Annotated in this window: 50 protein-coding genes (2 of these 50 cut by a window edge); 20 read left to right on the forward strand and 30 right to left on the reverse strand. The window is 62.3% G+C overall.

Annotation, left to right across the window (positions count from 1 at the left end; all coding sequences use genetic code 11):
• The 4 genes from HX851_RS10865 to HX851_RS10880 all read right to left on the reverse strand — a co-directional run.
• Positions 1-586 carry the 5' portion of a helix-turn-helix transcriptional regulator gene (locus HX851_RS10865; RefSeq protein ID WP_177065352.1) on the reverse strand. It extends 236 nt beyond the left edge of the window, so 586 of the gene's 822 nt are visible here — the first part of the coding sequence; it begins with the start codon at positions 584-586; the stop codon falls past the left edge of the window.
• A gap of 25 nt (positions 587-611) precedes the next feature.
• Positions 612-1160 (reverse strand): kinase inhibitor, encoded by a 549-nt coding sequence (locus HX851_RS10870; RefSeq protein WP_177065353.1) that lies wholly within the window; start codon positions 1158-1160, stop codon positions 612-614.
• A 272-nt stretch (positions 1161-1432) separates the two neighbouring features.
• Positions 1433-2335, reverse strand: coding sequence for a DUF2167 domain-containing protein (locus HX851_RS10875; RefSeq protein ID WP_177056554.1), 903 nt, complete (start codon positions 2333-2335; stop codon positions 1433-1435).
• Positions 2336-2418: 83 nt separating this feature from the next.
• Complete coding sequence (locus HX851_RS10880) at positions 2419-3294, reverse strand: LysR family transcriptional regulator (protein ID WP_177065354.1); 876 nt, start codon at positions 3292-3294, stop codon at positions 2419-2421.
• Positions 3295-3429: 135 nt separating this feature from the next.
• Between HX851_RS10880 and HX851_RS10885 the strand changes: the two genes are divergently transcribed.
• Positions 3430-4368, forward strand: a complete 939-nt coding sequence (locus HX851_RS10885; protein ID WP_256262732.1) for a DMT family transporter — start codon at positions 3430-3432, stop codon at positions 4366-4368.
• Here HX851_RS10885 and HX851_RS10890 read toward each other — a convergent pair.
• Entirely contained in the window at positions 4296-4673 is a 378-nt protein-coding gene (locus tag HX851_RS10890) for a VOC family protein (protein ID WP_368670198.1), read from the reverse strand. The two genes, HX851_RS10885 and HX851_RS10890, sit on opposite strands and share 73 nt — an antisense overlap.
• A 132-nt stretch (positions 4674-4805) precedes the next feature.
• On the reverse strand, positions 4806-5123 hold the full coding sequence (locus HX851_RS10895; RefSeq protein ID WP_177056551.1) for a helix-turn-helix domain-containing protein: 318 nt from the start codon (positions 5121-5123) through the stop codon (positions 4806-4808).
• A 356-nt stretch (positions 5124-5479) separates the two neighbouring features.
• Here HX851_RS10895 and HX851_RS10900 point away from each other — a divergent pair, with 356 nt between their 5' ends.
• The gene (locus tag HX851_RS10900; RefSeq protein WP_177056550.1) at positions 5480-7171 is read left to right on the forward strand and encodes a putative bifunctional diguanylate cyclase/phosphodiesterase; all 1692 of its coding nucleotides are present in this window, start codon (positions 5480-5482) and stop codon (positions 7169-7171) included.
• A gap of 95 nt (positions 7172-7266) precedes the next feature.
• On the opposite strand, the gene HX851_RS10905 is transcribed toward HX851_RS10900, so the two are convergent.
• Entirely contained in the window at positions 7267-8055 is a 789-nt protein-coding gene (locus tag HX851_RS10905) for a substrate-binding periplasmic protein (protein ID WP_177056549.1), read from the reverse strand.
• Positions 8056-8204: 149 nt separating this feature from the next.
• Between HX851_RS10905 and dnaX the strand changes: the two genes are divergently transcribed.
• The 3 genes from dnaX to recR all read left to right on the forward strand — a co-directional run bounded on the left by dnaX (position 8205) and on the right by recR (position 11548).
• Positions 8205-10346: a DNA polymerase III subunit gamma/tau gene (gene dnaX, locus HX851_RS10910; protein ID WP_177056548.1), complete on the forward strand. Its 2142-nt coding sequence runs from the start codon at positions 8205-8207 to the stop codon at positions 10344-10346.
• Positions 10347-10410: 64 nt separating this feature from the next.
• Positions 10411-10749, forward strand: a complete 339-nt coding sequence (locus HX851_RS10915) for a YbaB/EbfC family nucleoid-associated protein (RefSeq protein WP_017134152.1) — start codon at positions 10411-10413, stop codon at positions 10747-10749.
• A 196-nt stretch (positions 10750-10945) separates the two neighbouring features.
• Complete coding sequence (gene recR, locus HX851_RS10920; protein ID WP_177056547.1) at positions 10946-11548, forward strand: recombination mediator RecR; 603 nt, start codon at positions 10946-10948, stop codon at positions 11546-11548.
• A gap of 72 nt (positions 11549-11620) precedes the next feature.
• Here the strand turns inward: recR and HX851_RS10925 are convergent, their stop codons facing one another.
• The 13 genes from HX851_RS10925 to HX851_RS10985 form a co-directional block, all read right to left on the reverse strand.
• A complete protein-coding gene (locus tag HX851_RS10925; RefSeq protein WP_256262331.1) occupies positions 11621-11878 on the reverse strand; it encodes a hypothetical protein in 258 nt (85 codons plus the stop codon).
• Positions 11879-12105: 227 nt separating this feature from the next.
• Positions 12106-13032, reverse strand: a complete 927-nt coding sequence (locus tag HX851_RS10930) for a glycosyltransferase family 2 protein (RefSeq protein WP_177056546.1) — start codon at positions 13030-13032, stop codon at positions 12106-12108.
• A 3-nt stretch (positions 13033-13035) separates the two neighbouring features.
• Entirely contained in the window at positions 13036-14457 is a 1422-nt protein-coding gene (locus HX851_RS10935; protein ID WP_177056545.1) for a lipid II flippase MurJ, read from the reverse strand.
• A 9-nt stretch (positions 14458-14466) separates the two neighbouring features.
• Positions 14467-15288: an acyltransferase gene (locus HX851_RS10940; RefSeq protein ID WP_177056544.1), complete on the reverse strand. Its 822-nt coding sequence runs from the start codon at positions 15286-15288 to the stop codon at positions 14467-14469.
• The gene (locus HX851_RS10945) at positions 15285-16673 is read right to left on the reverse strand and encodes an O-antigen ligase family protein (protein WP_177056543.1); all 1389 of its coding nucleotides are present in this window, start codon (positions 16671-16673) and stop codon (positions 15285-15287) included. Before HX851_RS10945 ends, HX851_RS10940 begins: the two co-directional genes overlap by 4 nt.
• Positions 16673-17773, reverse strand: coding sequence for a glycosyltransferase family 4 protein (locus tag HX851_RS10950; RefSeq protein ID WP_177056542.1), 1101 nt, complete (start codon positions 17771-17773; stop codon positions 16673-16675). The genes HX851_RS10945 and HX851_RS10950 overlap by 1 nt, the downstream gene beginning before the upstream one ends.
• Positions 17764-18981, reverse strand: a complete 1218-nt coding sequence (locus tag HX851_RS10955; RefSeq protein ID WP_177065356.1) for a glycosyltransferase family 4 protein — start codon at positions 18979-18981, stop codon at positions 17764-17766. The genes HX851_RS10950 and HX851_RS10955 overlap by 10 nt, the downstream gene beginning before the upstream one ends.
• Positions 18978-20303, reverse strand: coding sequence for a cellulase family glycosylhydrolase (locus HX851_RS10960; RefSeq protein WP_177056540.1), 1326 nt, complete (start codon positions 20301-20303; stop codon positions 18978-18980). Before HX851_RS10960 ends, HX851_RS10955 begins: the two co-directional genes overlap by 4 nt.
• The gene (locus HX851_RS10965; RefSeq protein WP_177065357.1) at positions 20293-21483 is read right to left on the reverse strand and encodes a glycosyltransferase; all 1191 of its coding nucleotides are present in this window, start codon (positions 21481-21483) and stop codon (positions 20293-20295) included. The genes HX851_RS10960 and HX851_RS10965 overlap by 11 nt, the downstream gene beginning before the upstream one ends.
• A complete protein-coding gene (locus HX851_RS10970; protein WP_177056538.1) occupies positions 21483-23477 on the reverse strand; it encodes a GumC family protein in 1995 nt (664 codons plus the stop codon). Before HX851_RS10970 ends, HX851_RS10965 begins: the two co-directional genes overlap by 1 nt.
• Before the next feature lie 18 nt (positions 23478-23495).
• Positions 23496-24269, reverse strand: a complete 774-nt coding sequence (locus tag HX851_RS10975; RefSeq protein WP_177056537.1) for a polysaccharide biosynthesis/export family protein — start codon at positions 24267-24269, stop codon at positions 23496-23498.
• A gap of 69 nt (positions 24270-24338) precedes the next feature.
• Positions 24339-25796 (reverse strand): mannose-1-phosphate guanylyltransferase/mannose-6-phosphate isomerase, encoded by a 1458-nt coding sequence (locus HX851_RS10980; RefSeq protein ID WP_177056536.1) that lies wholly within the window; start codon positions 25794-25796, stop codon positions 24339-24341.
• Positions 25797-27233: an undecaprenyl-phosphate glucose phosphotransferase gene (locus HX851_RS10985; protein ID WP_177056535.1), complete on the reverse strand. Its 1437-nt coding sequence runs from the start codon at positions 27231-27233 to the stop codon at positions 25797-25799.
• Positions 27234-27658: 425 nt separating this feature from the next.
• On the opposite strand from HX851_RS10985, the gene yegS reads away from it, so the two are divergent.
• Complete coding sequence (gene yegS, locus HX851_RS10990) at positions 27659-28558, forward strand: lipid kinase YegS (protein ID WP_177056534.1); 900 nt, start codon at positions 27659-27661, stop codon at positions 28556-28558.
• On the opposite strand, the gene HX851_RS10995 is transcribed toward yegS, so the two are convergent.
• The 3 genes from HX851_RS10995 to HX851_RS11005 all read right to left on the reverse strand — a co-directional run bounded on the left by HX851_RS10995 (position 28542) and on the right by HX851_RS11005 (position 31062).
• Complete coding sequence (locus tag HX851_RS10995; RefSeq protein WP_177056533.1) at positions 28542-29201, reverse strand: response regulator; 660 nt, start codon at positions 29199-29201, stop codon at positions 28542-28544. The two genes, yegS and HX851_RS10995, sit on opposite strands and share 17 nt — an antisense overlap.
• Entirely contained in the window at positions 29198-30103 is a 906-nt protein-coding gene (locus HX851_RS11000; protein WP_177065754.1) for a sensor histidine kinase, read from the reverse strand. Before HX851_RS11000 ends, HX851_RS10995 begins: the two co-directional genes overlap by 4 nt.
• Positions 30104-30597: 494 nt before the next feature.
• Positions 30598-31062: a hypothetical protein gene (locus tag HX851_RS11005; RefSeq protein WP_177056532.1), complete on the reverse strand. Its 465-nt coding sequence runs from the start codon at positions 31060-31062 to the stop codon at positions 30598-30600.
• A gap of 577 nt (positions 31063-31639) precedes the next feature.
• Here HX851_RS11005 and HX851_RS11010 point away from each other — a divergent pair.
• Together HX851_RS11010 and HX851_RS11015 are read left to right on the forward strand one after the other, a co-directional pair.
• On the forward strand, positions 31640-32569 hold the full coding sequence (locus HX851_RS11010) for a chemotaxis protein CheV (protein WP_177056531.1): 930 nt from the start codon (positions 31640-31642) through the stop codon (positions 32567-32569).
• Between the two features lie 196 nt (positions 32570-32765).
• Positions 32766-33572: an MOSC domain-containing protein gene (locus HX851_RS11015; protein WP_177056530.1), complete on the forward strand. Its 807-nt coding sequence runs from the start codon at positions 32766-32768 to the stop codon at positions 33570-33572.
• 103 nt (positions 33573-33675) lie between these two features.
• Here HX851_RS11015 and HX851_RS11020 read toward each other — a convergent pair whose 3' ends face one another.
• Entirely contained in the window at positions 33676-35604 is a 1929-nt protein-coding gene (locus HX851_RS11020) for a transglycosylase SLT domain-containing protein (protein ID WP_177056529.1), read from the reverse strand.
• 213 nt (positions 35605-35817) lie between these two features.
• On the opposite strand from HX851_RS11020, the gene HX851_RS11025 reads away from it, so the two are divergent.
• The gene (locus HX851_RS11025; RefSeq protein ID WP_177065358.1) at positions 35818-37737 is read left to right on the forward strand and encodes an ATP-binding cassette domain-containing protein; all 1920 of its coding nucleotides are present in this window, start codon (positions 35818-35820) and stop codon (positions 37735-37737) included.
• Positions 37738-37788: 51 nt separating this feature from the next.
• Here the strand turns inward: HX851_RS11025 and HX851_RS11030 are convergent, their stop codons facing one another.
• Positions 37789-38229 (reverse strand): universal stress protein, encoded by a 441-nt coding sequence (locus tag HX851_RS11030; RefSeq protein ID WP_017129598.1) that lies wholly within the window; start codon positions 38227-38229, stop codon positions 37789-37791.
• 107 nt (positions 38230-38336) lie between these two features.
• Here HX851_RS11030 and HX851_RS11035 point away from each other — a divergent pair, with 107 nt between their 5' ends.
• The 9 genes from HX851_RS11035 to HX851_RS11075 all read left to right on the forward strand — a co-directional run bounded on the left by HX851_RS11035 (position 38337) and on the right by HX851_RS11075 (position 49930).
• Positions 38337-38774 carry a hypothetical protein gene (locus tag HX851_RS11035; protein ID WP_177056527.1) on the forward strand — a complete coding sequence of 146 codons (438 nt, stop codon included), beginning with the start codon at positions 38337-38339 and terminating at the stop codon, positions 38772-38774.
• A 547-nt stretch (positions 38775-39321) separates the two neighbouring features.
• Entirely contained in the window at positions 39322-41469 is a 2148-nt protein-coding gene (gene fadB / locus HX851_RS11040; RefSeq protein WP_177056526.1) for a fatty acid oxidation complex subunit alpha FadB, read from the forward strand.
• Between the two features lie 36 nt (positions 41470-41505).
• Positions 41506-42681 carry an acetyl-CoA C-acyltransferase FadA gene (gene fadA / locus HX851_RS11045; RefSeq protein ID WP_177056525.1) on the forward strand — a complete coding sequence of 392 codons (1176 nt, stop codon included), beginning with the start codon at positions 41506-41508 and terminating at the stop codon, positions 42679-42681.
• An 88-nt stretch (positions 42682-42769) separates the two neighbouring features.
• Positions 42770-43006, forward strand: a complete 237-nt coding sequence (locus HX851_RS11050) for a DUF1653 domain-containing protein (protein ID WP_177056524.1) — start codon at positions 42770-42772, stop codon at positions 43004-43006.
• A 115-nt stretch (positions 43007-43121) separates the two neighbouring features.
• Positions 43122-45743: a type I DNA topoisomerase gene (gene topA / locus HX851_RS11055; protein WP_177065359.1), complete on the forward strand. Its 2622-nt coding sequence runs from the start codon at positions 43122-43124 to the stop codon at positions 45741-45743.
• 198 nt (positions 45744-45941) lie between these two features.
• Entirely contained in the window at positions 45942-46463 is a 522-nt protein-coding gene (locus HX851_RS11060) for a DUF6586 family protein (protein ID WP_177056523.1), read from the forward strand.
• Between the two features lie 158 nt (positions 46464-46621).
• Positions 46622-48676: a lipase family protein gene (locus HX851_RS11065; RefSeq protein WP_177056522.1), complete on the forward strand. Its 2055-nt coding sequence runs from the start codon at positions 46622-46624 to the stop codon at positions 48674-48676.
• A gap of 29 nt (positions 48677-48705) precedes the next feature.
• Positions 48706-49479, forward strand: a complete 774-nt coding sequence (locus tag HX851_RS11070; RefSeq protein ID WP_177056521.1) for a hypothetical protein — start codon at positions 48706-48708, stop codon at positions 49477-49479.
• 217 nt (positions 49480-49696) lie between these two features.
• Entirely contained in the window at positions 49697-49930 is a 234-nt protein-coding gene (locus tag HX851_RS11075) for a hypothetical protein (protein ID WP_010449609.1), read from the forward strand.
• 105 nt (positions 49931-50035) lie between these two features.
• Here the strand turns inward: HX851_RS11075 and sulA are convergent, their stop codons facing one another.
• Together sulA and lexA are read right to left on the reverse strand one after the other, a co-directional pair.
• On the reverse strand, positions 50036-50503 hold the full coding sequence (gene sulA / locus HX851_RS11080; protein WP_017129591.1) for an SOS-induced cell division inhibitor SulA: 468 nt from the start codon (positions 50501-50503) through the stop codon (positions 50036-50038).
• A 10-nt stretch (positions 50504-50513) separates the two neighbouring features.
• A complete protein-coding gene (gene lexA / locus HX851_RS11085; protein WP_042937141.1) occupies positions 50514-51122 on the reverse strand; it encodes a transcriptional repressor LexA in 609 nt (202 codons plus the stop codon).
• Between the two features lie 251 nt (positions 51123-51373).
• On the opposite strand from lexA, the gene HX851_RS11090 reads away from it, so the two are divergent.
• On the forward strand, positions 51374-52084 hold the full coding sequence (locus tag HX851_RS11090; RefSeq protein WP_177056520.1) for a TetR/AcrR family transcriptional regulator: 711 nt from the start codon (positions 51374-51376) through the stop codon (positions 52082-52084).
• 36 nt (positions 52085-52120) lie between these two features.
• Positions 52121-53119: a beta-N-acetylhexosaminidase gene (gene nagZ / locus HX851_RS11095; RefSeq protein WP_177065756.1), complete on the forward strand. Its 999-nt coding sequence runs from the start codon at positions 52121-52123 to the stop codon at positions 53117-53119.
• Between the two features lie 61 nt (positions 53120-53180).
• Here the strand turns inward: nagZ and HX851_RS11100 are convergent, their stop codons facing one another.
• The 3 genes in view from HX851_RS11100 to mfd are tightly spaced (at most 31 nt apart) and all read right to left on the reverse strand, a layout consistent with a single transcriptional unit that may run on beyond the window.
• A complete protein-coding gene (locus HX851_RS11100) occupies positions 53181-55859 on the reverse strand; it encodes an SNF2-related protein (protein WP_370590506.1) in 2679 nt (892 codons plus the stop codon).
• Positions 55860-55890: 31 nt separating this feature from the next.
• On the reverse strand, positions 55891-56457 hold the full coding sequence (locus HX851_RS11105; RefSeq protein WP_177056519.1) for a CsiV family protein: 567 nt from the start codon (positions 56455-56457) through the stop codon (positions 55891-55893).
• Positions 56458-56469: 12 nt separating this feature from the next.
• Positions 56470-57671: the final stretch of a transcription-repair coupling factor gene (gene mfd, locus HX851_RS11110; RefSeq protein WP_177056518.1), read on the reverse strand. 2248 nt of this gene lie beyond the right edge of the window; the window shows 1202 of its 3450 coding nt (coding positions 2249-3450); its start codon lies off the right edge, out of view — the gene reads right to left on this strand; its stop codon occupies positions 56470-56472.

Genomic DNA, 57671 nt, shown 5'->3' on the forward strand with positions numbered 1-57671 from the left:
CGGCCACGCCCGCCACCGTCCAGTCCCGCGCCGGGTCGCCCATGACGATCTGCTGCACGCGTTCGCACAGCGGGTCGTTACGGTCGCGCAACAGCGGGCCGGCCCAACCCCCCAGCGCCAATGCCAGTAGCACGGCTTCGGCGTAATGGCTGCACAAGGCGTCCGGCGAATCGGCATTGATGGCTTCCAGCAGGTTTTCCCAGGCTGAAGTGGTATGCCGGTCCAGCGGCACACAGAGTTCCTGGGTGCTCCCGCGTCCGGGAAGTGGCGCGAGTTGCTGGCTATGGCGGGCAATAAAGGTTCGCAGCAGTTCCGTGGGAAAGCTCACGGTATCGGCGATGTAGAACCCCTGGGCGCCTGGGTAGTTACCGACCCCGACTTCACGCCCCGCCGGCATCAGGATCAGGTGTCGCGATCCCACGCGCATCTGCCGGTCGTCCCAACTCATCACTTTTTCACCCTGGCGCACGCGACACAGGGTGGTGACGAAAATCGGCACCCGTTGCAGCGCATGGGGCTGGCGGGCCTGGATGACGCTGGCGCCGATACGGCGCTGGCGGTGCTGGATGCCGGCGGGGGCGTTCATGATTCTCAGGCTCCGTACAAAAAACCTAGCGTCCGTAGGTGGCGGTCAGTGTGGCCTTGCCCAGGGCGTTGGCATTGAGCATGTAGCCCACCATGGCACCGCTGGCCTGTTCATTGACCGGGAGTTTATCCGTCTTCAGGGCCCAGACGGTGAACTGATAGCGATGGGGTTTATCGCCCGCAGGCGGGCAGGCACCACCGAAGCCCGGTTGGCCGTAGTCGGTGCGACCTTGCACGGCGCCCGCGGGTAGCTGGCCGCCCTGGCTGCCGGCACCGGAAGGCAGTTCGTGGGTGGAGGTCGGCAGGTTGACCACGGTCCAGTGCCACCAGCCGCTGCCGGTCGGGGCGTCGGGGTCGTAGGCGGTGATCGCGAAGCTTTTGGTGCCCGCCGGGGCGTTCTGCCAGGACAGTTGCGGGGAGGTGTTGCCGCCTTCGCAGCCGAAGCCCTGGAACACTTCGCGGCTGCTCATGGGCTTGCCGTTGCTGATATCGCGGCTGGTCACGGTGAAGTCGGCGGCGTGGGCGGCGACGCTCAAACCGAGGCAGAGGGCGGTGAGCAGGAAGCGGTTTTTCATGATGACCTCGTCTTTGGGGGGATTCAGGACGAGTCTAGGGAGATGGGGAGCTGGGCATTGTGCCGCGGCGCTCGACCATTGTGCCGAAACGCTCGGGTTGTTCTCAGCAAAGTACAGCGGGCCATGGTGATGAGCGGTCTTGCCCGCGCCGGGCCGCGAAGCGGTCCCAATAAGAACGATGCCTTCTTGCAACAGGACCGTGGTGACAGGCTTCAGGGCTGCTTCGCAGCCCAGCGTGGGCAAGCCCACTCGCCACGGTGTGAGTGCAGGGCTTATGTGCGCTTGAACAACTTGCGCAAGAAGCCGGCAACCACCACCAGGCCGATCACGATGAATTTCTTGAAGGCCAGCAGGGCTACGCCGATCTTGGCGAACAGGCCGGCCTTGGCCGCGATGCCACCGGCCACGAGGGCGGCCAGGCCATAGGGCGCCAGTTTGTCGGTGCTGGAGTCGAAGTCGGCGTAGCGGTTGCCGTCGGTGAAGTTGGTGAACGCGAGGATTTTCGGCACTTCCTGCTTGATGGTCGGCAGGTCGGCCATCGCCGCCACGGCATTCAGCTCCAGCACGCCCTGGCGCCCCAGCACGCGAATGCTGTAGTTCAGGGTGTTCTGTTGGGCATCGTCGGCCTTCAGTTCGCGGGCCCAGTACATCTTGTGGCTGCCCTGGTCGTAGCTCGGCGGTTCGGCCCAGCCCAGCAGTTGCAGGCCAGCGTAACCCTGCTTGCGCCGCTCCTTGTTGTCTTCCTCGTCATCGGCCTGCATCTGCTTGAGCAGGTCGGCGTAGTCGATCTTGGCGGCGTCATCGTCGGAGATATGCCCGTCGTTCTTGTAGCTGACGATCACGCCCCAGCCATTGTCCGCCAGGGGACTGACGGCAGTCGGGATGATCATGCCCAGGGTCTTGTGGCCCGGCGGGTTACCCCAGGCTTCGGTCAGCAGGCGCTCGGTGTCCTCCGGCGAAAGGTAGTAGAACTCGTTATTCAGTTGTAGGGTGGCGATGCCGCTCGGCAGGGTGATGGTGCCGTGCTGCTGCTTGAGGGTGGCGAGCCACTGTTCGGCGCTCTGGTGCGGTTGTTCGCTGGCGGTCGCAGCCGGCGCGGGGGTGCTGGCGGCAATGGCGGGCAAAGTGGTTGCGCTGAGCAACACGGCCGCCAACAGCAGGCGCAGGTGTTTCATCGTAGTCCCTTACATTTTGAATTAATTTGCCCGGCAGAATACCTGAAGGGACTGGCGAGTCGCCAGATTGCCGTGTGGGTACGTTACTCCGGGCGAGCTTCCAGGCGCTCCCGCAACAGCCGTGCGAAGGCCTCGCGGGCCGGGTGGCGGGTGGTTTCCCTGTGCCAGATAAAGCTGTTTTCCACCGGTGCCAGTTCATCGAAACGATAGGTGGCCAGTCCCGTCGATTGTTCGTAGCGCCGCAGGATGCCTTCCGGCACCAGCGAGACGCCGGCACCGGCATTGACGCTGCCGATGATCGTGCCCCAACTGCCGTAGCTGGCAATCGGCGGGTTGCGGTCGTAGTCCTGGACCCAGTTCTTCAGCGCGGCGCGGTATGGGCAGCCGTTCGGCCACATGATCAGGGTGCGGCCCAACAGGTCCTGGGCACTGTGGATCGGCGCACTGTCGGCGGCGCTGATCAGCACCAGTTTTTCGCTGTACAAAGCGCTGCTGGCGATTTTCGGATGGTGGATATCGGCGGCTACCAGGGCGCCGTCGAGCCGGCGTTGGCGGACGTCTTCCAGCAGTTGCGTCCAGGTGCCGGTGATCAGTTCCAGGCTGACTTCGGGATAGGTCCGGTGGTATTCGGCGAGCAGGGCGGGCAGGTGCACGGTCGCGCAGGATTCGATTGCGCCGATGCGCAAGGTGCCGGAGGGCCGGGTGTTGGCGTCGACGGCGCGCTTGGCTTCGTCCACCAGGTTGAGGATCTTCGCGCAGTATTCGAGGAACACTTCCCCGGCGGGACTGATGCTCAGGCCGCGCCCGGCGCGGACGAACAGGTCGGTGCCCAACTCGCTTTCCAGGTGCTTGATGCGCGTGGTGATGTTGGACGGCACGCAGTGCAGCCGTTGGGCCGCGAGGGCGATGCTGCCGGTTTCGGCGACGGCTTTCACCATGCGCATTTGCGCCAGTTCCATGATTCACTCCCGGTGAATTCTCGACTCAATATTCGTCAATTGTGCTTGTCGCCACGCCGCTCAAGACTGGCCACACCCTTGGATCATCTTGGATGTAGCGTTCTCGTGAAAGCCCTGTCGCGTATAAAAATTTCCTTGGCTACTGCCCTGGTCATCCTGTGCTGGGCGTATTCGCCCGTCGGTATCCATATCGGCCTGGAAAGCTACAGCCCCGGGCACCTGGCCCTGCTGCGCTTTCTGATCGCTTCGGTGTTCATGGCCGGGGTGGCGCTGGTGAAGGGCATTGCCTTGCCCCGTCCCCGCGATCTGCCCTGGCTGTTGGTGTTGGGGTTCTTCGCGATTTTCCTGCATCACGTCAGCCTCAACTATGGGCAGCAGTGGGTCAGTCCGGGAGCCGGGAGTGTACTGTCGCAATCGACGCCGCTGTTCAGTACGCTGATCGCGTTCTTCTGGTTGAAGGAACCGGTGACGGGGTGGCGCTGGCTGGGTGTGTTTGCGGGGCTGGGTGGGGCGCTGGTGGTGGTGTGGGGCGATCACGGGGTCGGTCCGTTCAATCCCCGAGGCTTGCTGGTGCTGCTCGCGGCACTGTCCTGGAGCCTGTATTTCACCCTGCAGAAGCACTATGCCCATCATTACAGCGGGTTGACCACCGTGTGCTACATGGTCTGGGCCGGGACGCTGCTGTTGCTCTGTGTCTATGGGCCGGGGCTGGCGCAGGAGGTGACGCTGGCCCCGGTGCGGGTGAATGTCGCGGTGCTGGTGCTGGGCATTTTCCCCAGTGCCCTGGCGTACCTGGCCTGGGGGTATGTGTTGATGCATTCGACGGTCAGCCGCTCATCCATTGCCCTGTACCTGATTCCGCCCGTGGCCATGCTGATGGCGGCGCTGATCCTCGGCGTCGGCGTGTCGAGCATGGTCCTGCTGGGCGGGGCGATTGTCCTGGCGAGCGTGCTTGGCCTGCACTTCGAGGGGCGCCGGCAGCAGCCTGCCGGGTTGGCGGATCAGCGCAGTGCAGGTGCCAGCGAATATACCCGCAACCGGTGTGCGTCGGGGTCCACCGCGACGAAGGCATAACCGAAGCCCAGGGCGCTCGGCGTCTGGACGATGGGCACACCCAGTTCACGCCAGGCCTCATGGATTTCATCGACGATGGCGTTCTCGCCGACATTGAAGGCCATCTCGCCACCGCCACCGGTGTGCGGCACGGTGGGTGTGACGACGCGGGTCGCCCAGAGACCGAGCTTGATGCCCGAGTCCAGCGCGAACAGGGCGAAATCCGCGGTGTCGATCAGCGGCTCCTTGCCCAGCAGACGACGATAGAAGTCGACGCTGACGGCGGGGCTTTCGACATACAGCATGAAGTAGTTGGGATCGGTCACGGTGTGGCTCCTGGGAGGGTGGGAAGGCCTGGAACCGTTTGTCGTGATTCCAGGGCAACCCAGCCTAACCGCAGGGAGTGTCAGCTTCTGTCAGTAGAGTGGTCGCGACTGCGGACCTGCGGTGGCCTGAGGCTAAGGCTTGTTGGACAAGGCTAGATCGACCGCGACGATCAGCTTTCCCAGGTCCTTGGAGGGCGCTTTGTGAATGACGCCGAACAGGTAGGCACGCTGTTCGTCTTCGTCAGCCATATCCGCAAAAAAAGCCTTGAGCTTCACTCCCAGTACGTCGGCGAACAGAAACAGGGCTTCCACGCTGGGGGTGTAACTGCCGGTTTCGAAACGGCTGATGGTTTTCGGGTCAAAACCGGTTTTCTCGCCAAGTTCAGCCTGAGTTAGCCCCGCTACCTTGCGATAGCGCCTGATGGCCGTACCCAAACTTGAAATTTCCATCGCTCAATTCCCATTTAGAATCAAGAACTTAACGACAAATCTTTACATTAGACAACGCCATGATTCATCACCTTCTATTGCATAATGTGATGCAATTCGTAGAATCGACGGTTATGACAGGTATTTGGTGATCTGGTTTCAGGTGGCAAAATTATGAAACAGGAAATCCTCGCATTTCTCTTGAATTCATGCCACGACCGTCAAACCGCGCCCCTGGGCGTCTGTTTTACGGAGTGCCGCTCGCCAACGCCGCCATTTGCTGATGACCTTCATTTAACTCTAGTTGATCCTCGTCGAAGTTCAGTCGAACAGCGTGTCGATCAGTTCAACCGGTAGCTGCCCAGGTGAGCTGAGTCATGGACGAGACGTACCGCAAGGTGGTGGATGCAGCAGCGATTTTCTCCGAGACGGATCTGAGCGGACGGATCACCTACGTCAACGATCCGTTCTGCGAGATCTCCGGCTACAGCCGCGAGGAACTGCTGGGGCAGAATCACCGGATGCTCAATTCCGGCTTTCATCCCAGCGAATTCTTCAGTGAGATGTGGCGCACCATCGCCCTTGGCCGGGTCTGGAAGGGCGAGGTCTGCAACCGCGCCAAGGATGGTTCGCTGTATTGGGTCGACAGCACCATGGTGCCGCTGCTGGACGAAGAGACGGGGCGGGTACGCAAGTACATGTCGATCCGTTTCGATGTCAGCGAAAAGCTGCGCCTGCTGCACACCTTGCAGTGGCGGGTCGGCCACGATGTGCTGACCGGCCTGCCGAACCGCGCGTTTCTCTCCGATCTGTTGAACCAGGCCCTGGAGTTTTCCCGGCGCGAGCATATTCCGCTGGCGGTGTGCATGCTCGACCTGGACGGCTTCAAGGCGGTCAACGACGGCTACGGGCATGCCTGCGGCGACGCGCTGCTGGTGGAGGTGGCGACGCGGCTGCGCGGGATCATGCGTGGCGAAGATGTGGTGGCACGCCTGTCCGGTGACGAGTTCGTGCTGATCCTGCGTTATGTGCGCGACAGCCAGGAGCTGCACGCGGCGCTGCAGCGGGTGTTGCTGGCGATCTCCGCGCCGTATTCGATCCTCGGCCAGGACATCCATGTCTGCGCCAGCATTGGCGTGACCCTGTTTCCCAGCGATAACGAAGACGCCGATACTTTGTTGCGCCACGCGGACCAGGCGATGTACCTGGCCAAGCAGGGCGGGCGCAATCGTTTCCATCTGTTCGATGTCTCCCAGGACCAGGAGGTCAAGGCCACGCACCAGAGCGTGGAGTTGATGCGCCAGGCACTGGCGGGCGATGAACTGCGGCTGGTCTACCAGCCCAAGGTCAATATGCGCACCGGCACGGTGGTCGGTTTCGAGGCGCTGGTGCGCTGGCACAGCCCGCACAAGGGCCTGCTCGATCCCCATGAGTTCCTGCCGCTGGTGGCCCAGACCGATGTGATCATCGAGATCGGCGAGTGGGTCATCGATCGGGTCATGGCGCAGATGCAAATCTGGTTGCAGGCCGGCCACAACTGGCCGGTCAGCCTGAATATCGCCGCCCGGCATTTCCAGCGCGGGGATTTTGTCGAGCGCCTGCGGGCCTTGCTGACCCGGCATGCCGAGGTGCCGCCACAGATGCTCGACCTGGAGATCATCGAGTCGGTGGCCATCGAGAATATCCAGCGGGTCAGCCAGTGCCTGCGGGCCTGCCAGGCCCTCGGCGTGCGCTTCTCCCTGGATGACTTCGGCACCGGTTATTCCTCCCTGAGCTACCTCAAGCGCATGCCGACCCAGACCATCAAGATCGATCGTTCCTTTGTGCGCGATATCCTCCATGACAAGGACGATCTGGCCCTGACCACAGCGGTGATCAGCCTGGCCCGGGCCTTTGGCCGGGAGGTGATTGCCGAGGGCCTGGAGACCGCCGAGCACGGGCGCCTGCTGATGAACCTGGGCTGTGAAGTGGCCCAGGGCTATTTCATTGCCCGGCCGATGGCGGCCGACGAGGTGCCGGACTGGGTCGCGGCGTTTGTCCCTCCGGGGTTGTGGGTCACTGCTCCCTGAATGTTCACGATTCTTGTAGGAGCCTGGCTTGTCGGCGAAGAGGCCCTTGAGTCTTGTGGTGAACTCGATGGCGCCATCGCCGGCAAGCCGGGCTCCTACAGGTCAGCGGGCTTTTCGGGCGAGGGAGGAGTGGGCTTGTCCAGTTGCTCGCCGTTGCCGGTATAGAGCCCGATGATTCCGTCGATTTCCCCGGACATCTTCATTCTCAGCAAGGTCCGCAGGATCCGCTGCACCGGCAGTGCCGGGTCATTGCGCACAAAGCAGCCCACCGGCTGTTCCTGCAGCACCGCGACGGTGTGCAGTTGCTGCTGTGGCATCAGCTTCTGGTTGAACCAGTCCAGGCTCCACTGATTGCTGACCGCATAGTGATAGCGTCCCGCCGAGAGTTTTTGCAGCACCTGTTCCTGGTTGCGGGCGTCGTCGCGGATCAACTGCCCGCTGTCGAACAGCGGTTGCAGGGTCGGGTAGGTGTAGCTCAGCACGGTGCCGACAGGCTGCCGGGGCAGGCTCTGCGGCTTGACCGGGCGCGGGTGGTCGGCATTGCCGATCAGCACATCACGCTGCATCAGCAGGGGAATGCTCCATATATAGTCGCCCGACTGGTTCGGCAACCAGGATTGCGCGGCATAGCAGCGCACGTCGATGTCGCCGTGCTCCATGGCGCTCTGCACGCGGGCTCGGGCCAGCACATGAAACTCGGCCGGCATCCCGACCTGCCGGGCGAGGCTGGTCATCAGATCATAGAGAATGCCCTGGGTCGGCTGGTCGTTCTCGATCTGGACCAACGGCATGGCCCAACTGTCGGCCACGGCAAAGCGCAACGGCGCAGGCGCGGCAAAACAGTTGGCGGTCATCAGCACGAGGGCGCCCCACACTACACGCATTCAACTCTCCGTCTGGAGTACGACGCTTCAGGACGCGAATTCTCCCACAAAGTGCAGCTTAGTCAGATTAGAGAAGCGCGCCGGATGCAATTTCGCCCCTGCTCCGCTAGCATTAGCGGTCTTCCGCTTTCCAGATGCGACGGTTATCGATGAGTTATCAGGTTCTTGCACGTAAATGGCGTCCGCGCTCGTTCCGCGAAATGGTCGGCCAGACCCATGTGCTCAAGGCGCTGATCAATGCTCTGGACAGCCAGCGACTGCACCATGCCTATCTGTTCACCGGCACCCGCGGGGTCGGCAAGACCACCATTGCGCGGATCATCGCCAAGTGCCTGAATTGCGAGACCGGTATCACTTCGTCGCCTTGTGGCACCTGTTCGGTGTGCCGCGAGATCGACGAAGGGCGCTTTGTCGACCTGATCGAGATCGACGCCGCGAGCCGCACCAAGGTCGAGGACACCCGCGAACTGCTGGATAACGTGCAGTACGCGCCGAGCCGCGGGCGTTTCAAAGTCTACCTGATCGACGAAGTGCACATGCTGTCCAGTCACTCGTTCAACGCCTTGTTGAAAACCCTGGAAGAGCCACCGCCCTACGTCAAGTTCATCCTGGCAACCACCGATCCGCAGAAACTTCCTGCAACGATTCTGTCGCGTTGCCTGCAGTTCTCCCTGAAGAACATGACCCCGGAGCGGGTGGTCGAGCATTTGACCCACGTGCTTGGGGTCGAGAACGTGCCGTTCGAAGACGACGCGCTGTGGTTGCTCGGTCGCGCTGCGGACGGTTCGATGCGCGACGCCATGAGCCTGACCGACCAGGCCATTGCCTTCGGTGAAGGCAAGGTCATGGCCAGCGATGTCCGGGCGATGCTCGGCACCCTGGATCACGGCCAGGTCTATGACGTGCTGCACGCGCTGATCGAAGGCGATGCCAAGGCATTGCTCGAAGCGGTGCGGCATCTGGCCGAGCAGGGCCCGGACTGGAACGGCGTGCTCTCGGAAATCCTCAATGTGCTGCACCGCGTGGCGATTGCCCAGGCGCTGCCGGAAGGCGTCGATAACGGTCATGGCGACCGTGACCGCGTGTTGGCCCTGGCCCAGGCATTGCCGGCCGAAGACGTGCAGTTCTATTACCAGATGGGCCTGATCGGCCGGCGCGACCTGCCGCTGGCGCCGGACCCGCGTGGTGGCTTCGAGATGGTCCTGCTGCGAATGCTCGCGTTCCGGCCGGCCGACAGTGCCACGGCACCGAGGCAGCCGCTAAAGCCAGTGGGGATCAGCCAGGCCACAGTTGATTCCGCTCAGAATGTGGCTGGCCCGGCAGTAGCTGCGCCGGCTGTGGTTCCAGCGGCCGAGGCCGCGGTTGTACCAGCTGCTGCGCCGACCTCTGTGCCTGCACCGGCCCCCGTGGTTCAGCCAGCTCCTGCGCCTGTGGTCCAGCCAGCACCTGAGCCGGTGGCCGAAGCCGTGCCTGAGTCGGCGCCGGTAATCGCGACGGCACCTGTGCCCGAGCCCGTGACAGCGGTAGTCGAAGAGGTCGATCTGCCCTGGAACGAGCCTGCCGGGCCGGCGCTGCAGGAGCCTGCTGTAGAGCCGGTACTGGAAACCGCTGCCGAGCAGCCGGAACTGGTGTCGATGCCGTTGCCGACGCCTGACAGCGTGGTGCCGGACGCGCCGGAGTGGGCGGCGGCAAGCATTCCCGAGCCGACTCCGGCCCAGGTGGACGCCGCGACTCCGGGCCCGGAGCGCGACGACGAACCGCCGCTGGACGAAGACTATATCGAGCCGGACATGGATTCGGCTTACAGTTATCTCGACGAATTGGCCAGCGAGCACACCGCCGAGCCGGCCCCGGAACCCGAGCCGTTGCCTGCCGCGCAGCCGGCCACCGGCCTGGCGCTGGAGTGGTTGCAACTGTTCCCGAAACTGCCGATCTCCGGCATGACCGGCAGCATCGCGGCCAACTGCACGCTGATCGCGGTCGACGGCGATGACTGGTTGCTGCACCTGGACCCGGCCCATAGCGCGCTGTTCAACTCTACGCAACTGCGTCGCGTGAACGATGCGCTCAACCAGTACCACGGGCGGACCCTGAAGGTGACCATCGAACTGGTCAAGCCCGAGCAGGAAACCCCGGCCCAGGCGGCTTCACGTCGACGCCACGAGCGCCAGAACGAGGCCGTGGCATCGATTCATGCCGATCCGTTCATCCAGCAAATGATGCAACAGTTCGGCGCGGTGATCCGTGACGATACTATTGAACCTGTCGAAGCCCTGGTGGCCCAGGGTTAGTAACTGAATGACGCGAGGCCGTAGCCTTGCGCCGATTGTCCAAGCAACTTTTGAGGTGATTACCATGATGAAGGGTGGCATGGCCGGCCTGATGAAGCAGGCGCAGCAGATGCAGGAAAAAATGGCCAAGATGCAGGAAGAACTGGCCAATGCCGAAATCACCGGCAAGGCCGGCGGCGACATGGTCACCGTGGTCATGACCGGACGTCACGATATCAAGCGCGTGAGTATCGACCCGAGCCTGCTGGAAGGTGTCAGCGACGATGATCGCGAAGTGCTGGAAGATCTGTTCGCCGCCGCCGTCAACGACGCCGTGCGCAAGATTGAAGCCAACAGCTCGGACAAGATGTCCGGCATGACCGCCGGCATGCAACTACCGCCGGGCTTCAAGATGCCGTTCTAGTTCTGCACGCAAACTGCCTGCGCAACGTGATCGCCGCTCGGCGAGTTTTCGCACGGAACCTGAGGTATCTTGCGTTGAAACAATGCCAGGCTCGATGCCTGGCATTGTTGTTTCCAAGGCTTGGGACTTGCGCATTTGACGCTGGCCGGAGCCACGGGTATAAACCGCCTCTCGCAGTTTTGTCGGACCTTTTCCCATGAGTTTCAGTCCCCTGATTCGCCAACTGATCGATGCCTTTCGGGTTCTGCCCGGTGTCGGCCAGAAAACCGCCCAGCGCATGGCCTTGCAACTGCTCGAACGTGATCGCAGTGGCGGCTCGCGCCTGGCACAGGCATTGGGCCAGGCCATGGAAGGGGTCGGGCATTGTCGCCAGTGCCGGACCCTGACCGAAGACGACCTGTGTCCGCAGTGTGCCGATCCTCGACGTGATGACACCTTGCTGTGTGTGGTCGAAGGCCCGATGGATGTCTACGCGGTGGAACAGACCGGTTATCGCGGTCGTTACTTCGTGCTCAAGGGGCATCTGTCGCCGCTCGATGGCTTGGGGCCGGAAGCCATCGGTATTCCGCAGTTGCTGGCGCGCATCGAAGAACAAGGCAGCTTCACCGAGATCATCCTCGCCACCAACCCGACGGTCGAGGGCGAAGCCACGGCGCACTACATCGCGCAGTTGCTCAGCAACAAGGGGCTGATCACCTCGCGTATCGCCCATGGTGTTCCCCTGGGCGGCGAACTGGAGCTGGTGGACGGCGGCACCCTGGCGCACTCGTTTGCCGGGCGCAAACCGATCGCGCTCTGAAGGACGGGGGCGTCTGGTCGAAGGCCATCGGCTCCACGGTCGCCCCCGGCAAGGGGCGACGAGGCGGGCTTCTCAGGGGGCCAGCAGGCGCAGTATCTGGTCCAGCCGGTGGTTGGCGACCCAGCTCAGCAGCATCCCCAGGACCGCTGTGCCACCAGCGATATAGGCGAGGCGGGCCTTGATGGATTTCACATCGCCACGGACTTCGCCGAGGTCGCGGTGGATGTACTCCAGGTGGGTTTCCAGTTCGGTGATTCGCGGTTCCATGGTGTCGCCTCCAGACGGTTCGCCGGTCTTGATGGGGTCGGTGGGTGACGGGGATTGCTGCATCGCGTCGTGATTGCCCGACCATCTGGGAGCAGGATGCAGGCAGGGTGTCACGCAGTGCTGTAGCTCAACTTCCATGTGGTTTTACGTCCTCGGTGGTTCATGTCCCGGGCGCCATCGCCCTGATAGAAAGACACCGTGGAAAGTCGCGTTATTTCGCTTTTCGGTCAACTGAGGCGATTCCCTGATGTTTATAGGAAAAGTCGTCGGCGCCTGACGTGCCCGTTGGATCAGGCATAGGGGCTGTCCCAGTAGCGTTTATACATGCCGAGGCTTTTTTTCAGGCCCTTGGGCAGATGGCGCTCCTGCTGGCTGAGTTTGTAGGCAAACAGCTTCACCGCGTTGCGCCACAGTGAGCCCGGCCACGCCAGGCAACGTCCGGGACCGAGAAATTTCAGTTCGGACAACACATACCTCAGGCCCTCTCCTCCCGCACCGCCGAACTGTTGGCGGATCCAGGGTTCGCGGGCATGGAATACGCCGATGTCGAAATAGCGGCGAAACTCCTCCCTGAGGGTGTAGTTGTGGGAGTGCCGGCAACAGGCACTGCCTTCGTAGGCGACTTTCCAGCCGGCCATGAGCATCTTCGCCGCCACGTACATGTCTTCCGAGAGGATCACGTGCTGCGGGAATCCGCCCACCTGCATCAGCGCCCGGCGCCGGTAGGCGCAAAAGGAATTGGAGGCGAAGGCGGTCTTGATCCCCAGTCGGGGCGCATCTTCCAGGCTCTTGACCTGGGACGTCGGCGGGTAGTTGAACAGTCGGGCATGCTCGGCCAGCGGGCTGGCGTCCAGGTGCGGCAATTGCCGGCCGCAGACCGCGCCGACGCTGTCATCGGCAAACGGCCGGACGATATTGGCCAGCGCCTCGGGATCCTCGAGGTAGGCATCCTGGGTCATGAAGACGTAGACGTCATAGCCGGGATTGCGCTCCACCATCATCTGGCGGGTGCCGCCGTGGTTGAAGTCCTTGCTGTCGATGCGCAGCACGTTGGGGCAGCGCGAGCTGGCCAGTTCGAAGGTGCCGTCGCTGGAGCTGGAATCGACGATCAGGGTGTCGAAGACCGCTGTCTGGCGGTCGAGGGAGTCGAGCAGGCGAGCCAGGTCCCGGCAGCCGTTGTAGGTCGGGATCACGCAGGCAACGTTCAGGGTCGACATGGTTCAGCCTCCAGAGGGCAGTGGACGCCAGGGGTGCAGCCAGAATGCCAGGGCGATCAGCAGAACCAGGCTGCACAGGGTGCTCAGGCCCAGTTGCAGCCAGATACCTGGCAGCGGATGCAGCAGCAGGGCGGCCAGGCCCATGACGCCGAGCCCGAGCAGCCAGTGACTGCGCCAGGGCACTTCAGCCAGCAGTTGTTGCCGACGCATCAGCAGCAGGCCGGTCAGGATCACGCCGCAGACCGCCGCCAGGGCAATGCCGATCAAGCCGAAGAAATACGGCAGCACGGCCAGCAGCAGGGCATTGAGCAGGCTGCCGGTCAGTTCGCAGTTGAGCGGCAGGCGGGTGTCACCGGCGGCATAGGCGTAGCGGGCCAGCAGGGCGTTCCAGGCGCCGAACATCAGGGGCACGGAGAACCAGGCAAGCAGTTCCGGCAGCGGACTGTCGGCGGCCTGGTTGGGCAACAGCAGGCTGACCAGCGCGGCAGCGGCACCGATCAGGCCGGCAACGGCCGGCAGGGTCAGCAACGTGGCGCTGGCGAGGCCCTTGCGCAGCAGGGACAGGCGCTCGGCACCGGCGCTGCCGCTCATCAGGCCGAGCAGCACCTGATTGAGGCTCATCAGCGCGATCAGCGGCAGGTTGATCAGCTTGCGCGCCAGGTTGATCCAGGTGACCGCGCCTTCTCCCAGCAGCGAAGCGACCATCCGTTCCAGCAGGGCCAGGCCCTGGCTCGCCAGGTTGCTGCTGAGCAACGGGCCGATGCGCTGCAGCAATTCACGGCCGGCCCCCGGCGCGTGTCTCGCTCGCCAGGGCTTCCAGCCGCTGCGATACAGCGAGGGCAGGAGAATCGTCGGCATCAACAGGCTGCCGAGGACACAGGCGGCGGCCAGGCCGGTCGGTGTCGCGGTCTGCCGCAGGATCGCCAGGTACAGCACCGGCGGCAGGTTGAACAGCAACGAGCCGAGACCGGCCAGGACAAACCGCGAGCGGGCCTGCAAGGGCACACAGAACAGGGCGTGGAGGATAAACCCTGGCGCACACCAGGCCAGCCAGTGCAGGCTACTCCCCGCGAGCGCATAGCCCTGGTCGTCGAGCCCGGGACCTATAAGACGTACCCACAGTGGCGCCGCCACGCTCAGCAAGCCCCCGAGCAACAGGCCGCAGAGCAGCAGGCGCGGTGCCAGTGCGCCGAGCCAGTCGCTCTGTTCGCTGGCTGAACGTTGCTGGTAGAGCGGCAGCGCCGCCGCGCTGAGCAGGCCGGCGGCGAGGGCCATGCGCAAGGCTTCCGGGAGGAACAGCGCGACGAGGAAACTGTCGCTGCGCTCGCCCGCGCCCCAGGCCGCGACCAGCAGCCATTCCCGGGCGAACCCGGCGGCCAGGCCGGTCAGGGTCGCGAGGGTCAGCCACAGGGTTGAGCCAAACACTGCTGTGACTCAGTGGAACAAAGTGAACAGGCCTTTGCCGCCCACTTTGTAGTTCAGGTTGCGGCAGCGTTCGCCTTTGATCGCCGCATCCGGGCCGCCGACAATCGCGTAGGCCGGCACCGGCTTGGATACCACGCAATTGCCGCCAACCACTGCGCCCTCGCCGATATCGGCACCGAACGAAAGCAGCGCACGGCTGGCGACCCAGGCGTAGTCACGGATATACACCGGCCCGCCGACGGCCCAGAACTCCGGGGCCTGGACATCGTGCCCGCCGGCAATCACCAGTACGTGGGAGGCAATGGTCACATGGTCGCCGATGATCAGCCCGCCGCGGGCATCCAGTTGGCAATGCCAGCCGACCGTGCTGTCGTTGCCGATTCGCAGGCTGTCGACGCCGAGCACTTCGGTGTTGCGCCAGACGGTCGAGCCCTTGCCGATCTTTGCTCCACCCAGGCGTAGCCAGAACAGGCGCAAGGTATGGCTGGGGATCTTGCAGACAAGGATGTTGTAGGCCAGCTCCCACCAACGCAGCATGCGGTCACGCAGGGTTGGCCAGTTGATGCCGTAGAGGGGGATCAACGCGCCCTTGACCTCGCGCCCGAGCAAGGCATAGAAGCGCCGGGCGAGCGGCGGTTCGATCCGCGTCTCGATATTCAGGTAGCTGACAAAACACAGCACATTGCCCTTGAGTGGCTGCTCGAAACACACGTCGTTTTCCAGCATCCACTGATAGGTCGCCTGCAGTTCGTCGAGGCTGACGCCCATCTTCACCGCGTACTCGGGCAGGGCCTGTTGCAGGTTCAGGGAGTGAAACATGCGGTGCTTCATGGGCGGACTCCAGAAAGGCTCGCGGCCTTGAGCTTGAGGCGTCGGGCTTCATGCAGGTTCACCCCGAGCAGCAGCCAGAACAGCGCGATCAGGACCTGGGTGAAGCTGAAATAGTGGTCGAAGATGCCGCTGAGCAGGGCGGCCATCAGGCCCGAGGTGGTGCCGAGCCAGAGCGCGTTGTCCGCGCTCAGGCGGATGATGCGCTGGGAAGGACGGGTCTCGCGCCACCAGCTCCAGATCACCGCGACGAACAGCAACAGGCCGGGTACGCCGAGCTTGTAGACGAAGTTCAGCCATAGATTGGAAATCCCCCAGAGGCCGGTACCGGGCACTGGTGGCTCGACCTTGAAGCCGATGCCGAAGGGGAACATCGCCATCGCCTCGGGGAAGTGCGAGTACTCGTCGAAGCGCACGCTGGTACTGGCGTCGTTGGTCGAGAAGATGGTCAGCAGGCGGTCCTGCAGCGGCGGATAGAACATCAGCAGCAAGGCACCGAAGGCGACGCCGGCCATCAGCAGGCGGCCGGTGTAGGGCACGCGCTTGCGGGCCATCCACATCAGCACCACGATCAGGCTCAAGAGGGCGCCGCGCGAACCTGTCAGCAGCAGGGCGATCACTCCCAGGCCGGCGACGGCGAAACCCAGCGCCCGTGGCCAGCCCTGGCGTGTCAGGCCGAAACAGAAGGCCAGGGGCAGGAGCAGCGCCATGGCACCGCCGGTGACGTTGGGGTGCATCCACGGCGAGCCCATGCGGTTGGACAGCGCGTTGAGGCTGTCGCCCAGTACTTCGATGCCGCCATAGCCGAGGTTGGCGAGGATCGGTGTCATGCTGGTGGCGGTACCGTTCTTGAGAAACACCGGGATCGACAGCAGCAACAGCATCAGGGTCCCGAGCAACAGCCCGGTCACCGCCTGTTCGCGCGCCTTTGGCGTGTCCAGCAGGCGCGGGACAAGGAACAGTACCGAAAGGTTCAGCAGCCAGCGGATCCAGTTCACCGGGCCGTTGCCGTCGGCATTCACCGTCAGTTGGCCGATGACAAAGGGGAAGGCGCTGAACAGCATCAGCGCCACCAGCCAGCGTTCGGTGCGCAGCAACGGTGGTTTGGCCGGCAGGTTGTTGAACACCCCCTGTACCAGCACGCTGCCCCAGACCAGCAGGACCAGGGCTTCGGAGACGGTGGTGCGCAGGCCGATCTGCACCGTCGAGTAGGGCAGGAACGTGGCGAGCACGGTGAACAGCAACAGGCCCCACAGCGGGTGGCGGATGATCGTCACCACGCCGGCGATCCCCACCAGCACCACCAGTACCTTGAACGCCGGCAGCAGCCAGACCAGCACGCCGAACACCAGGCTGAACAATAGTGCTATGGGCATCGCCAGGGGCATTATCTCAACTCCTCGAGCAGTTGATCGAAGCGCTCGCGATAGGCGCTGGTGGCGTAGCGGGCGGCCCAGACTTGCAGCAGCGCGGGATCTTCACCGGGGGCATCGGCCAGGCTGACCATCAGCGCGGTGAGGGCGGTGCTGTCGGTGGGGGAGAAGCGCGGACTGTCCGGCGGGGTGATTTCATCCAGGGAGGAGCCACTGGCGACGGCAACCGAGGTGCCGACACTCAGGGCTTCGATCACCGGCAGGCCGAAACCTTCGGCGTAGGATGGCTGCCACAGGCGTGCGGCCTGACGGTACACCGCATGCAGTTGCGCGTCGCTGATACCGTTCAGGTAGTGCAGGCCGGGCAGATGCTGCAGTTCCGCGGGCAAGTGTTCCGGCGCACCGATCAGCACCAGTTCCGGGACCTCGGCCGATTGCTGGCGCGCGGCCTGCCAGGCGGCGACGAACCAGGGCATGTTCTTGCGCGGTTCGCGGGTGCCCACGGCCAGCCAGTAGCGCGACGGTAGCTGCAGGTCGCTGATATCGGCGGGCTCCTCGGTAAAGCCACCGACCAGGTTGGGCAGTACCCGGACCTTGTCGCGGGCGGCGGGGAACAGTTTGACCAGTTCGTCGGCGGTGTACTGGGAAGGCGTCCAGATGCGGTCGGCAACCTTCACCGAGTGAGCGATCGAGAGCTTGTCGGTGGTGCCGTAGATCCGCTCCTTGAGTCGGGAGCCATGGCTGTTTTGCAGCGTCAGTTGGAACAGGTCATGCAACTGCAGCACATAACGCATGCCGGCCGGTTTGCGGCCCAGGGGCAGACCCATGTTGAAGTTGCAGATATAGATTTCCACTCCGGCCTCGCGCAGTGCGCCGGGCAGGAAGCCTCCCTCGAACTTCAGCCGCAGGGGCAGGCGATGCACGCCTTGCAGGGGCGCACCCCAGCGTGGGCAATGGACGCGACGGCGCAGCGGATGATCTTCCGGCGCCACGCCGAACAATTGCAGCTGTACGTCGGGGTGGGCGCGCAGGGCGTCCTCCAGTGCCAGGTTCTGGCGGCCGATGCCGCTGTGGGTGTAGCCCGCCGCCGGGCGGTAATCCAGGCCTATGCGCATACGGGCACTTGCTCCTTGAGGCGTGAGAGTCGGGAGTAGACCGCTTCGAGCTGCGCGGCGGCCACGGACCAGTCATGTTCGGCCTTGACGTAGGCGCGACCGGCTTCGGCGATCTGATGCAGTCGCGAAGGGTGCGCGAGGGCGTCGGCGAGAATCCGCGCCAGGGCCTGCGGGTCCTCACTGCCCAGGTAGTGGCGACCGTTTTCGACTTTCAGCCCCGAGCTGCCCTGGTCGGTGGTGACCACCGGCAAGCCGGCGGCCATGGCCTCCAGCACCTTGAGCTTGGAGCCGCCACCCTGGCGCAGGGGCGCGAAAAAGATCGAAGCGCGGCTTTGCAGGGTGCGCAGGTCGGGGACAAAGCCTTGCCATTCGATACGCGGGTCGCTCCAGCGCTGGCGCCAGGCATCCGGCAGGCCGAATCCGGCAATGGCGAAACGTACACCGGGATTGAGCTTCCAGAGCGCCGGAAGGATTTCCTCCAGCGCCCATTCGACGGCGTCCAGGTTCGGGCTGTATTCATAGTTGCCGATAAACAGCAGGCGCTGGGCATGCAGGTCGGGCTGGACGCCGGCGTAGTGGCCGGTATCGACGCCGTTGACCACCACGGCCACCGGCTTGCCGGTCTGCAGGCGCAGCACATCGGCATCCTGGCGGGTCACGGCGACGAGTTCGGCGGCCTGACGGAACACCCGGCTTTCCCAGCGCCGGTAACGCCACTGGTCATACAGGGTGAAGGGTTTCATCCAGCCCGGTAGCCGGTCGTAGCTGGCTGCTCCGAGGGCCGATTCGACATTGTGCTCGGTGAGAATGAAGTCCCGGCGGGCGTCGACCAGCGGTTGCTCGAAGGGCTGGAAACTGTAGCTGTGTTCGATCTGGATCACGTCCCAGTGTTCGTCGAGCAGTGCCCGGAACCGCTGTTGCAGGCGCGGCGCCGAGCCGTTGATGGCGGCCAGCATCGGGTAGGGCGCGCACAGGACGGTGAGCAGGGTCCGCAGGCTGCGCAACGAGCGCCGTGGTACCACGATCAGGCGTTCCAGATGCGGTTCAAGGGCGTTGCGCGTGGCCTCATCGAGTTCGGTCTTCGACTGTACCAGCAAGGTGATCCGGTGACCGCGCGCGGCCAGGCTGCGCAGCAGGTGGAATTGCCGGGTCTTGCCGCCGCTGGTGGTGGGCCAGGGCAGGTAGGGCAGGGTCCAGAGAATTTTCATGGCGACCACACCAACAGTTGCAGGCTGGTTTTCAGCGGTACGGTGACGGCCTGGGCATCGCTCAGGTCGGTACGGGTCCCGGCCAGCGGATCGAACAACGCCGCGCGGGTGACGCCGGGCAGTTGCAGGCTGGTGCCGCTGGCGCTCCAGAACATCCAGACACGGGCACCATCGCCGCGGGTCCAGGTGATGCTGAACAGATCGCCGGGCGCATTGTTCAGGCTGGGGGTATCGGCGGGTTGCAGCGCCGGACCAGTGACATCGAAGAAGTTTTTCAGGGCGGTGTAGACCGGCTTCGGATCGCCGTCGAGGTCCAGCAGGCCGTAGTACTGGTCACGCGGGCTGGCCCGAGAGTCGAGGTCGCTGAGGTTGAACAGGAAGATCCGCTGGTAGTCCATGGCGCTCATCAGGGCCAGGCGGCGCAGGGTGTAGTCCTGCTGGCCGCCGATGCCGATCAGCGCCTGCATTTCCCGTGGCCCGGAATAGCTCGACCAGCCCCATTCGGTGGCCCATACCTGGGACACGCCGGCACCGTGCAGGGTGCCGTTGAGGCCGTTGCCCTGGCTGAGAAAATCCTGGGTGGTGGCGCTGTTGCCTTCGGGCAGTTCGGAGTAGGGGTGATAGGCGGCGATGATGTTCTGGCTGGCCAGGCCCTGGCTCAGCAGGCTGTCGAGCATCAGCCCCGGGGTGCTGTGCATCTGGCTGTAGTAGGCCATGCCGGCGGTGGCGACCGGTTTACCCGGCACGACGGCGCGGATCGCGCTGGCGGTGGTGGTCAGCAGCCGGTAGTAGGCCGTGGGGTCTTCCTTGGGCAGCCAGATGATGTTCGGCTCGTTCCAGACCTGCCAGGTGTTCACTTGGGGATAGCGCTGGGCGAGGGTTGCCATGCGGCTGGCGAACAGATTGAAGTCGCTGGGCGGGTACTGATCGGCACTGGGTGTACCGGCCGGGGCGCTGCTGGCAAAGGACGGCGAGCCGACCAGGTAGGCGACGGTGTTGTAGTGGTGGTTCTGCATCGCCGCCATCGCGGCGTCCAGGGTGGCGAGGTCATAGGCACCGGGTTGCGGTTCGATCATCGGCCAGTGGATGGTCAGGCGCACCCAGTTCAGGCCCAGGGCATCGAGCTGCTCCATCTGTTTCTGGTAGATGGCCGGATCGAAATACTGGAACTGCACGTTGACCCCGAGGAAGTTCTTCCACTCCACCGTCCGTGGGGCCTTGAGCAGTACCTGGGCCTGGGCGCCTGAGCTCCAGGGCAGGGTGCTGGCAACGCCGGCCAGCAGTCCCAGCAGCGGTAACCAGAGGAAGGGCCTACGCAACATCTTCATGTCCTCGACAGGCTTCCTGGAAGACCTGCAGGAAACGTTTCGCGGTCTGGCTCCAGACCCGCTGGTTGCCGATCATGCTGGCGTGCTCGGCCCAGCGGATCGCCAGTTCGGGGGTAGCACACAGATGGCTGATCTCGGCCGCCAGGGCGCTGACATTGCCCTGGGGAAAGATCACCCCGTTGCCCTGGGCCACCTCTTCGGCAAAGGAACGGGCATCGGAGGTGATCGCGCCACGACCGCAGGCGGCCGCCCAGGACAGGGCGCCGCTGGTGCCGCGCAGGCTGCCCAGCAGCTTGAGCTTGCTCGACTCGCGGTACGGCAGGACCATCACGTGGTGGGCCTGGATCACCCGGGGAATGTCGGCGGCCGGCAGATCGAGCTGCCAGTCGATGCTGTCTTGCAGGTTGAGTCGCCGGATATGCTGGCGCAACTGGTCGAGGTAGCTGCCGGCCGGGCCGAAGGCCATTTCCGGTTCGCTGCCGCCGGCCAGGGTCAAGCGTAGCCTGGCGCGCAATCCGGGGTGCTGGGCAAAGGTCATCGCCAGGGCGTCGAGCAGGTCCTCGATGCCCTTGCCGCGATAGATAAAGCCGAAGTACAGCAGCTTCAGCGGATCGAGGGGCGGCAGCGGGGCCGGGGCGATGGCCAGGTTGCCGTGGGGAATCACCGCCATCTGTTCGCTGTGCAGGCCCATGCGCTGGCGCAGGCAGTGACTGCCGGACTGGGTCAGGGTGATCAGCCGGGTCAGGCTGCGGGCCAGTTGCCGTTCTTCGTGCAGGCACAGCGGGTCGGCCAGGACCGTGGCCACCTGGGGCAGCGGCGACGGCAGTTTGCTGGCCAGCGACAACGGCCAGGGCAGGCGCTCGCGGCGCCAGACCAGGCGTTCCGGGTCGTGAATGGTGGCGGTCAGCGGTAACCGCGCAAAGCGTGTGCGCAAGGCTTTCAGGGCGTGGAACTCGGCCAGGCGCCCGCCACCGATTTCCGCATGTACCAGGTCGATCCCGTGCCAATCGTTGTCGGCCACGCCCTGGATCGCCCGTTGCGGGTCGTTGCCCAGTCCCGCCAGCGGTGTGCTGACACGCACGCCCTGGCTTTCCAGAGCGGCCTTCAGGTGCCCGGCGTAGTCGGCGATACCGTTCTGTTCCGGGGGCAGGGGCGCGAGCAGGGCGATATGCATCAGGCATGGCTCCGGATGCGTGCCAGGGCGTTGAGGACACGCTCTGGAATCTCGAAGCGGCGACGATTGAGGATGATCCCGTCGACCCGCTTGAACGCGGTGTTGAGGGTCGACAGGGCGTTCTCCAGAATCGGCACCGTGGTGGTTTCCGCTTCGACGATCAGGGCGATCAGGTTGGCCTGGCGCAGGATCACGAAGGCTTCCTGGTTGGAGAAGAAACCGCCGGCATCGAGCAGCAGTATTTCTCCCGGCTGCGCGGGACCCGGGCCGGCGATACGGACGTTATGGCCGCGTTCGCGCAGCAGTTCGGTGAGGTGTTCGATGACGAAGCTGACTCCCTCGCCATGCCGGGCGGATGTCAGGCCGATGGCCAGGCCGCGTTCGGCGACCTGCTCCAGCGGCAGTACCCCGTAGAGCCGGTACATGCTTGCGGTGAAGGCCGTGCGCCGTTGCGCCTGGCCGCCGCTGATGTCCTGCAGGCTGGTCCAGACCTTGACCCCGAAACGCTCCTCGATCTTGTCGCCGTCGTGGATGCGCTGGTCCAGCAGGTAGAAGAAGTACAGCGCCAGCAGGCCGACCGCCAGGCTCAGGGGAATCGCCAGCAGCAACATGCTCAGGCTTTTCGGAAAGACCCGGCTTTCGTTCAGAGTGGCCTGTTCGATCACCGCGATGTTGCTGATCTGGCTCTTGTCCAGTTCGCGGTCGATCCGCGCCTTCTCGGTGCTGTCACTGTACAGCGCGAAGCTTTTCTCGGCGGCATCGAGTTCCCGTTGCAGGCGCGACATTTCCGGCTCGATGGCCAGGGCCTGGCGGCGGTCCTGTTCGAGTTGGGCCAGTTGGGTTTTCTGTTGCGCGGCCTGGGTCGTCAGGCGGCTGAGGCTGGCCTGCTGGTCGGCAAAGCTGTTCTGCAGGCGGGTGTAGACCGGATTCGGCGCGAGGTTGTCGGTGCGCTGGACCACTGCGTTCTGCGACCTGAGCAGATCCTGCAGGTTGGCGATGGCGGTGTCCATGGCCCGTACCGGTGGCGCGCCTTCCTTGAAGGTGCGGAGCATTTCCTGGCGCTCGATCTGCTTGGCGTTGATCCGCTGTTGCAGGTCTTGGCGATCCGGGTTGATGCTCATCTGCCGGCCGATGCTGATTTCTTTCTTCATGCTGTTGAGCTGCGCCTGGATCCGCTCCAGGCCGCTCTGGGTCGAGGCGACGGCGCGGGTGGTGTTCAGGTGCTCGCCGCGCAGGTTGTTGAGGTTGCGCGAGATATCGTTCAGGCGTTCGGCGATACTCACCGCACCCAGTTGGTTGAGATGGCTCTCGATCTGTTTCTTGTAGTCGAGGATCCGCGCCTGGGTCGCCTTGCTCTCGCCTTCATAGAAGGTGTAGAGGCTCTTGCGCCCGAGGCTGCGGGTGCGCTCCAGCTCGTACTGTTCGACCCAGCTCTTGACGATGGTCTGGGCCACCTGCGGATCGTTCCACTTGAAGCTGATTTCCATCACCGAAGAACCGGCGGCGTGGGTCACGCTGAAGTTCTTCGACAACTGGTCGGCCAGGCGCTCGACCGGGGTCTGCTTCTCCACCAGACCGAGCAGTTGCAGGAAGCCGCGGCCAGCCTCGATCACACCTTGCACCGCGCTTTTGGCCAGGGTCTTGAGGGTGCCGATGAAACCTTCCTGTGGCGGCGCCTTGGACAACTGGTCGAGGTATTGCTCGGCTACCAGGCGGGCAATCGGCCGTCCGCTGAGCATGCGCTCTTCGTCGAGGATCGGATCGCGCTGGGCACTGGGGATGATGGTCGCCTGGCGGTCGGAGATCTCGATCGGCAGGGTACTGGTGTCACGTCCGGGCTTGACCAGCAACAGCGCCGTGGACTCGTACCGGTTCGGTAGCAGGAAGGCCCCCAGCAGGATGACGATGAGGGTCACCAGCACGGTGATTTTCACTTCGTGCTTGAAGATGAAGAACAGGCGCAACAAATCGCGGAAGGAACGGATATTGATCATGTCTGTTGTCCTTAACGATCAGTTGTTGTTATCGCGCAAGTTGTAGTTGACCCCGATACCGATCGATTTCTGGAACGGAATCAGTTGGTTCAGGTACAGGTCGACCCACTCGATGCCATTGCCCACATGGGACTTGGGCACGAACACCACGTCGCCGCGTTGCAACAGCACCGGCGGGCGGTTGCTGACGCCGGCGAGCATGGTGTCGCGGTAGTCGAAGAAGTAGGTCTTGTAGCGGCCGTCGTCTTCCTGGCGCAGCAGCGCGACGTTGCGGCTGTCGCCCACCGGCAGCAGGCCGCCGGCACCGATCAGCGCCTGCTCGAGGGTGGTGACGGTGGTCACCGGCAGGCTGGCCGGGTTGCGCACCGAACCGCCGACGAACACGGTGTTGCTCGGAGCCGTGGAGATGTTCACGGTCAGGGCCGAATCCTGGTAGATGTTTTTCAGCTTGTCCTCAAGCACCAGCGTCAGTTGCTGCGGGGTCAGGCCCGCCGCCTTGACGTTGCCGACATAGGGGTAGGCGAAGCTGCCGTCGTTCATCACCGTGAACAGGGTCAGCTCGTAGATCGAGTTGGCGGTGAAGGCGGAGATGGACGGTGCCTCGCCGGTATTGCGCACGATGCGCAAGGTATCGCCGGCGCGGATCCTTTGTGCCGGCAAGGGCTTGCCGGCCAGGGCGTCGCCGGCCTGGTGACCTTCACGCAGTATGTTGCCTTCCGGCAGGGCCACCTTGGCCGGGATGCTGCAAGCGCTGAGTAAGAAAACACTGAGGATCAGCAGGATGTTTTTCATCGGTCAGTCTTCCTGTCGTGCATATTTGCAGCTCCCTGACGGGCTAGGTGGTAGTGCGTTGACGGTGTTTCAGGCCTTTGCGGTTGTGGCGGGAACCCGCCCGTAAATGTCGGTGAAACGCACGATGTCGTCCTCGCCGAGGTACTCGCCGCTCTGCACTTCGATCATCACCAGGTCGATCACCCCGGGATTGACCAGGCGATGGGTCTTGCCCGGTTTGATGAAGGTCGATTCGTTGGTATCGAGCAGGAATTCGTTGTCGCCGTTGGTGACCCGCGCCATGCCGCTGACGACGATCCAGTGCTCGCTGCGATGGTGGTGCATCTGCAGCGACAGCGACGCCTCGGGCTTGACCACGATGCGCTTGATCTTGAAGCGCTTGCCTTCCTCGAGCACGGTGTAGGTGCCCCATGGCCGGGTCACCGTGCGGTGCAGGCGATAGGCGTCGTGGCCCTGGCGCTTGAGTTCCTGGGCGATGAGCCGGACGTCCTGGCTGCGCTTGCCGTCGGCGATCAGCAGGGCATCGGGGGTGTCGATGATGATCAGGTCCTTGAGACCGACGCCACCGACCAGGCGCTTGGGCGAGTCGATGTAGCAGTTGCTCACGTCGTGCAGCACGGTTTCGCCATTGCACTGGTTGCCGTTGGCGTCGGCCGGACTCAGTTCGCGCACCGCCTGCCAGGAACCGATGTCGCTCCAGCCGAGCTGGCAGGGCACCACCGCGACCTTGTGCGAGCGCTCCATCAACGCATAGTCGATGGAAATGTCCGGGGCGAGGGCCAGGGTCTTGCCGTCGAGTTCCAGTTGCAGTTCCTGGTTGCCCTCGCGGCTGTGACTGTGGGTCAGGCACTCGGTCATGGCGGCCAGGACATCCGGTGCATGTTCCTGCAGTTCGCGCAGCACCGCATCGGCGCGCATGCAGAACATGCCGGCGTTCCACAGGTGCAGGCCTCCGTCGAGGTAGCGCTGGGCGGTGGCCGCATCGGGCTTCTCGACAAAGCGTGCGACCTGGAAGCTGTCATTGCCCAGGGCCTGGCCTTTCTCGATATAGCCGAAGCCGGTCTCGGCCTTGGTCGGTACCAGGCCGAAGGTCACCAGCCAGCCCTGCTCGGCCAGTTGCCGGGCCTTTTGCACCGCCTTGGCGAAGGCCTCCAGGTCCTTGATCAGATGGTCGGCCGGCAACACCAGCAGTTGCGCATCTTCGCCGTACAGGCGGGCGACATGCAGGGCGGCAGCGGCGATCGCCGGCGCGGTGTTGCGGCCGAACGGTTCGAGGATGAAGTCCAGGGCCGCGGCGCTTTTGTTCAGCAGGCGGTAGTCATCCAGGGTGCGGAAGAACACTTCGCGGTTGGTCACCGTCAGCAGGCGCTGGACGTCAGCGAGACCGGCGGCACGGCGGAAGGTCTTCTGCAGCAGGCTTTCGCCGTCGGGCAGGCGCATGAAGGGCTTGGGCATGGCCTCGCGGGACACCGGCCAGAGTCGGGTGCCGGCACCGCCGGCGATGATGCAGGGAATGAGTAGGCTCATTCAGAAGGCCTCGCGCGTCAGAAGCACTGCCGGGACAGTGCGGAACAAAATGTAGAGATCGAACCAGATCGACCAGTTTTCGATGTACTCCAGATCGAACTCCACGCGTTTCTCGATCTTTTCCAGCGTGTCGGTTTCGCCGCGATAGCCGTTGATCTGCGCCAGTCCGGTGATCCCCGGCTTGACCCGGTGACGCGAGGTGTATTCCTTGACGGCCTCTTCGAACAGGATGCCGGCGGCCTTGGTGGCGGTGGCGTGGGGGCGCGGGCCGACCATGGACATGCTGCCGATGAATACATTGAACAATTGGGGCAACTCGTCGAGGCTGGTCTTGCGGATAAAACGCCCGACCCGGGTGATCCGTGGATCGCCGCGGGTGGTCTGTTTCTCGGCGGTGGCGTCGCTCTGGTGCTGATGCATCGAGCGAAACTTGAAGACTTCGATCAGCCGGTTGTTGTAGCCATAGCGTTTCTGGCGAAACAGCACCGGGCCGGGGGAGTCGAGTTTAATCGCCAGGGCCACCAGCAGCATCACCGGTGACAAAAGAATCAGCGCGGTGCTCGACAGCACCATGTCCTCGAGACGCTTGAACATCGGCGACCAGCCGCGCAAGGGCACTTCGGAGGCGTTGAACATCGGCAGGTTGGCGACTTCGGTGATGCGGTTGTGGGCATGGCGGAAGGCGACCATGTCCGGCACCAGCAGCACATTGACCGGTAGCCGGCGCAGTTCGCGGATGATGTAGTCCATGCGGTTCTCGGCCGACCAGGGCAGGGCGACAAGCACCTGGGTGACCTTCTCCTCGCGGATCAGCCGTTCCAGGTCACTGGAGTTGCCCAGCAGCGGCAGGTTGACCATGGTTTTCGGCAGCCGGCCGATGCGGTCGTCGATAAAGCCGATGACGCCGGAGCGGATGTCCTGGTGCTGGGCCAGGTATTCGGCCAGGCGCTGGCCGTTCTCGGTGGCGCCGAGGATCACCGCGTGCTGCAGGAAGATGCCGCGTTGCATCAGTTGCTGGAACAGCGTCAGGAGGATCAGGCGTTCGACACCGAACAACACCAGGCTGGCGAGGAACCAGACCAGCAATTGGGTAGTGGTCAGGTAGCTGAACAGTTGCAGGCCGTAATGCATGAACAGCAGCAGGCAGAACGCCGAGGACCAGGCAAAGAGAGTGATCTGGAAACGCAGCAGGTTGCTGAAGATGGTCTCGGCATAAACGCCCAGCGCCTGGAAGATCAGCACACTGATGACACCGAAGAACAGCAGGATGGTCAGGTAGCTCTTGGTAATCTCGGGGCTTTGCTCGCGCAGGAAAACCAGCAGCAACAGCCCCGGCAGAATGGCCGTCAGGCCATGGACCAGACGAATGCCGAACAGGAAGTACTCGACCATGCTGGGCCGGGTGAGCAATAAGCTGTCGACTGGTTGCAAACGCATGTGACCCCCTCCCTTTCTACCATCGCGAAATGGCAACTACGAAGCACTACGGCAGGTACTTCCTATGGCAAAGCCACAAGGTATTTCGCGATAACCCCGTCCCTGATGGCTAATTTTTCTACCGGACGAGCCCGGTATCGGCAGTCAACCGTTTGAAGGTCTTCCTCCGCTTTTATTGCCTTTACGGTGCGTTTTTCCTCTCATTTGAATGGCATGGGCTTGAGTAAAGCTCATGAAACAGTGGGTCGCTAATGGAATGATGCCTTGTAGCTAAAAAAAATCCGAAACGACGCTGTTGTGCTATATCACGCGCGATGTAGAGCGGTCGGTGGTGCTGGCGATGAAATAAAATCAGGGGCGACAGGTCGTTTTCCGTCGGTTGCGGTCCACATGTTTCAGGCCCATCGACACAGGAGAAACCGCTCATGAACGAGCGCAAGGCATTGCTGATTCTGCATGGTAAGCAGGCCCTCAACGAAGAGGTTCGGGCGGCGGTCGAGGGCAAGCGGCGGGAAGGTTGGGAACTGGCCGTGCGTGTCACCTGGGAGGCCGGCGATGCCAGGCGTCTGGTGAATGAAGCGCTGGAGACGGGCTATCGGCAACTGATTGCCGGCGGCGGCGATGGCACCTTGCGTGATATCGCCGAGGCGCTGGTGCTGGCGAACAGCGAGGCGAGCCTGGTGCTGATGCCGCTGGGCACCGCCAATGATTTTGCCCGTGCCGCCGGGGTGCCGCTGGAACCGGCCCTGGCTTTGCAACTGCTGGACGTGCCGGCCCGGCCGATCGACCTGGGGGCCGTTGGCGGGCAGTTGTTCCTGAACATGGCCACTGGAGGATTCGGCAGCCAGGTGACGGTCAATACTTCGGAAGACCTGAAGAAAGTCCTGGGCGGCGCCGCCTACCTGTTCACCGGGCTGTCACGCTTCAGCGAATTGCACGCCGCCTATGGCGAATTGCAGGGACCGGATTTTCATTGGCGGGGTGAGTTGCTGGCATTGGGTATCGGCAACGGGCGCCAGGCGGGCGGTGGGCATCTGCTGTGCCCCGAGGCGTTGGCCGATGATGGCCTGCTCGATATCAGTATCCTGCCGGCGCCCCAGGAGGTGGTCGGTACCCTGCGCAGCCTGATGAGCGATGGCTGGGGGCTCGACAACATGTTTGTCCGGGCCCGCCTGCCCTGGGTCGAGATCAAGGTCGCCGAAGGCTTGTACCTGAACCTCGACGGCGAACCGCTGGAGAGTGATTGCCTGCGGTTCGAGGCGCGTGCCGGGGCGTTGCGGGTGCACTTGCCGGCGGATTCGCCACTGCTCAGTCGTCGAGGCTGATGATGCGCTCGCGGACAGCGAACAGGACCAGCCCGGCGACGTCGAAAATCTGCAGGCGCTTCATGATCTGCGAACGGTGGGTTTCCACGGTCTTGATGCTCAGGCCCAGGCCGTTGGCGATTTCCCGGGTGGATTTGCCGCGCACGATCAGCCTGAGGATCTCCAGCTGGCGTCCGGTCAGGTTGTGGGTTTCGGCTTCTACCGGCGAATGGCGCTGGACCTGGGTCAGGGCCTGGTTGATCACCGTGTGGGCGATTGCCGGACTGAGGTAGCGCTCGTCGTTGCGCAAGGCTTCCAGAGCCTGGGCCAGTTCGGTGGCGGTGGTGTCCTTGAGCAGGTAGCCATGGGCGCCGATCTCCAGGGCCTGCATGATCAATTGCGGGTCGGTGTGCATCGACAGGATCAGTACCTTGCTCTGCGGGCGTACCGCCTGGAGCTGGCGCAAGGCATCGAGGCCGCCGGTATCGCGCATGGACAGGTCGAGCAGGATGATATCCGGGTTCAGGCGTTCGACGGCTTCGAGCAACTGTGCGCCGTCATTGGCTTCGCCGATCACGGCGTAGCCTGGAATATCCAGCACCAGGGCACGCACACCGGCCCTGATCAGTGAGTGGTCATCCACAAGAAGTAAGTTGCAGGTCATAGAACCTTATTCGTACTGGCTCGTTCGAGGGCCCGGGGGGCCCAGGGAAGAAGGGCTTCGATTTGCGTACCTTTGCCGGGTCCGCTACTGACTGTCAATGTGCCGCCCAGCTGTTCGATCCGCTCCGCCATGCCGGCCATGCCGCGCTGGCCTTGCTCGCCCGGATTGGCTGCCGGGGAAAAGCCCAGGCCATCGTCGGCGATGTGCAACGACAGGCCTTCGGGCAGGCGCTTGAGGCGTATCAGCAGATTATTGGCCTTGGCGTGGCGGAGCATGTTGGTGACGGCCTCCTGGGTCACGCGAAAGGCGGTCACGGCCATTTCCTCGGACAATCCGGTCAGCCGCTGCTGGCATTCCAGGCTCCAGTGCACCGTGCTATTGCCCAGGGTCTTGAGCAGATGGGCACGCAGACTGGCTTCCAGTCCGAGGCTGGCCAACTGGCGTGGATTGAGGATTGCCGAAACGTCCCGTACCTTGGCCAGGGTTTCGTCCAGGGTGTTGCTCAGATCGGCGCAATGGTTGCGCAACTCTTCCGGCAGACGGCCCTGCAGCCACTGGGTCTGCAGCTTGGCGGCCGTCAGCAGTTGGCCGATATCGTCGTGCAGTTCACGGCTGAGGCGGTGACGTTCGTTTTCCTGGACTTCCAGCAGGCGATCGGCGAGTTCCTGGGGTTGAAAATTGATCGAGGTCTGGTACACCCGGTGCTGCAGCCAGACGCTGGTCAGCGCGGCCAGATTCAACATCAGCAGGATCAGCAGCAACAGGCTTCGCGGCAGGCTCGAACAGTTCAGATAGACCGACAGGCTCATCACGGCCGAGGCGACACATAACAAGACGGTCAGCCGGCGGGCATTTTTGCGAGAGGGGAGCCAAGGTTTTAATGACTTGAGGCTGGCGTACATAGCGTGTAGAGCCAATGAATGTTCGCTACGGGGAGCCCCACGCTGTCACCGGCGGGACTCTGTTGAAAAACGGCTACGGTTCAATACTTATACACAAGGTGACGCAATGTATATGTTTATAGGCCAAGACAACGCTGGCCGTCATGACGAATCGAGATGAAATCACTTTGCCATCAAGCACATAAGTGAGCGGGCAGCATAATAGCACTTCGTTTAAGGTTGGTCGTCCCCGGTGATATATGTCCGAGTGGTCAGCATTTTTGTACGATGGTTCCGCTACGCCTGGAAAACCGCTTGCTGCAACCGCTTTACTTGTGAACTTACGGCACTTTGTCGTGTACACGCTAGTTATTCTTTGCGCACTAAAAAGCCCAGCCTGAAGCCCGAAAGTTGGTTGTTAGTTGGTCGTGTCGGTTTTGACTATGGAGGAGGCGTAAGGCGCGCTTAACTATTGGAAATAGCTAATATAAATGCATGGGCGAGGGTGCTGCTATTCAAACGGATTGTCCGGGAAAGGTGATCAGCGCGAAGGCTTTCGGTTCGGTGAACAGGGTTCCGGAAAGGTCGGTCTGGGCTGCCAGGGCCGCGATCAGTTCAGCCTGTTCGCTGTCGTCGAGGCTGAGCTGGCCGGTATAGGGATCGATCAGTTCCAGTTGCCATGCCAGCAGGGTCAGGCAGTCCTGCAGGGCCTGCAAGGCGTCATTGTGCAGGTTGAGCTGCTGGGGAGCATGGCTCAGTACGCCGTGGATATGCCGGGAAAAGTCGGCCATGCAGCGCACGCCGAGCACATCGGCCCGTCCGGCCAGCTTGTGCAGCGCGGCGAGCAGGCAATCGATCGCATCCCGATCGTTGCGGATCAGGCCCAGGTGCTGGCAGCACTCCTGCATTTTCGCTTGCAGGGTCCCGGCCTCGACGAGGAATTCAGGCAGACTCGTCTGCCACTCTTTACCGTTCAGCATGCTTTATCTCCATGAAAACATCGGCAGGCGATAGAACGTCGCGCTTGGCGAACGGCGTTAAGTTAATGTCGGCCAACAGAGGATGTCTGTAGTCTGTTTCCGATTGTTTCAGTCTTGGTGTATTGCGCAACATTCTTGGGCCGCGCGTGCTCATCTTCAGGAAAATCAGTCCAGGCGATTGCAAGGATCGTTCGAAAGGGCCGTTCCAGAGCGCTCCAACAAGATTTGTGAGGCGTCTCTTCTGGTTTGCTGGCCACCGTCCCGCGATCGAAAGCAAAAGCCTGACTCCGTTCATGCAATGAGAATGGCGTCACATTAATGGCTATTGGATATCGCGAATATCAGGTTGGGCCTGATTGTTACTAGGGGATTCCCCTATGGAGGGGAACAAAAAGAACAATTTGTGGTCGCGCCGCGAGGGAATGTATCGAGTTCTGGCGATGAGTCCAGTAAAGCATGATGTTAATGTGACATCAAACGTTTTACATGGCATTTTGTCGGAGGGTCAAGGTCTGGCAGGTTCAGCCGATAACTCTCTCAATGTAGTTTTTTTGTATCAGCGCCCCAGGAGTGATTGATGGCCGGCATTCTCGACACGGTAGACCAACGTACGCAACTGGTGGGTGAGAATCGTCTGGAGATTCTCATGTTTCGCCTGGCCGGTCGCCAGCTGTTCGCGATCAACGTGTTCAAGGTTCAGGAAGTCCTGCAACTGCCCAAGCTGACCCTGATGCCCCAGCGCCATCCGTTTGTCTGTGGTGTGGTCAACCTGCGGGGGCAGACCCTGCCGGTGATCGACTTGTCCCAGGCGATCGGCATGCGCCCCCTGGTGCCGGGCCCCAACAGCACCATTATCGTGACCGAATACAACCGCTCGGTGCAGGCATTCCTGGTCGGTGGCGTGGATCGCATCGTCAACATGAACTGGGAAGCGATCCTGCCGCCGCCGACGAGTGCCGGTCGCCAGCACTACCTGACCGCCATCAGCAAGGTCGACGACCAGTTGGTGGAAATCATCGACGTCGAGAAAGTCCTGGCCGAGATCGTCCCGTATAACGCCAAGGTGTCCCGTGAAAAACTCGACGACCCGGTGATGGAGCGTGCGCGGGGCCGTGAGGTGCTGCTGGTCGATGACTCCAACGTGGCCTTGTCGCAGTTGCGCGACACCCTGGGCCAGCTGGGAGTGAAGATGCATATCGCCAGCGATGGCTTGAAGGCCTTGAACATGCTCAAGGGGTGGGCCGACTCCGGGGAGGTGATGACCGACAAGCTGCTGATGGTCTTTACCGATGCGGAAATGCCGGAGATGGACGGTTATCGCCTGACCACCGAGATCCGCAACGACCCGCGTCTGCGCGGTCTTTATGTGGTGTTGCATACCTCGCTGTCCGGCAGCTTCAACGATGCCATGGTGAAGAAGGTCGGCTGCGACAACTTCCTCTCCAAGTTCCAGCCCGACAAACTGGTGGATGTGGTGCGCCAGCGCCTGTTGCTGGACGAAGCCTGACACGGCCATGGTCATGTAGGCGCCGGCTTGCCGATGCGGAGTTTGTGAGAGGGGGCTTGCCCCCGAAGCTTTTAGGGCCTTAAGGGCCTCATCGCCAGCAAGCCGGCTCCTACAGCTCCCTGTTTGGCCGGCGGCTCTGTGTTGCACCTGTTCACCCTCCTGTAGAATTGCTGTTTTACCTCCACAGGAGTTGGACATGTTGCGTCTGAGCGCGCTGTATCGTTATCCGTTGAAGTCCGGCAAGGGCGAATCTCTGCAGCACGGCTCGCTCGACGAGTTGGGGTTGAGCGGGGATCGACGCTGGATGGTGGTGGACGAAGCCAGCGGACGTTTCCTGACCCAGCGTGCCGTGGCCGGCATGAGCCAGTTGTCCGCCTTGTGGAATGTCGCGGGCGGCCTGACCTTGAGCGCGCCGGGGCGCTCGGCGCTGGACGTGGCATTGCCGTCGGCAGACCAGTCGTTGCGCGGCGTGACTATCTGGAGCGATACCTTGCGCGTGCCCGATGCCGGTGATGAAGCGGCGGCCTGGCTCAGCGAATTTATCGGCAAGCCGGTGCGCCTGGTGCATGTGCCGCTGGAGCGGGCGCGGATAACCCAGGCGGGTTACGGCAATGACGATGACCGTGTGGCGTTTGCCGATGGTTTCCCGCTGTTACTGATCGGTCAGGCATCGCTGGAGGATCTTTCCCATAAAGTCGGACGACCTCTGGAGATGCTGCGTTTTCGTCCCAACCTGGTGATCGAGGGCAGCACGGCGTTTGCCGAGGACCAGTGGAAGCGCATTCGCATCGGCGACGTCGAGTTTCGGGTGGTCAAGCCGTGCTCACGCTGCATCCTGACCACCATTGATCCGCAGTCCGGGGAGCGTAGTGCCGACCGGGAGCCGTTGACGACCCTCAAGACCTACCGCGAGCAAGGTGGGGATGTGATGTTCGGGCAGAACCTGGTCAATGACGGCCAGGGTCGGCTTGAGGTGGGGATGCCGGTGACCGTTCTCGAATAATGACGTGAACTGTAGGAGCCGGCTTGCCGGCGATCGGGGCCAGAGGTCTTGCGTCGCCTGCTCAGTCGCCATCGCCGGCAAGCCGGCTCCTGCAAGAGCGACATCATTGATCGTCGAAGTAACGCTCGTTCCAGTCAACCAGCGGCTGCGGGGCATTGAGCTTCTGGCCGTAGATCACCGAGTACGACAGCACGTTCTGCACGTATTGCCGGGTTTCATCGAACGGAATGCTTTCCACCCATACGTCGAAACTCAGGTGGTTCGCACCCTTGAGCCACTGCCTGACCCGGCCCGGGCCGGCGTTGTAGGCAGCGGTGGCGAGTACGCGGTTACCGTTGAACTGCCCGTGAACCTGGCTCAGGTAGGCGGCACCCAGCTGGACGTTCTTGTCCGGGTCCAGTACCTGCTGGGGTGATGCCAGCGGGATGCTGAACTTGCGCGCGGTTTCCTTGGCGGTGCCGGGCATCAGTTGCATCAGGCCGGTGGCGCCGACGCTGGAGCGTGCGTCATCCATGAAGGCACTTTCCTGGCGGGTAATGGCGAACACCCAGCTCGAATGCAGGCCGCGCAGCTTGGCCTCACGCACCAGCGTATCGCGGTGAGCCATCGGGAAGCGGATATCCAGGTCGTCCCAGTACTGGGCCTGGCTGATGGTACGAATCGCCGGGAAGTACCACTTCAGGTCATAGGCCAGTTTGGCCTGGGCGACCATTTCGTCGCGGTTGAACATCCGGCTTACGTGGTACCACTCGCGGCGACCGTCGACGATCTGGCCGCGATCGTGCAACTCCAGCGCCCGCCGTACACCCGGTGTGCTGCGGACCTTGTTGATCAGTTGCTGGCTGAGTACCAGCGGACGGTTGGTCAACTGGTAGGCAGTCTGTGAGCGATCGGCAGCGAGGAAACCGTAGAAGTCGCGCTCGCGGGCGACATTCTTCAGCAGTACCAGCGCCTGCGGATTCTGTGGTTGCGCCAGTTCCAGGCTGCGGGCCTGCCAGTAGCGCCAGCGATTGGTCGCGGCCAGGTCCTGGGGCAGTTTGCGAGTCAACTGGTAGGCATCTTCCCAGCGTCCCAGGCGCAGCAGCAGGCGCAGGCGCCATTCGGTGACAGTGTTGTCACGCAGTTCCGGGTCGTACTGGGTCATGATATCGAGGGCGCGGCTGTCGTAGCGGCGCGCCAGGGTCAGGCCGATTTCGCGGGCGATCGAAACCTTTTCGTCACGGGAGAAGTGCATGCTGGCGGCATAGCCATCGAGCAGTGCCATGGCCTTGTCCGGATCCTGGCGGGCGAGACGGCGCAAGCCGAGGCCAACCACGTCGGACATGGCTTCATCGGCCGGCACGAAGCGCGAAGGCTGGCTCAGCAGGTCGGGTTTCTGCGCCACCTCGATCATCATCCGGCCTTGCGGGCCGAGGGTGCTCAGGCCCTTGACCAGGGCGGTGGCGAGACCGTAGTTGCGCGCTTCGGCAGCCAGCTTGAGGCGCTGCCAGCGTTTTTGCTCGGTCAGCTGACCTTCCGTCGCCCAGCGGTCGAACAGCGCGTCGCAGGCGGTTGGTTGGGTCTTGCCGGTCAGCCAGAGTTTTTCCGCCGTGGCATAGCCTTCGGCGCGCAGGTTGTGGCTGAGTTGGTACTGGCCGTTGAGGCAGTCCAGTTCGGTGAAATTCAGTTTCGGGTCGTAGTACTTGACGAAGGGGGCCCAGTCGCCACGATCGGCCAGCCAGCGCAACCAGCGCAGCTTCATCCAGTTGGCCTGGGGCAGGTCGCCGTGTTCGGCGAGGAACTTCTCGATCTCGGCATTGCTTGCGGTTTTCAGCCGGGCGGTCAGTTCGTCGTAGGCCAGGTAGGGTTCCAGCGGGTAGCTCTGTAAGGTGTCCTGATACTGGAAATAGGGGCCTGAGTCGCCCTTGGCCAGGGCGCGCTTGGCCTCATCGTAGAGTTGGCGTTGCTGGGTGAGGTCGACAGCCTGTGCAGCTTGAACGGCGCAGGTGGAAAGAAGCAGACACGATAAAAAATTGAAAAGACGGCTGCGCATGAGACTTCCGAGCAAAAAAAACGGACGAGTGCCGAACAACGCCGACACTGATTGTCGGGTAGCTTAGCCTTTTGCCGGCGACGGGCGAAAGTTTTGCCGGGCGCTGTACGCAACTTGATACTAAATGTCATCTTGGCCGGGGCATTGGCAAAAATCGCGGCCGCCTCGGGGCTCAAGTCAGGTAGAATGCGCGCCCGGTTTTTGGAGAAGCTCATGACCCTGCTCAAATTCAGCGATGTGTCCCTTGCTTTCGGCGCCATGCCGTTGTTGGACAAGGTGTCCTGGCAGATCGCCCGTGGTGAGCGGGTGTGCATCATCGGCCGCAACGGCACAGGCAAATCCAGCATGTTGAAGCTGGTCAAGGGCGATCAGAAGCCCGATGACGGCTCCGTCTGGCGTGCGCCCGGGCTCAAGATCGGCGAATTGCCGCAAGAGCTGCCGGTGGCCGACGGGCGGACCGTGTTCGATGTCGTGGCCCAGGGCCTGGACGGCGTCGGCGAATTGCTCGCGCAGTATCACCACTTGAGCCAGAACATCGTCACCGATGCCGACCTGGACAAGCTGATGCATGTCCAGCATGACCTCGAAGCCCGTGACGGCTGGCGCTTGCAGCAACTGGTCGACAGCACCCTGAGTCGCCTGCAGTTGCCTGCCGACAAGACCCTCGCCGAGTTGTCCGGCGGCTGGCGTCGTCGCGTGCTGCTGGCCCAGGCGCTGGTGTCCGAACCGGACCTGCTGCTGCTCGACGAGCCGACCAACCACCTGGATATCGGTGCGATTGCCTGGCTGGAAGAGGCCCTGAAGGATTTCCAGGGTGCCGTGCTGTTCATCACGCACGACCGTTCTTTCCTGCAGAACCTGGCGACCCGCATTCTTGAACTGGATCGCGGCGGCCTGATCGACTGGAACGGCGACTACGCCAGCTTCCTGGTGCACAAGGAAGCCTCCCTGGCCGCTGAAGAAACCGCCAACGCGCTGTTCGACAAGCGCCTAGCCCAGGAAGAAGTCTGGATTCGCCAGGGCATCAAGGCCCGGCGTACCCGTAACGAAGGCCGTGTGCGCGCGTTGAAGGCCTTGCGCGTGGAGCGTAGCGAACGTCGCGAGCGTACCGGCAAGGCGAATATCCAGCTGGAAACCGCCGACAAGTCCGGCAAGCAGGTCATGGTCCTCGACAATGTCAGCTTTGCCCATCCGGGCGGCCCGTTCCTGATCAAGGATTTCTCCATGGTCCTGCAGCGCGGCGACCGGATCGGCCTGCTGGGGGCCAACGGCACCGGCAAGACCACCCTGTTGAAGCTGATGCTCAGCGGCCTGGTGCCGACCAGTGGCAAAGTGGAAGAGGGCACCCGTATCGACGTGGCCTACTTCGACCAGTTGCGTCATCAGTTGGACCTGGAAAAGACCGTGATCGACAACGTCGCCGAAGGTCGCGACTTTATCGATATCGATGGCCAGAGCCGTCACGTGCTCAGCTACCTCGGCGACTTCCTGTTCAGTCCGCAGCGTGCGCGTACGCCGGTCAAGGCCTTGTCCGGTGGTGAGCGTGCGCGCCTGCTGCTGGCCAAGTTGTTCAGCAAGCCGGCGAACCTGCTGGTGCTCGACGAACCGACCAACGACCTCGACGTGGAAACCCTCGAACTGCTGGAGGAAGTGCTGTTGACCTTCCAGGGGACCGTGCTGATGGTCAGCCACGACCGGGCATTCCTCGATAACGTGGTGACCAGTACCCTGGTCTTCGAAGGCGAAGGCAAGGTCCGCGAATACGTCGGTGGTTATCAGGACTGGCTGCGCCAGGGTGGTTCTCCGCGTCTGCTGGGTGTGACCGAGAACAAGTCGGGCAAGGCCGAGCTGAATTCGGCGGTCGTTACCGCTGCACCGGCACCGGTGGCGGCCCAGGCTGAAGTTCCGGTGGCGAAGAAGAAGCTCAGCTACAAGCTGCAGCGCGAACTCGAAGCCCTGCCAGGCGAGATCGATGCCAAGGAGCAGCAGATCGCCGCTGCCGAGGCTGAAATGGCCGAGGCGGGTTTCTACCAGCGCCCTGCGGCTGAAACGGCTGCGGTGATTGCCCGGTTGGAAAAGCTCCAGGCTGAACTGGAGGTGATGGTGGAGCGTTGGGCCGAGCTGGATGCCTGATTGATCGATCGGCAAGCAAAAAGCCCGGCTTCATGCCGGGCTTTTTGATGATCAGCTCTTGCTTTGCAGGCGGACCGCGAGGACATCGCACGGCGCACCGTGCAGCACGTCATTGGCGGTGGAGCCGAGCAGCAGGGCCAGGCCGTGGCGGCCATGACTGCCGACCACGATCAGGTCGCAGGCCTGTTCCTTGGCCAGGTGATGGATTTCCTGGCGAGGCTGGCCGTAGGTCAGGTGGCTGGTGTCACGCGACAACTCGGGATACTTGAGGATCAGCCGCTCCAGGCGCTCCTTGGCCTGGTCGAACTGTTGCTGCTGCAATTGGGACAGGTCCATCGGCACGTCACCGCCGAAGGCCATGGCCATGGGCTCGACGATGTGCACCAGGGACAGCTTGGCGCTGTTGCTGACCGACAGTTCGCGTGCGCGATGAATCACCGGGTCGCATTCTTCCGTCAGGTCGACGGCAACCAGAATGTGGTGGTAGGGCATGAAAGGCACCTCCTGAGGATCGCAATTGCTTTAAGTATGGCTCGTTTCAAGCTGATTGGTTCAGCAGTGACCCAATCGCTCATGAATAATCTTCGGGGAGTAGAGATATGACGGTCTGGATAGTGGTGTCAATCCTGGCAGTGGTCCTCAGCCCTCTGGCGTGGTTGCGCCCCTCGCGCCGCCAGAGCGGTCAGATGGCCCTGCGCATGGAAGCGCGTCGTATCGGCCTGGGCATGCAACTGGCGCCCCAGGAGTGGCCACACTGGCTGCCGCAGGAGCCGCCGAGCCCCTGTGCACAGTATCACCGGCCCCGCCGTGGCAAGGAGCCCGCGTGCTGGAGTTACTGGCAGACCGAGCCGGGGATCTGGCTCAACCAATGGCGCGAAGTGCTGGAGGACGAATCCCTGCTGGTTCATTTCAGGACATTGCCGGCCAATGTGTTCAAGGTCGAGGCGGACAAGCAGATGATCGCGCTCTACTGGGGCGAGCGGGGTGAGGCACAGGTGTTGCTGGCCATCGCCGCAGTGCTCAAGGCGCTGGCCTGAAGCAGGCGGGTCGGGCTGCAACGGCGCCGATCCCGCGATGGGGAGAAAGACAATAAAAAGCCCGACAGGCAACATCGGGCTGGGGTTGGCCAGGCAGGCCGGTCAATCTGTGTTGCCGAGCTTACGCCTTGTGTTCATAAAAAGCGTCCCTATTTTCCACTAGGCTGTTTCCTGGGGGGCTGGTAGGCCTATTCCCGTCTTTCTGTCTGACCTGGTTGCTTCGGTTGTTATTGATTTCATGAATGAAGCGCCATCAGACCGGCTGCTGGAGCGACTGCGCGCCTGGAAAGTGACCGGAAAGTCGCCTTTTCAGGGGCGTTTTCGGCAATTGACAATTGCCTCGAATTCCGTGAAGGTGTCCACACCCAAATCAAACGGGCGTATGAATTGAGCGTTTGTCTGATCAGACGGCTCTTACAGAATCCCGACTATCGCGTCGGCGGGTGTGCCTGGCGGCTTGGCGTAGCAGTGACGATGAGGTCAATGCCGGGCCAGGAGCTAGCGTCCGACGTGTACTGTTCAGCTTCCATATCGTGGAGATCAGTTGATGATTTACGAAGGTAAAGCCATCACGGTTAAGGCTCTTGAAAGTGGCATCGTCGAACTGAAGTTCGATCTCAAGGGTGAGTCCGTCAACAAGTTCAACCGTCTAACCCTGAACGAATTGCGTCAGGCGGTAGACACCATCAAGGCCGATGCCTCGGTCAAGGGTGTGATTGTCAGCAGCGGCAAGGACGTGTTCATCGTCGGCGCCGACATCACCGAATTTGTCGACAACTTCAAGTTGCCGGATGCCGAGCTCGTGGCGGGCAACCTCGAAGCCAACAAGATTTTCAGCGATTTCGAAGACCTGGCCGTGCCGACCGTTGCCGCGATCAATGGCATCGCCCTGGGCGGCGGTCTGGAAATGTGCCTGGCCGCGGATTTCCGCGTCATGTCCGTCACGGCCAAGATCGGCCTGCCGGAAGTCAAGCTGGGGATTTACCCGGGCTTTGGCGGCACCGTGCGCCTGCCGCGCTTGATCGGTGCGGACAACGCCATCGAGTGGATCGCCGCCGGTAAGGAAAACCGTGCCGAAGACGCCCTGAAAGTCGGTGCCGTCGATGCCGTGGTCGCTCCGGAAAAACTGCAGGAAGCTGCCCTGGAATTGATCAAACGCGCCATTTCCGGCGAGATCGATCACAAGGCCAAGCGCCAGCCCAAGCTGGACAAGCTCAAGCTCAACGCCATCGAACAGATGATGGCGTTCGAAACCGCCAAGGGTTTTGTTGCCGGTCAAGCCGGTCCGAACTACCCGGCCCCGGTCGAAGCCATCAAGACCATCCAGAAAGCCGCCAACTTCGGTCGCGACAAGGCCCTGGAAATCGAAGCCGCCGGCTTCGTGAAACTGGCCAAGACCTCGGCCGCACAAAGCCTGATCGGTCTGTTCCTGAATGACCAGGAACTGAAGAAAAAGGCCAAGGCCTACGACGAAATCGCCAAGGACGTGAAACAGGCCGCCGTATTGGGCGCCGGTATCATGGGCGGCGGTATCGCCTATCAGTCGGCTTCCAAGGGAACGCCGATCCTGATGAAGGACATCAATGAGCACGGTATCGAGCAGGGCCTGGCCGAAGCCGCCAAGCTGCTGGTCGGCCGTGTCGACAAGGGCCGCATGACCGCGGCGAAGATGGCCGAAGTACTCAACGGCATTCGTCCGACCCTGTCCTACGGTGACTTCGGTCATGTCGACCTGGTCGTCGAAGCCGTTGTCGAGAACCCGAAGGTCAAGCAGGCGGTCCTGGCGGAAGTCGAAACCCAGGTCAAGGAAGATGCGATCCTCGCGTCCAACACCTCGACCATTTCCATCAGCCTGCTGGCCAAGGCCCTCAAGCGTCCGGAAAACTTCGTCGGCATGCACTTCTTCAACCCGGTGCACATGATGCCGCTGGTGGAAGTGATCCGTGGCGAGAAATCCAGCGAGCAAGCGGTAGCGACTACCGTGGCCTACGCCAAGAAAATGGGCAAGAACCCGATCGTGGTCAACGACTGCCCGGGCTTCCTGGTCAACCGTATCCTGTTCCCGTACTTCGGTGGTTTCGCCAAGCTGGTCAGCGCCGGTGTGGACTTTGTCCGTATCGACAAGATCATGGAGAAATTCGGCTGGCCGATGGGCCCGGCGTACCTGATGGATGTGGTCGGTATCGACACCGGCCACCATGGTCGTGACGTGATGGCCGAAGGTTTCCCGGACCGCATGAAGGACGACCGTCGTTCGGCCGTCGATGCCCTGTACGAGGCCAAGCGCCTGGGCCAGAAGAACGGCAAGGGCTTTTACGCCTATGAGACCGACAAGCGCGGCAAGCAGAAGAAAGTCGCCGATTCGTCGGTGCTGGAAGTGCTCAAGCCGATTATCTACGAGCAGCGTGAGGTGACCGACGAGGACATCATCAACTGGATGATGATCCCGCTGTGCCTGGAAACCGTGCGTTGCCTGGAAGACGGTATCGTCGAGACCGCTGCCGAAGCCGACATGGGTCTGGTCTACGGCATTGGTTTCCCTCCCTTCCGTGGCGGTGCGCTGCGGTACATCGATTCGATCGGTGTCGCCGAGTTCGTTGCCCTGGCTGACCAGTACGCCGATCTGGGCGCGTTGTACCACCCGACCGCGAAGCTGCGCGAAATGGCCAAGAGTGGCCAGCGGTTCTTCGGTTAAGCGCCGTCCGGCACCACTAGAGCGAGAGTGAAACCAATGAGCTTGAATCCTAGAGACGTCGTGATTGTCGACTTCGGTCGTACTCCGATGGGCCGCTCCAAGGGCGGTATGCACCGCAACACCCGTGCCGAGGACATGTCGGCGCACCTGATCAGCAAGCTGCTGGAACGCAACGTCAAGGTCGACCCGAATGAAGTCGAGGACGTGATCTGGGGCTGTGTGAACCAGACCCTGGAGCAGGGCTGGAACATCGCGCGCATGGCGTCGCTGATGACCCAGATCCCGCACACCGCCGCCGGCCAGACCGTCAGCCGCCTGTGCGGCTCGTCGATGAGCGCACTGCACACCGCCGCCCAGGCGATCATGACCGGCAACGGTGACGTCTTCGTCGTCGGCGGCGTCGAGCATATGGGCCATGTCGGCATGATGCACGGTGTCGATCCGAACCCGCACATGTCGCTGTACGCGGCGAAAGCCTCGGGCATGATGGGCCTGACCGCCGAGATGCTGGGCAAGATGCACGGCATCACCCGCGAGCAGCAGGATGCCTTTGGCGTGCGCTCCCACCAGTTGGCTCACAAGGCCACCGTGGAAGGCAAGTTCAAGGACGAAATCATCCCGATGCAGGGTTATGACGAGAACGGTTTCCTGAAAGTGTTCGACTTCGACGAAACCATTCGTCCGGAAACCACCCTGGAAAGCCTGGCGGCCTTGAAGCCGGCGTTCAACCCCAAGGGCGGTACCGTGACGGCGGGTACGTCGTCGCAGATCACCGATGGTGCCTCGTGCATGATCGTGATGTCGGCGCAGCGTGCCCAGGACCTCGGCATCCAGCCCCTGGCGGTGATCCGCTCGATGGCGGTGGCGGGTGTGGATCCGGCGATCATGGGCTACGGTCCGGTACCTGCGACCCAGAAAGCGCTGAAGCGTGCAGGCCTGGCAATCTCCGATATCGACTTCTTCGAGCTCAACGAAGCCTTCGCCGCACAGGCCCTGCCGGTGCTGAAGGACCTGAAAGTGCTCGACAAGATGAACGAGAAGGTTAACCTGCACGGCGGCGCCATTGCTCTGGGCCACCCGTTCGGTTGTTCCGGTGCGCGGATTTCCGGCACTTTGCTCAACGTGATGAAGCAGAATGGCGGGACCCTCGGGGTCTCTACCATGTGCATCGGCCTCGGCCAGGGCATTGCCACCGTCTTCGAACGCGTCTAAGCGTTTCGTCGATGGAAGCCGGGGCCTAGTGCCCCGGTTTTTGTTTTTCTGAAATTTTTTTTATTTTATTTTGTAAGAGGGCCGATATATGAAATTGCAGCCTGGGCTCTATCAGCACTACAAGGGACCGCAGTACCGCGTTTTCAGCGTGGCACGGCATTCCGAGACCGAAGAGGAAGTGGTGTTCTACCAAGCGCTGTATGGCGATTACGGCTTCTGGGTACGTCCCTTGAGCATGTTCCTGGAGTCGGTCGAGGTTGACGGCGAACGGGTCCCACGCTTTGCTTTGGTGCAAGTCGAACCGAGCCTTTTTTCCAGGCCATGAGTGCCGATCGCGCAGAACCCTGCGCTTGACCTCACCTTGTTGCCACTATATATAGCGGTGCCGCGTCAGACGCGGGCTGCGCTCTCACTTCAAGCATTCAGGAATTTTCCGATCCATGGGCAAATCGCTGGTCATTGTGGAATCCCCGGCTAAGGCCAAGACCATCAACAAGTACTTGGGTACCCAGTACGTGGTGAAGTCGAGTATCGGCCATATCCGAGACCTGCCCACCAGCGGTTCGGCTAGCGCCGCCAAGGAACCTGCCGCCAAGCGTGGCAAGGCCGCCGCCGGCGAAGCGCCCGTGCTCTCGGCGAAAGAGAAGGCGCGCAAGCAGTTGGTCTCGCGCATGGGCGTCGATCCGGATCACGGCTGGAAAGCCCGCTACGAGATCCTTCCCGGCAAGGAGAAGGTGATCGAGGAGCTGCGCCGGCTCGCCAAGGATGCTGACACCATCTATCTCGCAACCGACTTGGACCGCGAAGGGGAAGCCATTGCCTGGCACCTGCGGGAAGCCATCGGTGGTGACGACAGCCGCTACAAGCGCGTGGTGTTCAACGAAATTACCAAGAAGGCGATCCAGGAAGCCTTCTCCAAGCCGGGCGAACTGGACCTGGACCGGGTCAATGCCCAGCAGGCACGACGCTTCCTCGATCGCGTGGTGGGCTACATGGTCTCGCCGCTGCTGTGGGCCAAGATCGCCCGCGGCCTGTCCGCCGGGCGTGTGCAGTCGGTGGCGGTGAAGCTGGTGGTCGAGCGCGAGCGTGAGATTCGCGCGTTCAACCCGGAAGAATACTGGGAAATCCACGCCGACCTGGGCACCACCAAGGGCGCCAAGGTGCGTTTCGAAGTGGCTCGGGAAAAAGGCGAGGCCTTCAAGCCTCTGAACGAAGCCCAGGCCATGGCGGCACTGGACAAGCTCAAGGCGTCGGCCTACAGCATCGTCAAGCGCGAAGACAAGCCGACCAGCAGCAAGCCGTCGGCCCCGTTCATCACCTCCACCCTGCAGCAGGCAGCGAGCAATCGCCTGGGCTTCGGGGTGAAGAAGACCATGATGATGGCTCAGCGTCTGTATGAAGCCGGCTACATCACCTACATGCGTACCGACTCGACCAACCTCTCGGTCGATGCCGTGGCGATGGCGCGGACCTACATCGAGAGCGAGTTCGGCAAGAAGTACCTGCCGGACTCGCCGAACATCTACAGCAGCAAGGAGGGCGCCCAGGAGGCTCACGAAGCGATTCGTCCTTCCGACGCCAATACCGAGCCGAGCAAGCTGTCGGGCATGGAGCGTGATGCCGAGCGCCTTTACGAGCTGATCTGGCGCCAGTTCCTGGCCTGCCAGATGCTGCCGGCGCAATACCTGTCGACCACCGTGACCGTGGGCGCCGGTGACTTCGAGCTGCGCGCCAAGGGCCGCATCCTGAAGTTCGACGGCTATACCCGCGTCATGCCGCAGATCGCCAAGCCGGGCGATGACGACGTGTTGCCGGACATGGCCCAGGGCGATGCGCTGAAGCTGATCCAGCTCGATCCGAGCCAGCACTTCACCAAGCCGCCGGCGCGTTACTCCGAAGCCAGCCTGGTCAAGGAAATGGAAAAACGTGGCATCGGTCGTCCTTCGACCTATGCGGCGATCATTTCCACCATCCAGGACCGTGGCTACGTGGCGCTGCACAACCGCCGCTTCTATTCCGAGAAGATGGGCGACATCGTCACCGAGCGTCTGGCGGAAAGCTTCTCGAACCTGATGGACTACGGCTTCACCGCCGGCATGGAAGAGAACCTCGACGACGTGGCCCAGGGCGAGCGCGACTGGAAAAACGTGCTCGACGAGTTCTATGGCGACTTCAAGAAGAAGCTCGAAGTGGCCGAAGGCGCGGAAAACGGCATGCGTGCCAACCAGCCGGTCATGACCGATATCCCGTGCCTGACCTGCGGCCGGCCGATGCAGATCCGTACCGCCTCCACCGGCGTGTTCCTCGGTTGCTCGGGTTACAGCCTGCCGCCGAAAGAGCGCTGCAAGGCTACCGTCAACCTGGTTCCGGGCGATGAGATCGCCGCGGACGACGAGGGCGAGTCGGAATCCCTGGTGCTGCGTGGCAAGCATCGCTGTCCGATCTGCAGCACGGCGATGGATGCCTACCTGCTGGACGAGAAGCGCAAGCTGCATATCTGTGGCAACAACCCGGATTGCGCGGGCTACGAGATCGAGGAAGGCAACTACCGGATCAAGGGCTACGAAGGCCCGAGCCTGGAATGCGACAAGTGCGGCAGTGAAATGCAGCTCAAGACCGGCCGTTTCGGCAAATTCTTCGGTTGTACCAACCCGACCTGCAAGAACACCCGCAAACTGCTCAAGAGCGGTGATGCGGCGCCGCCGAAGATGGATCCGGTGAAGATGCCGGAACTCAAGTGCGAAAAGGTCAACGACACCTACATCCTGCGTGACGGTGCGTCCGGCCTGTTCCTGGCGGCCAGCCAGTTCCCGAAAAACCGCGAGACCCGTGCACCGCTGGTGAGCGAAATCGTTCCGCACAAGGACGAGATCGATCCTAAGTACCACTTCCTCTGTGAAGCGCCGAAGAAGGACCCGGACGGTCGTCCAGCGGTCATTCGCTACAGCCGCAAGACCAAGGAGCAGTACGTGCAGAGCGAAGTGGACGGCAAGCCGACCGGCTGGAAGGCGTTCTACGACGGCGGCAAGTGGAAGGTCGAGGACAAGCGCCAGGGCGCCTGATCCCACTGTTGGATAAAGCCCTGAGCCTTGTCGCGTTCGTCCGCAAGCTCGGGGCTGGATGTTTTTCCCGGTATGATGCATATCCCCGTAGGAGCCGGGCTTGCCCGCGAAGGTGTCCTTGAAGACATCAAAAGCTTCGCGGGCAAGCCCGGCTCCTACAGGTTTCGCCTGTGGCTTTTTGTCCTGGAGTGCGCCGTCATGGCCAACGAACTCTATACCCGCACCAACCAGAAGATCTTTTACGCGGGCCTTGCGCTCGAAGCCCTGGGCAAGGCCGAGGAAAGCCGGGCGATGAACGCGTTGGCGCTGATCCAGGCCGAGCGTGAAGCAGTGGTGTTCCATCTGTACGGCGCCTTGCTCGGGCTGTGCCATGAGATTGCCGGTTTCTACCGCCTGCCCCAGGCCAATGCACCGCGTGCCGAGCTGTTGCTGACCCGGGAAGTACTGGAATCCATCGCCATTCCGGAAATGGCCGAACTGGTGGAACTGGCCCACAGTCCGCAAACCTGGCTGGCCCGTCTGATTGTTGCGCACACGGCCTTGTACTTGCCGCCCCAGGCGCCCAGGAAGGCCAAGGGAGACGTGTTGCAACCGTTGATCGTGGCGGTCAGCCTGGACGAGGAAGAAGTGCCGGAGCTGGGGCGTGAGGAGCTGGAAGGCTGGCGGCAGAACCTCAAGGGGCTGGCGATCCGTTTTCGTGATGGTTTGAACGAGTGCTGATTGATCAAGTCGTGTCCCCGACGATGGCGTTATTCCTTCAGGGGCTAGACGGTTGTAAGAAGGAAATGTAGGACTGTTCTGGTTTTTTAAAACCCTATTCATCTAGACAGCCTCGGAAAGCAGAATCATCCGTCAACCTTTTGAATAAGGAACAACGGATGTCCACTCACAACGACCGAATACTTCGCACAGACACTATCTGCACCGTCCAGGAAGTGATCTGTGGCCCGCAGATCAAACACTGGATCGAGTTCCAATTGCTCGATGAGCAGGGTGAGCCTTTGGCGAACCTGCCTTGGCGGGCGGTCAATGACGCCACCCGCGCAGCCTGCGCGCCTGAATGCTCGGGTGAGAGCGATGCCGAGGGTGTGATTCGTATCGAGGGCCTGCATCCGATCCCCATTACCCTGCAACTGGCGGCCAACCCCCTGGCCGAGCAACTGCAAACCCGTCGATTGCGCGCCGAGCGGGCCGAACCACCACTGCCAGGCTTCGGTGATCGTACCCCGCTGTATGGTCCGCAGCGCGCGGGTTTCTCGCCCATCGAACAGCAGGCACGCGCGGCAGGCTATGGTTATCACTACCTGCGTATCGGTCAGCTATGCGACCAGTTGCCGACCCTCGACCCGCCCCTGGTGGATCCCGATCATCCCCCGGCCTTTCACTTTCCGGACACGACCTACAGCGGTTTCACCGTCAGCGACGAGGGACTGGATCGCCGTCATGTGCTGGAAATCTGCCCGTTACGCGCCTGGTCGCTGGTCTTGCATCACCAGGCCGAGTACAGCCTGGCCAATGCCCACAACCTGAGTTTGATGAGCATCCTGGCATACAGCAGGTTGCCCGAGGAGCAACGAGGCTCCGTCGAGGAGTTCTTCGAGCAACAATGCCTGGATCTGTCGCGCACGCCGCTGCTATGGGAAAACGGTCGATCGGCGCCTTGTCTGGTCACCGATGTTCCTTTCAGTGGTCGTTACACTACGGTCGAGTCATTGGATACCACTCAGGCCGAGCCGCCGGAAGGGGATACCCAGTTGTTCTATGCCATCAGTGCCTCTCAGGTGCTGGTCGCTTGGCGTGGTACCGAGATGGCATTTCCTTTCACCGATCTGGCGACGGATGTGACCTTCCGCCCGGTCAAGCCGGAGGTCGCGGCCAACTGTGAACCCAAGGTGCCTTGTCCCGACCTGACCCCGCAGGGCCGCGTGCATCTGGGCTTTCGCGAGGCGTTCGAGCTGGCGAGAAGAATCTATACCGCAGATCTGGGGGAGACGATTCCTAAAGAGGCTTTTGACAAGCCACTATTTATTTGCGGCCACAGCCTGGGAGGCGCCCTCGGCCTGATCCATGCGGCAGCGCTGAAGGACAAGAATCCGCTGCTCTACACCTACGGCATGCCCCGTACCTTCACCCTCAAGGCGATACAGAGCCTGAGTGAGATCAAGCATTTCCGCCATGTGAATGACACCGACACCATCCCCAGCGTGCCGCCCGAGGCCGAACTGGATAACTACCTGTACAACCTCTATGGCCCGCTGGGCACGACCCTGGGTTTTACCTGGTCGCTGCTTCAGTTGGCCACCAGCCCGTTATTCAAGCACGACGACCCTTATGGCCATCACGGCGAAATCGCCATGTTTTTCAAGACCGACCAGCACCGGCAATCTCAAGGCTCGCACTACCCGGCGTATCGCAACAAGGACGGGCTCGGCGCGCCCTATCACACCACGATCTCCTACCGTCTTCCTGAAGTGGCCAAGCTCTATCTGGTGCCCAGTCTGAGCGAGGAGGACAACCAGAAGGTCAAGCAAGCCCAGGGCGACTTTACCCAGTCCTTGACGAGCGAGAGTCGGCGCACATTCTTCCCGCCTTATGGCAACCCCAAGGCAGGTGGGCTGATGGGGATCGGCAATCACTTCATGGGCAAGTACCAGCCCTATATCTACGGCCAGTTGCTGGAGTCGATCAATGCCGAGCGCGATCCATTGCTGGGTCGGCAGACACAGCGACAAGCCTTCGAACAGCAGATGAAGGAGCACGCCGCGAACACTCCCGAAGATCAATTGGCCCGCAATCGCCTGTTCCTTGATCTGCAGTACCAGTTGGGCAAGGCCTTGCAGATGACCGAAGACGCCGAAGGCGGTGTTGAGGCCCTGCAGCGTTTCAACGCCGTGGCCGATCCCCAGGCTTTTTACGAGAAAACCTACGGTTGAGTCGCGACGACGCGGACAAGGAAAAGACCATGCCCAAGAGAATGAGCGCTGTTCTGCTCGGTTTGTTCGTCAGCCTGAGCGGCTGCGCAAAGGACTACAGCCTCGCGCCGCCTCCTGATAGCGAACAGATCACGGTGACCGTGAAAGTGCCCAAGGAGTTGGAAGCGGAAACCATGAACGTGATGTACCGCTCGTCGATCTGTAAACGCATCACTCGTGGGGCCAGTGGCCAGCGCATCGAGTTGGACGGTTACCGCAATGTTGATATGCAGCCGCAGCGTCAGGGTCAGAGCGATCTTTACGAGGCCAAGTTGCCCATTGATGGCGGTGGCAAGTGCCAGTGGCGTTTGAGTAATGTGATCTTTGGCGTTGTTTACTCCAATCCCACTTACTTTGGCGAGAACGTGACCTACGGCGCGGGAGGTGGTGTTGTGGTGATGTTTGACCGCAACAACTCTCCACGCGGTGGGTCTGGCATAAAAGTCGATGGTGATTTGACGATCAAGAAGGATTATTACCCATGGATCAGTGAGGATTTTTTGGGGCCATACAGAAAAACAGTCAGTTTGGCGGGTGAGGGTAGCATTTACGTGAAGTATCGGGCTTTGCAAGCACGACAGGTGTATTTCGAGCCTGTCCTGCATTCCGATTTCGTTCTTTATTCAGCGGGGCCCAAGGTAAAGAAAAAGGGCAATTACACAACCTTCACTTATCCAGACGGCAGTGTTTTCGCCGATGGTCGCTGGCATCCTAACTTCCTCAGATTGCAGGCCATCCGCCTCGCTGCGCAGGGCAAACAATGAAGTCTGCTCTTCCCGTGGCGTTGCTCGGCCTGTCCGTCAGCCTGAGTGGTCGTGTCAGGGCCGCTTGTCGCCTGACATTTTCATATGGCCAGGATGATTGGACTGTAAGCCCCGTCTGTCAGTTGTTCATCAAGCCGTAAAGAAAGCTGTTGAGATCTTGAGCGAGTTGCCACGGATGACTGATATAATCTTGGCCTTTCGTGGAGAACAGACTTTTATGCCTACGTCCTTTCTAGAAATCGTCGAGCTGCCGGACGGCCGTATCGAGCTGCGCCGGGCCGAGGACGAAGGTTCTCTGGTCACCCTGAACTTCTCTGAAGATGCCAAGGCTTTCCTGCAGGGCCAGCACGTCGAGGTGGCCAAGGCCATGTTGAGCGTGGGCGTGCAGATGGCGGGGCGACTGGTGGAAGGCGAAATCGAGAAAGAAGACGGTCCGCGCGTTCTTCACTGAAGCTGCCAACCGCTTTCTGTTCTGGATTGTCGATTCTGATCGGCTTCTCTGTCCTGGAGAAGCCCTGCGCGATACGCGCGAAGAGTGCCTGTCTGGCGCTTGTGTCTAGCCCAAACGAATATTCAGGCTTTGTGCGTCACCCTTGCGGGCTGCGCTGATCAATTGCTGGCGAGCGCTGCTGCTCAGCGGATTGAGCCAGCTGACCACGGTATGGCTACGCCCCAGGCGCAAGGCTTCGCACGTCAGTTGCTGGGCATTCTGGGCGCTGCTGGGTTGCAGCAGCAGGATGCGCTCGCGATTCAGTCCCGCTTCCCGTAACCAGGCCTGGGTCAGGCTCGATGGCGGGGCGATCAGGGTCAGCCAGCGGGCATCCTGGTCCTGGCTCAGTTCGCGCAGGATGGGGGCCAGCAGGCTCAGGCAATTCCCGCCACGTAACGACAGTTCGCTGAAGACCTCGGGCTCGGTGCTCCAGGGTGTTTCAACCACTTCCTTGAGAAGCGGGACCAGCGGCTGCGCCATGAACGCTTCGAACAAGGGCAGTTGTGCGTGTTGTGGAGTTTGCGGAAATTGCATGACGCCTCCTTCAGCGGCGAATGACGCCGACACTCAAACCTTCGATGACGAAGTCCTGATCTTTCAGGTTGACTTCGATAGGGGCGAACTCGGGGTTTTCGGCCAGTAGCCAGACCTTGCTGCCTTCACGCTTGAAGCGCTTGACGGTCACTTCCTCGCCGATCCGGGCCACCACGATCTGGCCGTTGCGGGCTTCGCGGCAGGTGTGCACGGCCAGCAGGTCACCGTCGAAAATGCCGACATCCTTCATGCTCATGCCGTGAACGCGCAACAGATAGTCGGCCCGGGGATGGAAGAAGGTCGGGTTGATGTTGCAGGATTCCTCGACGTGCTGCTGGGCGAGAATCGGTGCACCAGCGGCGACCCGGCCGATGATCGGCAGGGTGGACTCGTCGGCCTTGGCCTCGAAACCGGGAATGCGGATGCCGCGCGAGGCGCCAGGGGTCATCTCGATCGCACCCTTGCGGGCCAGGGCCTTGAGGTGTTCCTCGGCAGCGTTCGGCGACTTGAAACCCAGTTCCAGGGCAATCTCCGCGCGGGTCGGCGGATAGCCGTTGTCATCCAGGCAGCGTTTGATAAAAGCCAGAATCTCAGCTTGGCGTGGCGTCAGTTTTAGCATCTCGATCGCTCTGTCTTTTTATACAGTGACTGGGATTATATACAGTGGAAGGCGCTTGGCAATCCTCCTTTTCAAAGCGTCCGCCGGACGGTTGCCGGGAAGGGTGTCGACAGTCGGATCGGGTGCTGCGCTACAGGCCCCGGTTTCTATGATTTAATACCTGACTGGCCGGCCGCAAATGGACCGTCAGGCTTGACATTCCATGGTCTGAAACGTATGTTTCAAACAAGTGTTTGTCAGGCGGAATAATCATGGCCCAGTCGGAAACCGTTGAACGCATTCTCGATGCTGCCGAGCAATTGTTCGCGGAAAAAGGTTTTGCCGAGACCTCATTACGGTTGATCACCAGCAAGGCGGGGGTCAATCTCGCGGCGGTGAACTACCATTTCGGCTCGAAGAAAGCCCTGATCCAGGCCGTGTTCTCGCGCTTCCTCGGGCCGTTCTGCATCAGCCTCGACCGCGAGCTGGAGCGGCGCCAGGCCAAGCCCGAGGTCAAGCCGACCCTGGAAGAGCTGCTGGAAATCCTCGTCGAGCAGGCCCTGGTGGTGCAGCCCCGCAGCGGCAACGACCTGTCGATCTTCATGCGCCTGCTGGGGCTGGCCTTCAGCCAGAGCCAGGGCCACCTGCGGCGTTACCTGGAGGACATGTACGGCAAGGTGTTCCGTCGCTACATGTTGCTGGTCAATGAAGCGGCCCCACGTATTCCTCCGATCGAACTATTCTGGCGCGTGCACTTCATGTTGGGTGCGGCAGCGTTCAGCATGTCCGGGATCAAGGCGCTGCGGGCGATTGCCGAGACCGATTTCGGTGTCAATACCTCGATCGAGACGGTGATGCGCCTGATGGTGCCGTTCCTCGCGGCCGGCATGCGCGCCGACAGTGGTGTGACCGATGAAACCATGGCGGCCGCACAGTTGCGCCCGCGCAGCAAGTCGACCGCGCCGGCCACCGCCAAGGCCTGACGGACTTTTTCACAAGGATTTTCTATGAGTACTGCCCTGCAAGGCTCCCTGATGGTCGATATCGCCGGTACCTGGCTGACGGCTGAAGATCGCCAGTTGCTGCGTCAACCGGAAGTGGGCGGGCTGATTATCTTCGCGCGCAATATCGAGCATCCGCGCCAGGTTCGTGAACTGAGTGCATCGATCCGCGCCGTTCGCCCCGACCTGTTGCTGGCGGTCGACCAGGAAGGTGGTCGGGTGCAGCGCCTGCGCCAGGGCTTCGTGCGCCTGCCGGCGATGCGTGCCATTGCCGACAACCCGAATGCCGAGCACCTGGCCGAGCAGTGCGGCTGGCTGATGGCGACGGAAGTTCTGGCGGTGGGGCTCGACCTGAGTTTTGCGCCGGTACTCGACCTGGACTATCAGCGCAGCGCCGTGGTCGGCAGTCGCTCCTTCGACGGCGACCCCGAGCGCGCGGCCTTGCTCGCCGGTGCCTTTATCCGTGGGATGAAGGACGCCGGCATGGCGGCCACCGGCAAGCATTTCCCGGGGCACGGTTGGGCCGAGGCGGACTCCCATGTGGCGATCCCCGTCGACGAGCGCAGCCTGGAGGAGATCCGTGCCCACGACCTGGTGCCTTTCGCACGCCTGAGCCGGCAGTTGGCGGCGGTGATGCCGGCCCATGTGATTTATCCACAGGTCGACGCGCAGCCCGCCGGTTTTTCCCGGCGCTGGTTGCAGGAGATCCTGCGTGGCGAATTGCAGTTCGACGGGGTGATCTTCAGCGATGACCTGTCCATGGCCGGTGCTCATGTGGTGGGCGATGCCGCCAGTCGTATCGAGGCGGCGTTGTCGGCCGGTTGTGACATGGGCCTGGTATGCAACGACCGCGCGGCTGCGGAACTGGCCCTTGGTGCGGCGCAGCGTCTGCGGGTTACGCCGTCGCCACGTATCGCACGGATGCGTGGCCAGGGCTTTGCCCGCACCGATTACCGCCAGCAGCCCCGCTGGCTGAGCGCCATTTGTGCCCTCAGAGATGCCCAACTGATCGATTGATCTTTGTAGGAGCCGGCTTGCCGGCGATGCGCCTGCAAGGGTGATGCCGCGCTCGCGCGCTTCAGCGGCCGGCTTTCTTGTCCGGCAGCGGCGCGAACAGGGCCTCGATGTCCTCGTTTTGCAACTGCCAGTCGCCGGCCTGGCGCCCGTCGAGCACGCCTGCCGCCAGATCGGATTTTTCCCGTTGCAGATGCTGGATCTTTTCCTCCACCGTGCCACGGGCAATCATCTTGTAGACGAACACCGGCTTTTCCTGGCCGATCCGGTACGCCCGGTCGGTGGCCTGGTTTTCCGCCGCCGGGTTCCACCACGGGTCATAGTGGATCACGGTATCGGCTTCTGTCAGGTTCAGGCCGACGCCACCGGCCTTGAGGCTGATCAGGAAGATCTGCAGTTTGCCGCTCTGGAAGTCCTTGACCGGCGTCCTGCGGTCGCGGGTCTGTCCGGTCAGCAGGGCATAGGCGACATTGCGCTTGTGCAGTTCCGCCTCGATCAACGCCAGCATCGAGGTGAACTGTGAAAACAACAGGATCCGCCGGCCCTCGGCAAACAACTCATCGAGCATTTCCATCAGGCTGTCGAGCTTGCCGGAGGCGCTGCCGCGCGCCGGCAGGGTCGCGCCGTTGACCAGGCGCAGGTCGCAGCAGACCTGGCGCAGCTTGAGCAGGGCTTCGAGAATGATGATCTGGCTGCGGGCCACGCCCTTGCGGGTGATTTCGTCGCGGACTTTCTTGTCCATCGCCAGGCGCATGGTCTCGTAGACGTCGCGCTGGGCCTCGTTGAGTTCGACCCAGTGGATGATCTCGGTCTTGGGCGGCAGCTCGGTGGCCACCTGTTCCTTGGTCCGCCGCAGCAGGAAGGGTTTGATCCGGCCGTTGAGGTGTTGCAGGCGCACTTCGCTGGCGCGCTTTTCGATGGGCACGCGGTAGTCGCGGTTGAAGCCCTTGATGTCTCCCAGCCAGCCCGGCAGGAGGAAGTGGAACAGCGACCAGAGTTCGCCGAGGTGGTTTTCCAGCGGCGTACCGCTCAGGCACAGGCGCTGGCGTGCGTTCAGTTCGCGGGCGGCGTGGGCGGCCTTGCTGCCGGGGTTCTTGATGTACTGCGCCTCATCGAGCACCAGCACGTGCAGCGGTTGCAGCTTGAGTTTCTCGATGTCCTTGGGCAGCAGGGCATAGGTGGTGAGGATCAGGTCGTAATCCTGCAACTGCTCGAAATGCTTTTTGCGCGCCGCGCCATACAGCGCCAGGACCTTGAGTTGCGGGGTGAAATGCGCGGCCTCGTCGACCCAGTTGGGAATCAGGCTGGTGGGCATCACCACCATGCACGGCCGATCGAGGCGGCCGGCGTTCTTTTCGCTGAGGATATGCGCCAGGGTCTGCAAGGTCTTGCCCAGGCCCATGTCGTCGGCGAGGATTCCCCCGACTTCCAGTTGCCGCAACGATTGCATCCAGCTCAGGCCTTCGTGCTGGTAGGGGCGCAAGGTGGCGTTGAGCCCCTCGGGAATGCTCGCGCTGAACTCGCGGATATCCCGCAGGCGTTCGGCGAAGCTGCGGATCTGCTCGCCGCCCTCCCACAGCAGCGGCAAGCCGTCGAGGGGGTTGAGGCGCGTGGCATCGGCGCTGCTCAGGCGCAGAGTGGTGGTGCCGGGTTCTTCCAGGTAGAACTCGCCAAGGGTGACCAGCACCGGCTTGAGGCGACCGTAGGGCAGTGCTACCTGGAGCGGCCCGTGGCTGCCGTTGGGCGAGGCGGGGATATTCACCAGGATCAGTTCGTCGTCCCGGCGCCGGGCCAGGCGCTCGGGGTTGAGCAACTCGGTGTGGGAGCGCATCAGGTTGAGCAGGATCGGCAGCAGGCTCAGGCGCTCGCCATTGACGATGATCCCCAGTTCAAGGTCGAACCAGTCGCGTTCCGGTGCCTCGTCGACAGTGGCGTACCAGTCGTCGACGGTGCTCAGGTCAAAACCGAAATCCTCGTCGATCTGCAACTCCCAGCCCAGGTTGCGCAGGCCGGGTAGCTCGTTGAGGGTGAAGTTCAGCCAGGCGCTGTCGTTGACCATCTCGTACAGCTCGCCGGCACTTTCCGGCAGGGCCTTGCTTTGGCGCGTGGCGATCTTGAAGCCGAGCAGGCGCAGTTGCTCGCGACAGGTTTTTTCCGCCTCGGGCTGGCGCTTGATGCGCAGGCTCTGGTGTTCCTGGCGCTGGATGATATCGGCGTTTTTCTGGCCGCTGGCGTACTCGCCCAGGTAGTTGAAGGACAGCGCCGCGCGGTGCTGGATATAGCGTTGCATGCGCCCGTTGCGCGGTTCGAAGGCGCTGAACTCGACGCTGGCCAGCCACAGTCGCGGCACGGGCAGAACGTCATCGACGACCTGTTGCGGTGGGGCTGGAGGGCGGGCATCAAGCACTGCCTGCAGTTTTTCCAGCAGCTCGGCGTCTTTTTCCGCGGCCGGGTAGGCCAGGGTTTCCTGGACTTTCAACAGGACCGCGGCGGTATGTTTGCAGTGGGTGCGAACCGGGCACGTGCAGTTGGCATCGACGATCAGCAAGGTGCCCTTGGCCGACTCGCGAAGGTGAATGGTCTGGCGGTAGACATTGCCACCGGAACCTTCGCAACTGGCGGTGATGGTGCTGTCACCGGCCTGTACGATCCGCACGCGGTTTTCCATGGCGTAGCGCCGGCCGCGTTCCAGGCTCTGTTCCTTGAAGCGGCTGACCCATGACGGCGCGAGTGGCTTGGTCATGGAGGGCGTCAGGGGCGAGGGCATCGGGTGTTCACTGGTCCAGGTTCTGTGACGGCGCTTCGCGTTTGGAGGCTGACAGCGAGGTCACCTTGAGCAGCAGCGCGAGGTGGCCGCTGTCGAGGAAGTTGAGCTGACCGTTCTTGGTCTGGCTGGTCTGGTTCAGGCGTTCGCTGGCACTGACCACGCCGTTGTTGTCGAAGCGGTTGACCCAGAACTGCGCTTCCACGTCGGTGAAGCGCTTGAGCGTCAGGCTCAGCGTGCCTTCCACCGGGAACTGGCCGAACTGTTCTTCGCCGGCAGTGATCGAGACCTTGCTCGGCTGGTCGCTGAGAGACTGTTGCCAGGCCTTGTGCAACAGGACCTCATAGTTGCCGCTGGCGCCGAGCCTGGCGACCATGTCGTTCAACGCGGGCGTGCGCTCGTCGCCAGCGGTGACGGGCTTGGCGCCCCTGGCCCAGTCCTCGGGAGCCGGTTGGCTCTGGAAGGGTTGTTCAAGGTTTTGCCGGACCAGGATCATTTCGACCTGGTACAGCTCGTCGGCAAAGGCTGCCGGGGTGAACAGGGCCAACAACACGGCCAGCGAGGAGATCAGGCGCATACGGCGTCCTTATCAAGCAGATTTCGGGGTGAGGCGCTCGAACAGCGCCTCCAGTGTATTAAAGCGTTCTTCCGCGCGTTCCATCGGCACCATGAACTTGAACAGTGTGGCACCTTCGAATTTATAGCGGTTGGGTTGCCCCTGGATCAGCTTGATCAATGCCAGTGGATCGACCGGGGTGTCCGCGGCGAACTCGATACGCCCACCTTGCGGACCGCCGTCGATCTTCTTGATGCCCAGTTGCTCGGCCTGCAGTTTCAGCAGGGTCAGGCGCACCAGGTTCTTGGTCGGCTCCGGCAGCAGGCCGAAGCGGTCGATCATCTCCACTTGCAGGTCCTTGAGGCCCTCCTCGTCGGTCGCCGAGGCGATGCGCTTGTAGAGGATCAGGCGTGCATGGACGTCCGGCAGGTAATCCTCGGGGATCAACGCCGGCAGGCGCAGGTTGATCTCGGGCCCACCGCCCAGGGGTTGGTCGAGGTTCGGTTGCTCGCCCTTGCGAATGGACTTGACCGCGCGTTCGAGCATTTCCATGTACAGGGTGAAGCCCACCGCCTGGATCTGCCCGCTCTGGCCATCGCCCAGCAGTTCACCGGCGCCACGGATTTCCAGGTCGTTGGTCGCGAGCACGAAGCCGGCGCCGAGGTCTTGGGTATTGGCGATGGCTTCCAGGCGTTTCTCCGCGTCGGCGGTGATCTGCTGGCGACCGGGCGTCAGCAGGTAGGCGTAGGCCTGGTGGTGACTGCGCCCGACCCGGCCGCGCAACTGGTGCAACTGGGCCAGGCCGAACTTGTCGGCGCGCTCGATGATGATGGTGTTGGCGCTCGGCACGTCGATACCGGTCTCGATGATGGTCGAGGCGATCAGTACGTTGAAGCGCTTGTGGTAGAAGTCACTCATCACCTGTTCGAGTTCGCGCTCGCGCATCTGTCCGTGGCCGATGCCGATACGGGCTTCCGGCACCAGTTCGGCGAGGTCGGCGGCGCACTTCTCGATGGTCTTCACATCGTTGTGCAGGTAGTAGACCTGGCCGCCGCGCAGCAACTCGCGCAGCAGGGCTTCCTTGACCGTGCTCTTGTTCTGCTCCATGACGAAGGTGCGCACCGACAGGCGCCGGGCCGGCGGCGTGGCGATGATCGACAGGTCGCGCATGCCCGACACGGCCATGTTCAGCGTGCGCGGAATCGGCGTGGCGGTCAGGGTGAGGATGTCGACTT

Origin of the sequence: Pseudomonas gingeri (assembly GCF_013385635.1) — a bacterium.
In the GTDB taxonomy this organism is placed as follows: Bacteria; Pseudomonadota; Gammaproteobacteria; order Pseudomonadales; family Pseudomonadaceae; genus Aquipseudomonas; species Aquipseudomonas gingeri_A.

Coding starts and splice junctions, on each gene's coding strand:
- HX851_RS11005 (WP_177056532.1), bottom strand. CDS start 31,062: ATGCTGAACGGTAAAGAGTGGCAGACGAGTCTGCCTGAATTCCTCGTC.
- HX851_RS10965 (WP_177065357.1), bottom strand. CDS start 21,483: ATGCATATCGCCCTGCTCGCGCCCCTGCCCCCGGAACAGAACGGTATC.
- HX851_RS10930 (WP_177056546.1), bottom strand. CDS start 13,032: ATGTCGACCCTGAACGTTGCCTGCGTGATCCCGACCTACAACGGCTGC.
- HX851_RS11030 (WP_017129598.1), bottom strand. CDS start 38,229: ATGCCCTACCACCACATTCTGGTTGCCGTCGACCTGACGGAAGAATGC.
- fadB (WP_177056526.1), top strand. CDS start 39,322: ATGATTTACGAAGGTAAAGCCATCACGGTTAAGGCTCTTGAAAGTGGC.
- HX851_RS10950 (WP_177056542.1), bottom strand. CDS start 17,773: ATGCGCATAGGCCTGGATTACCGCCCGGCGGCGGGCTACACCCACAGC.
- HX851_RS10960 (WP_177056540.1), bottom strand. CDS start 20,303: ATGTTGCGTAGGCCCTTCCTCTGGTTACCGCTGCTGGGACTGCTGGCC.
- HX851_RS11065 (WP_177056522.1), top strand. CDS start 46,622: ATGTCCACTCACAACGACCGAATACTTCGCACAGACACTATCTGCACC.
- fadA (WP_177056525.1), top strand. CDS start 41,506: ATGAGCTTGAATCCTAGAGACGTCGTGATTGTCGACTTCGGTCGTACT.
- HX851_RS10995 (WP_177056533.1), bottom strand. CDS start 29,201: ATGACCTGCAACTTACTTCTTGTGGATGACCACTCACTGATCAGGGCC.
- HX851_RS11025 (WP_177065358.1), top strand. CDS start 35,818: ATGACCCTGCTCAAATTCAGCGATGTGTCCCTTGCTTTCGGCGCCATG.
- HX851_RS11060 (WP_177056523.1), top strand. CDS start 45,942: ATGGCCAACGAACTCTATACCCGCACCAACCAGAAGATCTTTTACGCG.
- HX851_RS11105 (WP_177056519.1), bottom strand. CDS start 56,457: ATGCGCCTGATCTCCTCGCTGGCCGTGTTGTTGGCCCTGTTCACCCCG.
- HX851_RS11100 (WP_370590506.1), bottom strand. CDS start 55,859: ATGACCAAGCCACTCGCGCCGTCATGGGTCAGCCGCTTCAAGGAACAG.
- HX851_RS10870 (WP_177065353.1), bottom strand. CDS start 1,160: ATGAAAAACCGCTTCCTGCTCACCGCCCTCTGCCTCGGTTTGAGCGTC.
- HX851_RS10940 (WP_177056544.1), bottom strand. CDS start 15,288: ATGAAGCACCGCATGTTTCACTCCCTGAACCTGCAACAGGCCCTGCCC.
- HX851_RS10895 (WP_177056551.1), bottom strand. CDS start 5,123: ATGGAAATTTCAAGTTTGGGTACGGCCATCAGGCGCTATCGCAAGGTA.
- HX851_RS11010 (WP_177056531.1), top strand. CDS start 31,640: ATGGCCGGCATTCTCGACACGGTAGACCAACGTACGCAACTGGTGGGT.
- topA (WP_177065359.1), top strand. CDS start 43,122: ATGGGCAAATCGCTGGTCATTGTGGAATCCCCGGCTAAGGCCAAGACC.
- HX851_RS11070 (WP_177056521.1), top strand. CDS start 48,706: ATGCCCAAGAGAATGAGCGCTGTTCTGCTCGGTTTGTTCGTCAGCCTG.
- HX851_RS11015 (WP_177056530.1), top strand. CDS start 32,766: ATGTTGCGTCTGAGCGCGCTGTATCGTTATCCGTTGAAGTCCGGCAAG.
- HX851_RS11035 (WP_177056527.1), top strand. CDS start 38,337: ATGACGGTCTGGATAGTGGTGTCAATCCTGGCAGTGGTCCTCAGCCCT.
- HX851_RS10985 (WP_177056535.1), bottom strand. CDS start 27,233: ATGCGTTTGCAACCAGTCGACAGCTTATTGCTCACCCGGCCCAGCATG.
- HX851_RS10955 (WP_177065356.1), bottom strand. CDS start 18,981: ATGAAAATTCTCTGGACCCTGCCCTACCTGCCCTGGCCCACCACCAGC.
- HX851_RS10915 (WP_017134152.1), top strand. CDS start 10,411: ATGATGAAGGGTGGCATGGCCGGCCTGATGAAGCAGGCGCAGCAGATG.
- HX851_RS10925 (WP_256262331.1), bottom strand. CDS start 11,878: ATGCAGCAATCCCCGTCACCCACCGACCCCATCAAGACCGGCGAACCG.
- HX851_RS11020 (WP_177056529.1), bottom strand. CDS start 35,604: ATGCGCAGCCGTCTTTTCAATTTTTTATCGTGTCTGCTTCTTTCCACC.
- sulA (WP_017129591.1), bottom strand. CDS start 50,503: ATGCAATTTCCGCAAACTCCACAACACGCACAACTGCCCTTGTTCGAA.
- HX851_RS10880 (WP_177065354.1), bottom strand. CDS start 3,294: ATGGAACTGGCGCAAATGCGCATGGTGAAAGCCGTCGCCGAAACCGGC.
- HX851_RS10970 (WP_177056538.1), bottom strand. CDS start 23,477: ATGATCAATATCCGTTCCTTCCGCGATTTGTTGCGCCTGTTCTTCATC.
- lexA (WP_042937141.1), bottom strand. CDS start 51,122: ATGCTAAAACTGACGCCACGCCAAGCTGAGATTCTGGCTTTTATCAAA.
- HX851_RS10900 (WP_177056550.1), top strand. CDS start 5,480: ATGGACGAGACGTACCGCAAGGTGGTGGATGCAGCAGCGATTTTCTCC.
- HX851_RS11075 (WP_010449609.1), top strand. CDS start 49,697: ATGCCTACGTCCTTTCTAGAAATCGTCGAGCTGCCGGACGGCCGTATC.
- HX851_RS10875 (WP_177056554.1), bottom strand. CDS start 2,335: ATGAAACACCTGCGCCTGCTGTTGGCGGCCGTGTTGCTCAGCGCAACC.
- HX851_RS10975 (WP_177056537.1), bottom strand. CDS start 24,269: ATGAAAAACATCCTGCTGATCCTCAGTGTTTTCTTACTCAGCGCTTGC.
- recR (WP_177056547.1), top strand. CDS start 10,946: ATGAGTTTCAGTCCCCTGATTCGCCAACTGATCGATGCCTTTCGGGTT.
- HX851_RS11050 (WP_177056524.1), top strand. CDS start 42,770: ATGAAATTGCAGCCTGGGCTCTATCAGCACTACAAGGGACCGCAGTAC.
- yegS (WP_177056534.1), top strand. CDS start 27,659: ATGAACGAGCGCAAGGCATTGCTGATTCTGCATGGTAAGCAGGCCCTC.
- HX851_RS10905 (WP_177056549.1), bottom strand. CDS start 8,055: ATGCGTGTAGTGTGGGGCGCCCTCGTGCTGATGACCGCCAACTGTTTT.
- HX851_RS11000 (WP_177065754.1), bottom strand. CDS start 30,103: ATGTACGCCAGCCTCAAGTCATTAAAACCTTGGCTCCCCTCTCGCAAA.
- dnaX (WP_177056548.1), top strand. CDS start 8,205: ATGAGTTATCAGGTTCTTGCACGTAAATGGCGTCCGCGCTCGTTCCGC.
- HX851_RS11090 (WP_177056520.1), top strand. CDS start 51,374: ATGGCCCAGTCGGAAACCGTTGAACGCATTCTCGATGCTGCCGAGCAA.
- HX851_RS10945 (WP_177056543.1), bottom strand. CDS start 16,673: ATGCCCCTGGCGATGCCCATAGCACTATTGTTCAGCCTGGTGTTCGGC.
- HX851_RS10980 (WP_177056536.1), bottom strand. CDS start 25,796: ATGAGCCTACTCATTCCCTGCATCATCGCCGGCGGTGCCGGCACCCGA.